This is a genomic window from Leucobacter sp. UCD-THU (assembly GCF_000349545.1).
Lineage (GTDB): Bacteria > Actinomycetota > Actinomycetes > Actinomycetales > Microbacteriaceae > Leucobacter > Leucobacter muris.
This window is the reverse complement of the sequence record NZ_KB714604.1, coordinates 317,931-375,469: the sequence shown is the minus strand read 5'-3', so window position 1 is coordinate 375,469 and position 57,539 is coordinate 317,931. Positions and strand designations below refer to the sequence as shown.

52 protein-coding genes (1 of these 52 only partly in view) are annotated in these 57,539 nt (G+C 70.9%); 12 read left to right on the top strand and 40 right to left on the bottom strand.

Features of this window, described 5'->3' with window-relative positions; all coding sequences use genetic code 11:
- The 10 genes from H490_RS29180 to lepA all read right to left on the bottom strand — a co-directional run.
- Positions 1-562: the 5' portion of a hemolysin family protein gene (locus tag H490_RS29180; RefSeq protein ID WP_017885062.1), read on the bottom strand. Its footprint begins 335 nt before the window's first position; only the first 562 of its 897 coding nucleotides appear in the window; the start codon lies at positions 560-562; the stop codon falls past the left edge of the window.
- Positions 559-1,023, bottom strand: coding sequence for an rRNA maturation RNase YbeY (gene ybeY, locus H490_RS29175; protein ID WP_017885061.1), 465 nt, complete (start codon positions 1,021-1,023; stop codon positions 559-561). Before ybeY ends, H490_RS29180 begins: the two co-directional genes overlap by 4 nt.
- Entirely contained in the window at positions 1,020-2,051 is a 1,032-nt protein-coding gene (locus H490_RS29170) for a PhoH family protein (RefSeq protein WP_017885060.1), read from the bottom strand. The genes ybeY and H490_RS29170 overlap by 4 nt, the downstream gene beginning before the upstream one ends.
- A gap of 11 nt (positions 2,052-2,062) precedes the next feature.
- The gene (locus H490_RS29165) at positions 2,063-2,413 is read right to left on the bottom strand and encodes a histidine triad nucleotide-binding protein (RefSeq protein ID WP_017885059.1); all 351 of its coding nucleotides are present in this window, start codon (positions 2,411-2,413) and stop codon (positions 2,063-2,065) included.
- Positions 2,414-2,473: 60 nt separating this feature from the next.
- Complete coding sequence (locus H490_RS29160) at positions 2,474-3,241, bottom strand: 16S rRNA (uracil(1498)-N(3))-methyltransferase (RefSeq protein WP_017885058.1); 768 nt, start codon at positions 3,239-3,241, stop codon at positions 2,474-2,476.
- Between the two features lie 7 nt (positions 3,242-3,248).
- On the bottom strand, positions 3,249-4,346 hold the full coding sequence (gene dnaJ, locus H490_RS29155) for a molecular chaperone DnaJ (protein WP_017885057.1): 1,098 nt from the start codon (positions 4,344-4,346) through the stop codon (positions 3,249-3,251).
- A 70-nt stretch (positions 4,347-4,416) separates the two neighbouring features.
- Entirely contained in the window at positions 4,417-5,454 is a 1,038-nt protein-coding gene (hrcA, locus tag H490_RS29150) for a heat-inducible transcriptional repressor HrcA (RefSeq protein WP_017885056.1), read from the bottom strand.
- A 171-nt stretch (positions 5,455-5,625) separates the two neighbouring features.
- Complete coding sequence (gene hemW / locus H490_RS29145; protein ID WP_031290256.1) at positions 5,626-6,864, bottom strand: radical SAM family heme chaperone HemW; 1,239 nt, start codon at positions 6,862-6,864, stop codon at positions 5,626-5,628.
- A complete protein-coding gene (locus H490_RS32860; RefSeq protein WP_017885054.1) occupies positions 6,845-7,702 on the bottom strand; it encodes a DUF1990 family protein in 858 nt (285 codons plus the stop codon). The genes hemW and H490_RS32860 overlap by 20 nt, the downstream gene beginning before the upstream one ends.
- Before the next feature lie 10 nt (positions 7,703-7,712).
- On the bottom strand, positions 7,713-9,566 hold the full coding sequence (gene lepA, locus H490_RS29135) for a translation elongation factor 4 (RefSeq protein WP_031290255.1): 1,854 nt from the start codon (positions 9,564-9,566) through the stop codon (positions 7,713-7,715).
- Positions 9,567-9,897: 331 nt separating this feature from the next.
- Here lepA and H490_RS29130 point away from each other — a divergent pair, with 331 nt between their 5' ends.
- From H490_RS29130 to rpsT, 4 genes are all read left to right on the top strand, one after another.
- On the top strand, positions 9,898-11,703 hold the full coding sequence (locus H490_RS29130; RefSeq protein WP_031290253.1) for a hypothetical protein: 1,806 nt from the start codon (positions 9,898-9,900) through the stop codon (positions 11,701-11,703).
- A gap of 58 nt (positions 11,704-11,761) precedes the next feature.
- A complete protein-coding gene (locus tag H490_RS29125) occupies positions 11,762-12,856 on the top strand; it encodes an ATP-binding protein (protein ID WP_017885051.1) in 1,095 nt (364 codons plus the stop codon).
- On the top strand, positions 12,853-13,545 hold the full coding sequence (locus tag H490_RS29120; RefSeq protein ID WP_017885050.1) for a response regulator transcription factor: 693 nt from the start codon (positions 12,853-12,855) through the stop codon (positions 13,543-13,545). Before H490_RS29125 ends, H490_RS29120 begins: the two co-directional genes overlap by 4 nt.
- A gap of 223 nt (positions 13,546-13,768) precedes the next feature.
- Positions 13,769-14,029: a 30S ribosomal protein S20 gene (gene rpsT / locus H490_RS29115; protein ID WP_017885049.1), complete on the top strand. Its 261-nt coding sequence runs from the start codon at positions 13,769-13,771 to the stop codon at positions 14,027-14,029.
- A gap of 203 nt (positions 14,030-14,232) precedes the next feature.
- Here the strand turns inward: rpsT and holA are convergent, their stop codons facing one another.
- From holA to H490_RS29090, 5 genes are all read right to left on the bottom strand, one after another.
- Positions 14,233-15,240 carry a DNA polymerase III subunit delta gene (gene holA, locus H490_RS29110; protein WP_017885048.1) on the bottom strand — a complete coding sequence of 336 codons (1,008 nt, stop codon included), beginning with the start codon at positions 15,238-15,240 and terminating at the stop codon, positions 14,233-14,235.
- 316 nt (positions 15,241-15,556) lie between these two features.
- Positions 15,557-18,064, bottom strand: a complete 2,508-nt coding sequence (locus tag H490_RS29105) for a ComEC/Rec2 family competence protein (protein ID WP_238560354.1) — start codon at positions 18,062-18,064, stop codon at positions 15,557-15,559.
- A gap of 221 nt (positions 18,065-18,285) precedes the next feature.
- Positions 18,286-18,981, bottom strand: a complete 696-nt coding sequence (locus H490_RS32170; protein ID WP_017885046.1) for a ComEA family DNA-binding protein — start codon at positions 18,979-18,981, stop codon at positions 18,286-18,288.
- A 927-nt stretch (positions 18,982-19,908) separates the two neighbouring features.
- A complete protein-coding gene (leuS, locus tag H490_RS29095; RefSeq protein ID WP_017885045.1) occupies positions 19,909-22,506 on the bottom strand; it encodes a leucine--tRNA ligase in 2,598 nt (865 codons plus the stop codon).
- Between the two features lie 71 nt (positions 22,507-22,577).
- Positions 22,578-24,023, bottom strand: coding sequence for an anthranilate synthase component I family protein (locus H490_RS29090; protein WP_017885044.1), 1,446 nt, complete (start codon positions 24,021-24,023; stop codon positions 22,578-22,580).
- Positions 24,024-24,137: 114 nt separating this feature from the next.
- On the opposite strand from H490_RS29090, the gene H490_RS29085 reads away from it, so the two are divergent.
- A complete protein-coding gene (locus tag H490_RS29085) occupies positions 24,138-24,944 on the top strand; it encodes an aminotransferase class IV (protein ID WP_017885043.1) in 807 nt (268 codons plus the stop codon).
- Positions 24,945-24,965: 21 nt separating this feature from the next.
- On the opposite strand, the gene cydC is transcribed toward H490_RS29085, so the two are convergent.
- The 4 genes from cydC to H490_RS29065 all read right to left on the bottom strand — a co-directional run bounded on the left by cydC (position 24,966) and on the right by H490_RS29065 (position 31,001).
- Entirely contained in the window at positions 24,966-26,633 is a 1,668-nt protein-coding gene (gene cydC, locus H490_RS29080) for a thiol reductant ABC exporter subunit CydC (protein WP_017885042.1), read from the bottom strand.
- Positions 26,630-28,318, bottom strand: coding sequence for a thiol reductant ABC exporter subunit CydD (cydD, locus tag H490_RS29075; RefSeq protein WP_017885041.1), 1,689 nt, complete (start codon positions 28,316-28,318; stop codon positions 26,630-26,632). The genes cydC and cydD overlap by 4 nt, the downstream gene beginning before the upstream one ends.
- A 189-nt stretch (positions 28,319-28,507) precedes the next feature.
- Positions 28,508-29,536, bottom strand: coding sequence for a cytochrome d ubiquinol oxidase subunit II (gene cydB / locus H490_RS29070; protein WP_017885040.1), 1,029 nt, complete (start codon positions 29,534-29,536; stop codon positions 28,508-28,510).
- Between the two features lie 13 nt (positions 29,537-29,549).
- On the bottom strand, positions 29,550-31,001 hold the full coding sequence (locus H490_RS29065; protein WP_017885039.1) for a cytochrome ubiquinol oxidase subunit I: 1,452 nt from the start codon (positions 30,999-31,001) through the stop codon (positions 29,550-29,552).
- A gap of 257 nt (positions 31,002-31,258) precedes the next feature.
- Here H490_RS29065 and H490_RS29060 point away from each other — a divergent pair, with 257 nt between their 5' ends.
- Positions 31,259-32,311, top strand: a complete 1,053-nt coding sequence (locus H490_RS29060; RefSeq protein WP_152424316.1) for an App1 family protein — start codon at positions 31,259-31,261, stop codon at positions 32,309-32,311.
- A gap of 43 nt (positions 32,312-32,354) precedes the next feature.
- Positions 32,355-33,422: an FUSC family protein gene (locus H490_RS29055; protein WP_024357161.1), complete on the top strand. Its 1,068-nt coding sequence runs from the start codon at positions 32,355-32,357 to the stop codon at positions 33,420-33,422.
- 148 nt (positions 33,423-33,570) lie between these two features.
- Here H490_RS29055 and H490_RS29050 read toward each other — a convergent pair whose 3' ends face one another.
- The 12 genes from H490_RS29050 to H490_RS28995 all read right to left on the bottom strand — a co-directional run bounded on the left by H490_RS29050 (position 33,571) and on the right by H490_RS28995 (position 44,894).
- Positions 33,571-34,131 (bottom strand): YceI family protein, encoded by a 561-nt coding sequence (locus H490_RS29050; RefSeq protein WP_017885036.1) that lies wholly within the window; start codon positions 34,129-34,131, stop codon positions 33,571-33,573.
- 432 nt (positions 34,132-34,563) lie between these two features.
- Complete coding sequence (locus H490_RS29045; RefSeq protein WP_031290245.1) at positions 34,564-35,292, bottom strand: type 1 glutamine amidotransferase; 729 nt, start codon at positions 35,290-35,292, stop codon at positions 34,564-34,566.
- 56 nt (positions 35,293-35,348) lie between these two features.
- On the bottom strand, positions 35,349-36,719 hold the full coding sequence (locus H490_RS29040) for a Mur ligase family protein (protein WP_017885034.1): 1,371 nt from the start codon (positions 36,717-36,719) through the stop codon (positions 35,349-35,351).
- Between the two features lie 32 nt (positions 36,720-36,751).
- The gene (gene trmD / locus H490_RS29035) at positions 36,752-37,549 is read right to left on the bottom strand and encodes a tRNA (guanosine(37)-N1)-methyltransferase TrmD (RefSeq protein WP_017885033.1); all 798 of its coding nucleotides are present in this window, start codon (positions 37,547-37,549) and stop codon (positions 36,752-36,754) included.
- The gene (gene rimM / locus H490_RS29030) at positions 37,546-38,244 is read right to left on the bottom strand and encodes a ribosome maturation factor RimM (protein ID WP_051066221.1); all 699 of its coding nucleotides are present in this window, start codon (positions 38,242-38,244) and stop codon (positions 37,546-37,548) included. The genes trmD and rimM overlap by 4 nt, the downstream gene beginning before the upstream one ends.
- Positions 38,244-38,540, bottom strand: coding sequence for an RNA-binding protein (locus H490_RS29025; RefSeq protein ID WP_017885031.1), 297 nt, complete (start codon positions 38,538-38,540; stop codon positions 38,244-38,246). Before H490_RS29025 ends, rimM begins: the two co-directional genes overlap by 1 nt.
- Positions 38,541-38,545: 5 nt before the next feature.
- Positions 38,546-38,968: a 30S ribosomal protein S16 gene (rpsP, locus tag H490_RS29020; RefSeq protein ID WP_017885030.1), complete on the bottom strand. Its 423-nt coding sequence runs from the start codon at positions 38,966-38,968 to the stop codon at positions 38,546-38,548.
- A 269-nt stretch (positions 38,969-39,237) separates the two neighbouring features.
- A complete protein-coding gene (locus H490_RS29015; protein ID WP_017885029.1) occupies positions 39,238-40,536 on the bottom strand; it encodes an alpha/beta fold hydrolase in 1,299 nt (432 codons plus the stop codon).
- Positions 40,537-40,606: 70 nt separating this feature from the next.
- Positions 40,607-41,170 (bottom strand): CDP-alcohol phosphatidyltransferase family protein, encoded by a 564-nt coding sequence (locus tag H490_RS29010; protein ID WP_017885028.1) that lies wholly within the window; start codon positions 41,168-41,170, stop codon positions 40,607-40,609.
- A gap of 88 nt (positions 41,171-41,258) precedes the next feature.
- Positions 41,259-42,404, bottom strand: coding sequence for a hypothetical protein (locus tag H490_RS29005; protein WP_017885027.1), 1,146 nt, complete (start codon positions 42,402-42,404; stop codon positions 41,259-41,261).
- Positions 42,405-42,435: 31 nt separating this feature from the next.
- Positions 42,436-43,998, bottom strand: a complete 1,563-nt coding sequence (gene ffh, locus H490_RS29000; RefSeq protein WP_017885026.1) for a signal recognition particle protein — start codon at positions 43,996-43,998, stop codon at positions 42,436-42,438.
- Between the two features lie 41 nt (positions 43,999-44,039).
- The gene (locus H490_RS28995; protein WP_017885025.1) at positions 44,040-44,894 is read right to left on the bottom strand and encodes a 3-hydroxyacyl-CoA dehydrogenase; all 855 of its coding nucleotides are present in this window, start codon (positions 44,892-44,894) and stop codon (positions 44,040-44,042) included.
- 144 nt (positions 44,895-45,038) lie between these two features.
- Between H490_RS28995 and H490_RS32910 the strand changes: the two genes are divergently transcribed.
- Positions 45,039-45,908 (top strand): macro domain-containing protein, encoded by an 870-nt coding sequence (locus H490_RS32910; protein WP_017885024.1) that lies wholly within the window; start codon positions 45,039-45,041, stop codon positions 45,906-45,908.
- A gap of 82 nt (positions 45,909-45,990) precedes the next feature.
- On the opposite strand, the gene ftsY is transcribed toward H490_RS32910, so the two are convergent.
- The 6 genes from ftsY to H490_RS28960 all read right to left on the bottom strand — a co-directional run bounded on the left by ftsY (position 45,991) and on the right by H490_RS28960 (position 53,042).
- Complete coding sequence (ftsY, locus tag H490_RS28985) at positions 45,991-46,866, bottom strand: signal recognition particle-docking protein FtsY (protein WP_017885023.1); 876 nt, start codon at positions 46,864-46,866, stop codon at positions 45,991-45,993.
- A gap of 38 nt (positions 46,867-46,904) precedes the next feature.
- Complete coding sequence (smc, locus tag H490_RS28980) at positions 46,905-50,615, bottom strand: chromosome segregation protein SMC (RefSeq protein WP_017885022.1); 3,711 nt, start codon at positions 50,613-50,615, stop codon at positions 46,905-46,907.
- Between the two features lie 128 nt (positions 50,616-50,743).
- Positions 50,744-51,142 carry a DUF4260 family protein gene (locus tag H490_RS28975; protein ID WP_017885021.1) on the bottom strand — a complete coding sequence of 133 codons (399 nt, stop codon included), beginning with the start codon at positions 51,140-51,142 and terminating at the stop codon, positions 50,744-50,746.
- A 16-nt stretch (positions 51,143-51,158) separates the two neighbouring features.
- The gene (locus H490_RS28970) at positions 51,159-51,713 is read right to left on the bottom strand and encodes a hypothetical protein (RefSeq protein ID WP_017885020.1); all 555 of its coding nucleotides are present in this window, start codon (positions 51,711-51,713) and stop codon (positions 51,159-51,161) included.
- 9 nt (positions 51,714-51,722) lie between these two features.
- A complete protein-coding gene (locus H490_RS28965) occupies positions 51,723-52,292 on the bottom strand; it encodes a DUF6434 domain-containing protein (protein ID WP_017885019.1) in 570 nt (189 codons plus the stop codon).
- Positions 52,293-52,370: 78 nt separating this feature from the next.
- Positions 52,371-53,042, bottom strand: a complete 672-nt coding sequence (locus tag H490_RS28960; RefSeq protein WP_017885018.1) for a DUF1345 domain-containing protein — start codon at positions 53,040-53,042, stop codon at positions 52,371-52,373.
- Positions 53,043-53,207: 165 nt separating this feature from the next.
- On the opposite strand from H490_RS28960, the gene H490_RS28955 reads away from it, so the two are divergent.
- Positions 53,208-53,528 (top strand): hypothetical protein, encoded by a 321-nt coding sequence (locus H490_RS28955; RefSeq protein ID WP_017885017.1) that lies wholly within the window; start codon positions 53,208-53,210, stop codon positions 53,526-53,528.
- Between the two features lie 35 nt (positions 53,529-53,563).
- Here the strand turns inward: H490_RS28955 and H490_RS28950 are convergent, their stop codons facing one another.
- Positions 53,564-54,346 (bottom strand): alpha/beta fold hydrolase, encoded by a 783-nt coding sequence (locus H490_RS28950; RefSeq protein ID WP_017885016.1) that lies wholly within the window; start codon positions 54,344-54,346, stop codon positions 53,564-53,566.
- Between the two features lie 79 nt (positions 54,347-54,425).
- On the opposite strand from H490_RS28950, the gene H490_RS28945 reads away from it, so the two are divergent.
- Both H490_RS28945 and H490_RS28940 read left to right on the top strand, forming a co-directional pair.
- A complete protein-coding gene (locus tag H490_RS28945) occupies positions 54,426-54,722 on the top strand; it encodes a chorismate mutase (RefSeq protein WP_017885015.1) in 297 nt (98 codons plus the stop codon).
- Positions 54,723-54,765: 43 nt separating this feature from the next.
- Complete coding sequence (locus H490_RS28940) at positions 54,766-55,290, top strand: GNAT family N-acetyltransferase (protein ID WP_017885014.1); 525 nt, start codon at positions 54,766-54,768, stop codon at positions 55,288-55,290.
- A gap of 85 nt (positions 55,291-55,375) precedes the next feature.
- Here the strand turns inward: H490_RS28940 and H490_RS28935 are convergent, their stop codons facing one another.
- Positions 55,376-55,918, bottom strand: coding sequence for a TetR/AcrR family transcriptional regulator (locus H490_RS28935; protein WP_031290241.1), 543 nt, complete (start codon positions 55,916-55,918; stop codon positions 55,376-55,378).
- A 53-nt stretch (positions 55,919-55,971) separates the two neighbouring features.
- On the opposite strand from H490_RS28935, the gene H490_RS28930 reads away from it, so the two are divergent.
- The gene (locus tag H490_RS28930; protein WP_017885012.1) at positions 55,972-56,694 is read left to right on the top strand and encodes an MBL fold metallo-hydrolase; all 723 of its coding nucleotides are present in this window, start codon (positions 55,972-55,974) and stop codon (positions 56,692-56,694) included.
- 69 nt (positions 56,695-56,763) lie between these two features.
- Here H490_RS28930 and mutM read toward each other — a convergent pair whose 3' ends face one another.
- Positions 56,764-57,486, bottom strand: coding sequence for a bifunctional DNA-formamidopyrimidine glycosylase/DNA-(apurinic or apyrimidinic site) lyase (gene mutM / locus H490_RS28925; RefSeq protein ID WP_017885011.1), 723 nt, complete (start codon positions 57,484-57,486; stop codon positions 56,764-56,766).
- Positions 57,487-57,539: the final 53 nt, after the last annotated feature.

Below are 57,539 nucleotides of genomic sequence, written 5' to 3'. Positions count from 1 at the left end.
CGAGGGTCACGAGACCCGAGATTCCGCCGTACTCGTCGACGACGAGCGCGAGATGATTCGACTCGCGCTGCATCTGCCGCAGCAGCTTGTCGGCGGGCTGCAGCTCCGGAACGAACATGGCCGGTTTCATGATGCGGGTGACCCGCTCGATCTCGGCCTCGTCGGGGCGACGCAGCACGAAGCCGCTCGCATCGCGCAGGTAGGCGATGCCCGCCACGTCGTCGGGTCCGCCGGTGACGACGGGCATGCGCGAGTGCCGGGAGGTCAGCAGGGCCTCGAGCGCCTCGCGCACCGACTGCGTCGCGTCGACCGTGATCATGTCGGTGCGCGGTACCATGAGCTCGCGTACGAGGGTGTCGCGGAACTCGACCACGGAGTGGATCACGTCTCGATCGTCGTCCTCGAGCAGATCCTGCTCGGCGGCCCGATCCACGATCGAGAGCAGCTGCTCCTCGTCGCGCACCCGGCCGCGGCCGAGCGCGACGAGCCCGCCGATGCGCTTCGCGGTGGCCGAGAGCCTGCGCGGCAGCGGCACGGAGCCGGTGGGAGGGTCGACGCTCACTTGCGGCCCCGTTCGCGCATCGCGAAGGAGAGCAGCAGGTCGCGCTGCAGGCCGAACATCTCGGCCTCCTCGTCGGGGGCGGCGTGGTCGAAGCCGAGCAGGTGCAGCATGCCGTGCGTGAGCAGCACCGACATCTCCTGCTCGAGGTCGTGCCCCGCGGCCTCGGCCTGCACCTCGGCCACCTGCGGGCAGATCACCACGTCGCCGAGCAGGCCGGCGGGGGTGCGCGCGTCGACCCGTCCCGGGCGCAGCTCGTCCATGGGGAAGCTCAGCACGTCGGTGGGGCCGGGCTCGTCCATCCACTGCACGTGCAGTTGCTCGATCGCCGCCTCGTCGACCATCACCACGCCGAGCTCGGTGTCGGGGTGCACGTGCAGCGACTCGAGCACGAAGGCGGCGAGCCGCTGCAGTCGCGACTCGTCGACTTCGACGCCCGACTCGTTGTTGATCTCGACGCTCACTCGGCGTCTCCCTTCTGCCTGTTCTGGTCGTAGGCCGAGTAGGCGTCGACGATGCGGCTCACCAGGTTGTGGCGCACGATGTCGTCGGAGCCGAGCTCGGCGAAGTGGATGTCGTCGACCCCGCGCAGGATGCGGTCCACCACGCGCAGGCCGCTCGCCGCGATCGGCAGGTCGATCTGGGTGATGTCGCCCGTGACCACCATCTTCGATCCGTAGCCGAGGCGGGTGAGGAACATCTTCATCTGCTCGGGCGTCGTGTTCTGCGCCTCGTCGAGGATCACGAACGATTCGTTGAGAGTGCGCCCGCGCATGTAGGCGAGCGGTGCGACCTCGATGGTGCCGCTCGCGAGCAGCTTGGGCACGACCTCGGGGTCCATCATCGAACCGACAGCGTCGAACAGGGGGCGCAGGTAGGGGTCGATCTTGTCCTCGAGCGTGCCTGGCAGGTAGCCCAGCCGCTCGCCGGCCTCGACGGCGGGGCGCGTGAGGATGATCTTCGCGACCTCGCGCCGCTGCAGGGCCTGCACGGCCTTCGCCATCGCGAGATAGGTCTTGCCCGTACCGGCGGGGCCGATGCCGAAGACGATGGTGTGGTCGTCGATGGCGTCGACGTAGGCCCGCTGCCCGCGGGTCTGGGGCCTCACGGCGTGTCCGCGCACCGTGAGGATCGGTTCGCTGAGCACCTGCGCCGCGGTGGGACCGTTGCCCTCGTGCACCATTCGGGTGACCTCTTTCACATCGTGGCGCGAGACGGCGCCGCTGAGCTTCGCGATCTGCAGGATCTCCTCGACCACCTGCTCCGCCGTGCGCACGGCTGAGGCGGGGCCCCGCATGGTGAGCACCTGATCGCGGGCATGGAACGAGACGAGCGGATGCTGCGCCTCGAGGTCGGCGATGAGCTGGTCGCGGTGGCCGAGGAAGGACGCCAGGTCGACGCCCGCCAGCAGCACCGTGCGCTGCAGCTCGGGTTCGGAACCCGCCTGCGGGGCTCTGCCTTCGCCCGTCGATCGCGCGTCAGTCGAGTTCACGGACTCCCTCTCTAGGATCCAATGAGCGAGCGCTCCTCGAACTCGCCGGCGAGCACGTGCGCGTGCACGTGGAACACCGTCTGACCCGCGCTCGCCCCGTTGTTGAAGATGATCCTGAACTCGCCGTTCGCGCGCTCGTCGGCGAGGCGCTTCGCGACGGCGATCATCTCGGCGAGCAGCTCGGGATCGGCCGCCGCGAGCTCGGCGACGTTCTCGTACTGCGAGGTCTTGGGGATCACGAGGATGTGCACCGGCGCCTGCGGCGCGATGTCGGGGAACGCGATGACGCGCTCGGTCTCCGCGAGGATCTCGACCGGGATCTCGCCGGAGGCGATCTTGCCGAAGATGGTGTCCTGTGCCATGGGTCCAGTCTAACGCCGCGCCGCCGAGAGCCGGGCGTGCGCCGCCGACACTCGCACGCGCTACCAGCGCCCGAGGGCCGCGCCGAGCACCGCGAGCGCTGCCGGGCCGGCCGACGATGTGCGCAGCACCGTGTCCCCGAGCACGAGCACACTCGCGCCGGCCGCCTCGAGCGCGTCGAGCTCGCCATCGGCGAAGCCGCCCTCGGGGCCCACGACGAGCACGATCCGCTGCGCCGAGCGGGCCGCCGCTCCCCCGGCCCACGCCACGAGGCGCCGCCCGCTCCGCGGATGCAGCGCCACGACCTCCGCGTCGGCCTCCGTCGCCATGCGGCACAGATCATCGAGCGACACGGGTGGCGCCACCCGCGGCACGCGCGCCCGCAGCGACTGCTTGGACGCCTCGCGCGCGACCCGCGCCCACTTCGCGACGCCCTTCGCCGACTTCTCGGAGCCGCCCGCGCCATCCCAGCGCGACACCGATCGCGCAGCCTGCCAGGGCACGATCTCGTCGACGCCGAACTCGGTGGCCTGCTCGACCGCGCGCTCGTCGCGGTCGCCCTTGGCGAGCGCTTGCACGAGCACGAGGCGCTGCGTCGGCTCGGGCGCCGCCTCCACCCGCTCGATGCGCACGGCGAAACGATCCTTCGCCACCTGCTCGGCCACCCCCGCGCCGAGAGTGCCTGCGCCGTCGCCCAGGAGGATCCGTTCCCCCTGGCGCAGCCGGCTCACCCGCACCGCGTGGCGCGCCTCGTCGCCCGTCACCTCGACGAGCGCGCCCGGTGCGAGCTGCCCCGCCGCGAGATCCTCGCGGTAGTAGAGGTTGGCCATCGACCGCTTACCCCTGGCGGAAGAAACGGTCGCGCAGCTTGCCGAAGAAGCCCTGCTGGAACTCGCCGAGGTGCGGCGGCTCGTCGCTGCGCAGCGAGGCGAGCTGGCGCACGAGATCCTGCTCCCGCTTCGACAGCTTGGTGGGGGTGTTCACCTGCACGGCGATCTTGAGGTCGCCGCGGTTCGTGCTGCGCAGCGCCTGGATGCCGCGCCCGCGCACCGTGAGCACGTCGCCCGACTGGGTGCCCGGTGCGACCTCGACCTCCACCTCGCCGTCGAGCGCCTGCAGCTTCGCCGCGGTGCCGAGCACCGCGTCGGTCATCGAGACCTGCATCGTGCAGAGCAGGTCGTTGCCGTCTCGGCTGAACACGTCGTGGTGCATCACGCGGAACTCGATGAACAGGTCGCCGTTGGGACCGCCGCCCGGGCCGACCTCGCCGCCGCCGCGCATCTGCAGGCGCGTGCCGGTGTCGATGCCCGAGGGGATGTCGACGGGGATCGTGCGGCGCTCGCGCACGCGGCCCTTGCCGCCGCACTCCACGCAGGGGTGCTCGATGACCGTGCCGTAGCCGTGGCAGCTGCCGCAGGGGTGCATCGTCACGACGTTGCCGAACAGCGAGCGCACCTGGCGCTGCACCTGGCCCTGGCCGCCGCACACGTCGCACGTCACCGGATGGGTGCCCGGCTGGCAGCAGCTGCCCTGGCAGACCTCGCACAGCACGGCCGTGTTGACCGTGATGTCGCGCTGCACGCCGAAGATCACGTCTTCGAGGGAGACGTCGACGCGGATCATCGCGTCGTCGCCGCGCTCGGAGCGGGGGCGGGGGCCGCGCTGCGCGCCGCCGAAGCCTCCCCCGAAGAAGGTCTCGAAGATGTCGCCGAAGCCGGCGGCGCCGCCCTGGCCGCCTCCCATGTCGTAGCGCTGCCGCTGCTCGGGGTCGCTCAGCACGTCGTAGGCGTGGGTGACGTCCTTGAAGCGCTCTGCGGCGTCGTCGCTCGGGTTCACGTCGGGGTGCAGCTCGCGCGCGAGCCGGCGGTAGGCCTTCTTGATGTCTTCGGGCGTCGCCTCGCGCGGCACGCCGAGGGTCTCGTAGTGGTCGGCCACGTTGTGCTCCTCAGGGGTGTTGTTCGGTGAAAATGACGACCGGGCGAGACGGGGCGGGCGCCCCGCCGAGCTACTGCTCCTCGCCCAGGAAGCGGTTGAGATAGCGGGCGACCGCGCGCACGGCCGCGATGTTGCCGGCGTAGTCCATGCGCAGGGGCCCCAGCACGCCGAGACGCGAGACCGAGTCGGCCTCCTGCTCGTAGCTGGACGCGATCACCGAGGTGGCCGCGAGGCCGTAGGGGGCGTTCTCGCGGCCGATCGACGCGGCGACGTCGCGGCCGTCACGGGCGAGTTCGCCGAACAGCCGCAGCAGCACCACCTGCTCCTCGATCGCCTCCAGCACCGCGGGCAGCGAGCCCGCGAACTCGCCTGGCCGCGACAGGTTGGCCGCTCCGGCCACGGCGATGCGCTCGCTGCGGTTGGCCTGCAGCTGGCTGGCCACCACCGAGAGCACCCGGCGCACCAGCTCCGCCTCGGCGGGCTGCGCCCAGCCGTCGACGCCTTCGACGAGGCCCGTCACGGCGGCGACGGCCGTCTCCACGTCGGATCCCACCGCGGCCTCGGCGATCCGCTGCCTGAGACCGTGCACCCAGGCCTCGGTCACCTGCGAGGCCGGCAGCCACGCCACCTGCTGCTCGACGACGCCGCTGCCGAGGATGAGCACGCACAGCACCCGGTCCTCGCCGACCGCGACGAGATCGATGTGGCGCACCACTGTGCGCCGCAGCGACGGGTACTGGGCGACGGCCACCTGGTTGGTGAGCTGCGCGAGCAGCCGCACGGTGCGGGCCATCACGTCGTCGAGGTCGCTCGACTCGCCCAGGAAGCGCTCGATGGCGGATCGCTGCGCCGCGCTGACCGGGCGGATCGTCGCGAGCGTGTCGACGTAGAGCCGGTAGCCCTTGTCGGTGGGCACGCGCCCGGAGGAGGTGTGGGGCTGGGCGATCAGCTCGTCCTCTTCGAGCAGCGCCATGTCGTTGCGGATCGTGGCGGCGGAGACGCCGAAGCTGTGGCGGTCGACGATCGCCTTGGATCCGACGGGCTCATTGGAGGAGACGTAGTCGCTCACGATCGCGTGCAGCACCGCCAGGCTGCGCTCCGACACCATGTGACGCCTCTCCTTCTTGGCACTCGCCAACTCAGAGTGCCAAGTCTATCGCAGGCCGCACCGCGCTGCCGGCAGCGAATCACGCCGTCGGCGAAACCCAGCACGCGGGTGCGGCGGGAAGCGGCAGGGACCGGCCGCGACCCCCGAGCCGTCGGAAGCCGATCAGGACCGTCAGCCGAGGAGGCGGTGCACGACAGTGTCGGCGAGCAGGCGACCGCGCAGCGTGGGCACCACGCGCGCGATCCGCCCCGGCCCGGCGATCGCGGCCCGGCCGTCGATGAGCCCGTCGGCGATGAGCTGCGGGATCGCGCGGCGCTCATCGGGCCGCAGCACCTCGGCGGGCAGACCGTCGGCGATCCGCGTCTCCAGCAGCACGCGCTCCTCGCGGCGCGCGTCCTCGCTCAGCGTCTCGCGCGCGTGCGCCGGCGAGATCCCCGCCTCGATGCGCTGGGCGTAGGCGCCGGGGTGCTTCACGTTCCACCAGCGCACGCCGCCGATGTGGCTGTGGGCGCCAGGGCCGGCCGCCCACCAGTCCTCGCCCGTCCAGTACGAGAGGTTGTGCCGCGAGCGGGTCTGGGGGGTGCGCGACCAGTTGCTGATCTCGTACCAGGAGAAGCCCGCGGCGGCGAAGCGGGCGTCGGCGAGCTCGTACATCTCGGCGTGCAGGTCCTCGTCGGGCTCCGGCACCTCGCCGCGCCGGATCTGCGCCGCGAGCTTCGTGCCCGCCTCCACGATCAGGGCGTAGGCCGAGATGTGATCGGGGTCGGTCGCGAGCGCCGCGTCGATCGAGCGCTCCCAGTCGGCGAGCGACTCCCCCGGCGTGCCGTAGATCAGGTCGACGCTCACCTGCAGTCCCGCCTCGCGCGCCCACCGCGTCACGAGCGGGATCCGCTCGGGCGTGTGCGTGCGGTCGAGCGTGGCGAGCACGTGCGGCACCGCCGACTGCATGCCGAAGCTGACGCGGGTGAACCCCGCCTCCGCGAGGGTCGCGAGGTAGGCCGCGTCGACCGAATCGGGGTTCGCCTCGGTCGTCACCTCGGCCCCGGGCTCGAGACCCCACTCATCGCGGATCCGGCCGAGCATCGCCGCGAGATCGCTCGCGGGCAGCAGCGTGGGCGTGCCCCCGCCGAAGAAGACCGTGGACGCCCGGCGATCCGGCACCCCCGTCCGCCGCAGCACCTCCGCGCCGAAGGCCAGTTCGCGCTGCACCTGGCCGGCGTAGTCGTCGCGGCGGGTGCCGCCGAGCTCGCTCGCCGTGTAGGTGTTGAAGTCGCAGTACCCGCAGCGCACCCGGCAGTAGGGCACGTGCACGTAGACGCCGAAGCGCCGCTCTTCGGCGCCGTCGGCGACGCCGGAGGGCAGCGAACCGTCAGCCGGGGCGGGATCGCCCTCAGGCAGAATGCTCGGCATCGTCACCCGCATCCGCGCTGTCTCGGTCCGCGACCTCGGGGGCGACGGCGGCCGGGGCATCGGCGGCGGAGTCAGAGGCTTCGGCGTCGGGCTCGGGGGCCGCTTCGCCGGCGGGCTCGGGCTCGCCGGCGGGATCGGCCGGAGTGCCCGGATCCGCTGCGATGGCGGCGGGCCCGGCGAGATCCGCGACCGGCGCCGCACCCGGTGCGAGCGCCGCGAGCTGCGCCTTCACGGCCTCGACGGCGACGCGCAGATCGGCGCGCGCCTTGAGACCGAGCAGGCCGCTCTTCGGCGCTGCGAGGAAACCGCGCGCCACCGCCCAGACGGTGTCGTCGTCACGATGCTCGATCGTGAAGAGCTGCTCGCCCACGGCGCCCGCCTCATCGCAGGTGCCCCAGGCGAAGCCCGAGCGCCGCTCCTCATCGACGGTGTAGACGATGAGCACGCTGCGCGGATCCTGCCCCGGCGCGTGCAGCACGGCCGTGGTGCCGGCCACCAGGTACGGCTCTCCGTCGGGGCCGAACTGCTCCTCGACCTCGCCGGCGGCCTGCGGCTGGCCGCCGTCGTCGAAACTCACCCCGGCGTAGCGCGCACCCGAACCGCGCACCACATCGGCGACGGCGACGCCGCTGCCGCGCTGCGCACCCCAGGTCATCAGCAGGCTCGACGCCAGCAGGTAGCGCTCCTGCCCGCTGCCCAGGCGCAGCGACTCCTCGTAGGGCGTGGTGCCCTCCGGCGGGAAGCGCAGCAGATCGGGGGCCTTCGAAGCCCCCACCGCCGCGTAGGCGACCGGCATCTCGATGTGGCTGCTGCGCCGCGCGGGCTGCTCGTTGCTCATCGTCCGCCCCTTACTTCTTCGCGGTTTCCTTGCCGTCGACATCGCCCGAGAGCGCGGCGATGAAGGCCTCCTGCGGCACTTCGACGCGGCCCACCATCTTCATGCGCTTCTTGCCCTCCTTTTGCTTCTCGAGCAGCTTGCGCTTGCGGCTGATGTCGCCGCCGTAGCACTTGGCGAGCACGTCCTTCCGGATCGCGCGGATGGTCTCGCGGGCGATGACGCGCGCGCCGATCGCGGCCTGGATGGGCACCTCGAACTGCTGGCGCGGAATCAGCTTGCGCAGCCGCTCGGCCATCATCGTGCCGTAGTGGTAGGCGTTGTCGCGGTGCACGATCGCGCTGAACGCGTCGACCTTGTCGCCCTGCAGCAGGATGTCGACCTTCACGAGGTCGGCCTCCTGCTCGCCCATCGGCTCGTAGTCGAGGCTCGCGTACCCCTGGGTGCGGCTCTTCAGGTGGTCGAAGAAGTCGAACACGATCTCGCCGAGCGGCATGCTGTAGCGCAGCTCGACGCGCTCGCCGAGATACTCCATTCCCAGGAGGCTGCCACGCCGGCTCTGGCAGAGCTCCATGATGGCGCCGACGTAGTCCTTCGGGGCGAGGATCGCGGTCTTCACGACCGGCTCGCGCACGCTCGCGATCTTGCCGTCGGGGTACTCCGACGGGTTCGTGACCGTGACCTCTTTGCCGTCGTCGGTGGTGACCTGATAGATCACGCTCGGCGCGGTGGCGATGAGATCGAGGTCGAACTCGCGGCGCAGGCGCTCCGAGATGATCTCGAGATGCAGCAGGCCGAGGAAGCCGCAGCGGAAACCGAAGCCCAGCGCCACCGACGTCTCGGGCTCGTACTGCAGGGCCGCATCCGACAGCTTCAGCTTGTCGAGGGCCTCGCGCAGGATCGGGTAGTCGCTGCCGTCGAGCGGGTACAGGCCCGAGAACACCATCGGCTTCGGGTCGGTGTAGCCCGGCAGCGGATCCTGCGCCGACTTCAGCTTGGTGGTGACCGTGTCGCCCACCTTCGACTGGCGCACATCCTTCACGCCGGTGATGAGGTAGCCGACCTCGCCCACCGCAAGACCCTTCGTGGGCGTCGGACCGGGCGACGAGACGCCGATCTCCAGCGCCTCGTGCTCGGCCTTCGTCGACATCATGAGGATCTTCTCGCGCGGGGTGAGCCGCCCGTCGATCATGCGCACGTAGGTGACCACGCCGCGGTAGGGATCGTAGACGGAGTCGAAGATCATGGCGCGGGCGGGCGCGTCGATCTCGCCCACCGGCGCCGGGATGCGCTCGACCACGCGATCCAGCAGTTCCTCGACCCCGGCACCCGTCTTGCCCGACACCTTCAGGATGTCGGCCGGGTCGCCGCCGATCAGATCCGCGATCTCGCGCGCCACCCGCTCCGGGTCGGCCGCGGGCAGGTCGATCTTGTTGAGCACCGGGATGATCTCGAGATCGTTCTCCATCGCCAGGTACAGGTTGGCGAGCGTCTGCGCCTCGATGCCCTGCGCGGCGTCGACCAGCAGGATCGCCCCCTCGCACGCTGCGAGCGAGCGCGACACCTCGTAGCTGAAGTCGACGTGACCGGGGGTGTCGATCATGTTCAGGGCGTACTCGCCGCCGCCGAGCGACCAGTGCATCCGCACCGCCTGCGACTTGATCGTGATGCCGCGCTCGCGCTCGATGTCCATGTTGTCGAGGTACTGCGCGCGCATGTCGCGATCCGAGACGGTGCCCGTGATCTGCAGCATGCGATCGGCGAGGGTCGACTTGCCGTGGTCGATGTGCGCGATGATGCAGAAATTGCGGATCTGCGCGGGGTCGGTCGACGCCGGCACTGGGGGGTTCACACTGCGAGGAGACATTGCCCGCCATTATCCCACAGCGCAGCCGCTCCCTCCGCCGCGAATCGTTGCGACGCCCCGGATGCGAGGATTCCGCACGGGCCGTCGCCGCCCCCGTATGGAAACCGTGAGGATCGCCGCCGCCCGCCGCCCGCCGCGGTTCGATGAGAGGGTGAACCGACTCTCGACCACCTCGTCCCTCGAATGGACCGGCACCGACGACCCGCCGCCCCAGCCCGGCGCCGCGCCGATCCGCCGCTGGCTGCTCGCCGGCACCGCAGAGTCCCCCGGCCGCCAGACCGGTCCCCACGGCCAGCCCGAAGAGCACCGCCGCGCCCACTGGCTGCGAGTGATGTGCCTCACCGGCGTCGACTACTTCTCCACCCTCGGCTACCAGCCCGCGATCGCGGCGCTCGCCGCCGGCGCCGTCGCACCGATCGCGACCGTCGTACTCGTGCTCGTCACACTGCTCGGCGCACTGCCCGTCTACCGGCGCGTGGCGAAGGAGAGCCCGCACGGCACCGGATCGATCTCGATCCTCGCGAAACTGCTGCCCCGCTGGCGCGGCAAACTCGTCGTGCTCGTGCTGCTGGGCTTCGCGGCGACCGACTTCATCATCACCATCACCCTCTCCACCGCCGACGCCACCGCGCACCTCATCGAGAACCCCTTCGCCCCGGCCGCCCTGCACGGGCAGCAGGTGCTCGTCACCCTGCTGCTGCTCGCCGCCCTCGGCGCCGTGTTCCTCCGCGGCTTCCGCGAGGCGATCCGCCTGGCCACCGCGCTCGTGGCCGTGTTCCTCGCCCTCAACCTCGTCGTGCTCGCGGTCGCCGTCGCGCACCTCGTGTCGAACCCCGTCGTGATCGGCGACTGGTGGAGCACCCTCACCACGCAGCACGGCAACCCGATGCTCGTCGTCGCCGTCGCACTCCTCGTCTTCCCGAAGCTCGCCCTCGGCCTCTCCGGCTTCGAGACCGGCGTCGCCGTCATGCCCCAGATCAAGGGCGACGCGAGCGACACCGAGGCGCACCCGGAAGGGCGGATCCGCGGCGCCCGCCGGCTCCTCACCACCTCCGCGCTCATCATGAGCGGGTTCCTCATCGCCTCCTCGGTGACCACGGTCGCACTCATCCCGGCCGCAGAGTTCCAGGAGGGCGGATCCGCCAACGGGCGCGCCCTCGCCTATCTCGCGCACGCATACCTCGGCGAGGGCTTCGGCACCGTCTACGACCTCGTCACGATCGCGATCCTCTGGTTCGCCGGCGCCTCGGCGATGGCCGGCCTGCTGAACCTCGTGCCGCGCTACCTCCCCCACTACGGCATGGCCCCCGCGTGGACGCGGGCCACCCGCCCGCTCGTGCTCGTCTTCACCGCGATCGCAGTGCTCATCACCGTGATCTTCCAGGCCGACGTCAACGCGCAGGGCGGCGCCTACGCGACCGGCGTGCTCGTGCTCATCACCTCCGCGGCCGCCGCGGTCACCCTCGTGGCCCGCCGCAGGAGACAACGCGCAGCCACCGTCGGCTTCGGCATCGTGACCGCGGTATTCCTGTACACCACGATCGCGAACATCATCGAGCGCCCCGACGGCATCAAGATCGCCCTCTGCTTCATCGTGGGGATCGTGGTCGTGAGCTTCGTGTCGCGCGTCGCCCGCTCCACCGAGCTGCGCGCCACCTCCGTGCGGCTCGACACCGCAGCGACCGCCTTCGTCGAGGACTGCCCGCAGGGCGCGCTCCGGCTCATCGCCCACACACCGAACGACGTCAGCGCGAAGCGCTACCGGGCGAAGCTGGAGCACGCGCGGATCGCCCACGGCCTGCCCGACGACGACGTGCTGTTCATCGAGATCGAGATCGCCGACAGCTCCGACTTCGAGGGCGAACTGCTCGTGGAAGGCGTCGAACGCCACGGCTACCGGGTGCTCACCGCCCGCGGCAGCACCGTGCCCAACGCGATCGCCGCGATCGCGCTGCACCTGCGCCGAGCGGTCGGCTGCACCCCGCACGTCTACTTCCGCTGGACCGAAGGCCACCCGCTGCACCACCTGATCCGCTTCCTGCTCTTCGGAGACGGCGAGATCGCGCCGATGACCCGCGAGGTGGTGCGCGAAGCCGAGCCGGATGTCACCAGGCGGCCGTGGGTGCACGCCGCGTGACCCGCCGCCCGCCCCGGCACGGCATACAGTGGAAGCGGACGACGGAAGCGGGGACCGGATGAGCGTGCAGCGGGGACTGAGCGTGCGGCGCCAGCTCGGCGGCTTCGCGCTCGCGATCGGCGGCGGGCTGCTGCTGCTCCTCCCCCTCAGATCGCTGCACGGCCCCGAGACGATCACCGTCGAGGTGCTGAGCTACCAGCTGCTCGTCGTCGCGGTCGCGCTCGTCGGCGGCATCTGGCCCGCACTCGCCGCCGCCGCGTTCTCCGGCGTGGTGCTCGACATCGCGTTCATCGCGCCGTACCGCGAGATCACCATCGCCGACCCGATCCACCTGCTCGTGCTGCTCATGCACGTCGCCATCGCGGTGCTCGTGAGCTTCGTCGTGGGCCGCGGCGCCCGCACCCGGCGACGGCTGGAGGAGACCGTCGACGAGATCGAGACCGTCACCGGATCCGACCGCCTGCGCGGCGCGCTGCTCTCCGCTCTCAGCCACGACCTGCGCCGCCCACTCGCCTCCGCCACCGCCGCGGTCGGGGGCCTGCGCACCGCAGGATCCGCGCTCTCCGACGAGGATCGCGCGGCGCTCCTCGAAACCGCCGACGAAAGCCTCGCAGCGCTCAGCGCGCTCATCACCGACCTGCTCGACGCGAGTCGGCTGCAGTCCGGCGTGCTCGCGGTCGCGGAGATCGCGACCGACCCGGCCGAGGTGATCCTCCCCGCACTCGACGAGCTCGACCTCGGCCCCGGACAGGTGCGGCTGGCCCTCGGGCACGGCGACGCCCTCGTGCGCTGCGATCCGGTGCTGCTGCAGCGCGCCCTCGTCAACCTGATCGCCAACGCGGCACGCTACGCCCCCGCCGGCAGCCCCGTGCTCATCGAGACCGCGTCGCTCGACGGCCGCATCGACATCCGCATCATCGACGAGGGCCCCGGCATCCCCGCAGACCGCGTCGACCGGGTGTTCCTCCCGTTCCAGCGACTCGGCGACACCGACAACACGACCGGCCTCGGCCTGGGCCTCGCCCTCTCGCGAGGATTCGTCGAAGCGATGCGGGGCGAGCTGCGGCCCGAGCAGACGCCGACCACCGGCCTCACCATGATCGTCACGCTCCCCGCCGCCGACGCGCCGGGGCAGCAGGAGGGAGCGCCGTGAAGATCCTCATCGCCGACGACGACCCGCAGCTGCTCCGTGCACTGCGCATCACGCTCACCGCCAAGGGGTACGAAGTGCTCACCGCCACCGACGGCGCCGAAGCCGTGTCGCTGGCCGCCGACCACCGCCCCGAACTCGTGCTGCTCGACCTCGGCATGCCACGACTCGACGGCGTCGAGGTGATCCAAGCCATCCGCGGCTGGTCGGACACGCCGATCCTCGTCGTCTCCGGTCGTGCGGGCGCCGGCGACAAGGTGGAGGCGCTCGACGCCGGCGCCGACGACTACGTCGTGAAACCCTTCTCGATCGAGGAACTGCTCGCGCGAATCCGTGCGCTCACCCGCCGCCAGGCCGGGCAGGAGACCGCCCCGGTGGTGCGCTTCGGCGCCGTCACGATCGACCTCGCAGCTCACACCGCGGTCGAGGTCGCCGCGGGCGGCGAGCGGCGGATCCGCCTCACCCCCACCGAGTGGCAGATCATGGAACTGCTCATCCGCAACGCGGGAAAGCTCGTCACACGGCAGATGCTGCTCAGCAGGATCTGGGGCACCGAGCACGCCCGCGACACCGGCTACCTGCGGCTCTACCTGTCGCAGCTGCGCAAGAAGCTCGAACCCGACCCGTCGAGCCCGCGATACCTGCTCACCGAGCCCGGCATGGGGTACCGGCTGCAGCTCGACGCCGGATGAGCGGTGCGGCGCCTCGGCGCAGTGGGATGGTGGCGGACCGTGATCCGCTGCGATCCGGCATGATCCGCCGTGACACGGGCCGCCCCCGCGCGGCCTTCTCCGAAGCCGATCTGCTAGAGTTGATTCTTGGCTTGCGTGTGGTGACATCCACACAACCCGCAAGGTGCCCTCTCTCACCGCGCGGAACAACCGTCAACCTGTATGCAGAAGGACACTATTCAACGTGGCAAACATCAAGTCGCAGATCAAGCGCATCAAGACCAACCTCAAGGCGACCGAGCGCAACAAGGCCTACAAGAGCGAGCTCCGCACCGTCGTGCGTGCGACCCGCGAGGCCATCGCTGCCGGTGACAAGGCCGTGGCCGAGCAGAAGCTCGCCCTCGCCAGCAAGAAGCTGGACAAGGCCGTCTCGAAGGGCGTCATCCACAAGAACCAGGCCGCGAACCGCAAGTCGAAGCTCGCCACCCAGGTGGCCGCGCTCTAAGCGACCGGTTCTTCCGCAGTTTCACGAAAAGACCCCGCCAAGGCGGGGTCTTTTCGCGTCCCGGGCGGCTTCGCGCTCGCCCGCACGCGTTCGCACGCGGTCGCGCTCACCGAGTCGACACATTCGTACCGAGTCGGCCCACTATTCGCGCGAGAAGCAGGCCGACTCGGTAGAAGTAGGCCGTCTCGACGGGTGAGTGCGAGTCAGCGGCCGCGCTTCGCGACGAAGAGCAGGTACTTCTCCAGCGCGTACTCGGGGTCGCGGCTGCCGCCTTTCAGCAGCCACTCGGTCTCAGCGGCGAGGTCGATGCAGCGCGCGAGATCCTCCTCGCGCCAGCCGCGCACCTCGCGAAGCGCGCGATCCACCTGCCACGGCGCCATGCCGAGCTCCTTCGCCAGCTGACCGCCCGAGCCGACGGCGCCGTACACCCGCGCCATCGCCCGCACCTTCATGTTGAGCGCGGCGAGCATCGGAATGGGATCGGTGCCGGTCGACAGCGCCTGGCGCAGCAGCACGAGCGCATCGGCGGCCCGTCCCGCCGTCGCCGCGTCGGCCACCTTGAAGGCGTTGGTCTCGACCCGCCCCTCCGTGGCACGGTTCACTTCTTCCTCGGTGAGGCGCGAACCCGCATCCGAGACGAGCTGGGCGCAGGCGCCCGCGAGCTCGCCGATGCCGCCCGAGTAGGCCCCCACGATCATGCGCAGCGCGCCGGACGTGATCTGCGCACCCAGGCGGCGGAACTCGGCCTGCGCGAACGTCAGGCGATCCTGATCCTTCTTCACCTCGGCGCAGACGACCTCGATACCGCCGACAGCTCCCCCGCGCACCGCGTCGAGCAGCGCCTTGCCGCGCTGCCCTCCCGCGTGCCGCAGCACGAGCGTGGTGTCATCGGCAGGATCGGCGATGTAGCGCTTCGCATCCTCGATGAACGCGTCGGAGCACTTCTCGACGCCCTCCACCCGGATCAACCTCGGCTCGGCGAACAGCGACGGGCTCGCGATCGTGAACAGCTCGCCCGCGGTGTACGAGGCGGCGTCGACGTCGTGCACCTCGAGCTCGCGGTTCGCGTCGAGCAGGGCGGCCCGGATCGCCTGGCCCGCACGGTCGGCGAGGAAGGCCTCCGGCCCGCTCACCAGCACCACCGGCGCGGGGCGCGCCTCCGTCCAGTCGAGCTGCGGGATCTTGCTCTTCGCTCCACGTGCTGCTGCCACCCCTCAACCCTACTCGCCCGGTCGCCCTGACCCCTCCCACATCTCCCTCGCCCCTTCCCTCCGCTCCTCTCCCCTCCCCCGCACCAACCTCCTTCCTTCTCGCCCCACCTCGTCGAGGTCGCCCGGCTGGTCCTGTGAGCGTCGGGATAGGGACCGCACGGGTGACCTCGACGACTGCGGAGGGATGGCGAGCGCAGAAGGGTGCCCGCCTTCGTCCGGCTTCCGGGGCGTCAGAGCCAGGCTGCGGCGGGTGAAGCCCGGGCGGGCTCGGGCGAGCGCAGAGGCGTGTCCCGCATCCGCCGGGCGACCCGGGGTGTCAGCGTCGGGCTGCGGCGGGCGAAGCCGGCGCGGCGCGCTCCGCCCAGACGCGGAGGCTGCCGGGCTCGCCGCTGACAGCGATGGAGCCGTGCGTGTCGGTGCGCAGCGGGTGGGCCCCGGCACGAGTGAAGGCGTCGAGCGTCTCGGCCACCGGATGCCCGTAGCCGTTGCCCGCCCCGACCGACACGAGCGCCAGTTCGGCTCCGACGGTGTCGGCCAGCGCCGGATCCTGATCCCGGCTGCCGTGGTGCGCCACCTTCACGACCGCCCCTCGCAGCTCGGCGCCGCTCGCCCGCAGCGCCTGCTGCTCCTCCGCTCCGGTGTCGGCGAGGAGGAGCACCGTCGACTCCCCCGCGCGCACCCGCAGCACGAGACTCGCGGCGTTGGTGTCGTCGGGTATTCGGTCCGGCCGCGGTGCGAGCACCTCCCAGGCGAAGCCGTCGCCGCCGCTCTGCCCGGCTGCACCCACGCGGTGCGGGACGCCCGCCGTGCTCAGGCGCGCGAGCAGCGGCCGGCTCTCGCCGTCCTCTCGATTGTGCGGTGCCACGAGCGCGGCCTCGGTATCCCCGATCACCTCGTTCAGGGCGCCGACGTGGTCGCGGTCGTCGTGGGTGAGTACGAGCAGCGCGATGCGGGACACCCCGAAGCGGTCGAGGCAGGCCCGCAGAAGCGCGGGCTCGTCGCCGGTGTCGACGAGCATCACGGCGCCGGGGCGGGCGGGGTCGCGCAGCAGGATCGCGTCCCCCTGGCCGACATCGCAGGCGACCACGAACCAGTCGTGCGGCACGCCGATCCTCTCGATCGCGGGGGCGACCAGCACGGGGCCCGCGAAGGTCCCTGCGGAGGCGCAGAGCAGCACCGCCACGAGGGCCCGTGCGCGCACCGAGAGCCGTCGCCGCTGCAGCCACGGCCGGCGGCCGGATTTCCGATCCTCGGGAAGCGCGAGCCTCCGGGTCGCGAGCGCCCACGCGAGCAGCACCACCCCCTCGATCGCCGCGAGCAGCAGCGCTCCGGACCAGCCCGCGGGCCAGGGCCACCGCGCGAACGGCAGCCCTTCGGCGACCTCGGCGGTGGCGGCGATCCACCGCGCGGGCAGGCTCGCGAGCAGCACCGCCGCCGCTCCGGCGGTCGGCCACCACGGCAGCAGCAGCAGTGCGAGCAAGCCGAGACCGGTGCCGAGCGGAGCCGCGGGCCCGGCGATCACATTGGCGAGCACTCCCACCGCGGGAATTCCGGGTTGCAGGAGCAGCAGCAGCGGACCGCAGGCGAGCTGTGCCGACAGCGCCACCGCGATCGGGAGCACGATCCAGCGCGGGATCGGCACGAGCCGTCGCAGCCCGCGATCGAGGCCCGGCACCAGCAGCAGGATCCCGGCCGTGGCCGCGACCGACAGCGCGAAGCCGGGCTGCAGGGCCTGCCAGGGGTTCGAGAGCAGCATGACGAGCATCGCCGCGCCCAGCGCCGGCAGCGCGACGGCCTGCTTCCCGCCGAAGCCGGAGACCAGCACGACCGATGCCATGAGCGCGGCGCGCTGCACGCTCGCGTCGGGGCCGACGACGAACACGAATCCCACCAGCGCGGCACCTGCGACCACGATCCGCACCCGACGCCCCGCACCCAGCAGTGCCGCGCACCACACCACCGCACCGGTGACGAGCGCGCAGTTCGCGCCCGATACTGCGACGAGGTGCGTGAGGGAGGTGTGCTGCATGCGCGACTCGAGGGATTTGTCGACGAGGGACGTGTCGCCCACCGTCAGCCCGGGCACCAGCGCCGCCCCCGGCACCGCCGCCGCGGCCTCGCGCAATCCGTTTCGAAACTCGGCGGCCGCCCGGCCCGCGGCCTCCACGGCTCGCGCGGGGCCGTTCATCGCGGGTGCCGGGCTCACATCGCGCACCCGGATGCCGTACGCCGCCGCCGAGCTCGGCCCGAGAGAGACCGGCACCCCGTGCACGGCGAGGCCCATACCGGGAACCCACCGTTCTCCGTCAGGAACGGCGCCCTGCAACCAGAGCACCACCGGCACCTCCCCGCCAGAAGCACGCGCACCGGCAGAGACCCAGCTCGACGCCTCAGCAGGCCCGACAGACCCGGCAGACCCGGCAGACCCGAGAGACCCGGCAGGTCGAGTATGAGGGAACCCACGCAGCACCACGTCGATATCGACGACCGCTCCGTTCTCCGCAGCCGCAGCAAGTCGCGGGTCAGCACGCGCGCGCTCCCCCGCCTCGATACCGGCGCCCAGGAGCACCATCGCGGCGCAGCACACGGCCCCGTAACCGAGGCCGGCCCGTCCGATCCGACTGATCCGCCCGGCGAGCCTGCGACCTGTCGCTGCGAGCACGAGCATGAGCACCCCGACCCCGCCCGCGGCCACGGTGATCACGGGCCCGGCACCGGGGTGCCCGATTGCCAGAGCCGCCACGGCCCAGACCAGCAGGGCGGGCGCGAACAGGCGCCAGGCGCCCGGCGGGGAGCGCATGCGCGCGCCGGCCTGCGGTGGCACTGCGTCACCGACCGCGCAGATGTCTGGCGACGCAGTTCTGCCGACGGCTCCGAGATGCGATGGCGCTCCTCCATCAGCCGCGCGGGCGGTCGGCAGCGCCGCTTCACAAGCCGCTGCGGTGCTCGGCGACGCGGACTCGCGATGCGGTGCATCGCGGGCCGCCCAGAAACCCGCAGGCCACGGCAGATGCTCACCGCCCGCAGGAGACCTCGGTTCGTCGCTCACACCCGCACCCGCTCTCGCATCCCGTCGAGGATCTTCGCACCGATGCCCGGTACCTCGAGCAGCTGATCGACCGTCGCGAATCGGCCGTTCGCGGCCCGCCAGTCGAGGATGCGCTGCGCGAGCGCCGGCCCGACCCTCGGCAGCGTTTCGAGGGCGCCGGCATCGGCGGTGTTGAGATCGATCACCGCGGGCGCGCCAGCCGTGGCCGACGCCCCGCCGCCCGCCGCCGCTCCCGGCACCGCCCCCTCCTGCACCTGCTGCGCGTTCGGCACCACGATCTGCTCACCGTCGACGACCGCGCGCGCGAGATTCACCGCAGACAGCACAGCCGCCTCCGATGCGCCCCCGGCGGCCTCGATGGCCTCGGACACTCGCGCGCCGTTCACCACCTCGATCACCCCCGGACGGGCCACCTCGCCCACGACGTGCACGAGAATCCGCTGCACCTCCGCCCCGCCCGCAACATCATCCGCGCCACTGCCCGCAACGCCATCCGAGCCGCCGCCGGCGTTCGGCGACCCGCTTGCCGCCGGCCCGGATCCGCCCTCCGACGCATCGCCGCCGCGCCCCTCGGCTCCCGGCGCGTGGGCGAGTTCCATCCCCGCGCCTCCCGGCTGCAGCGCTGCGACGGCGATCGCGATCAGTACGGCAGCCACCAGCACCACCGCGCCCGCCAGAACCGGCACCGCCACCGCGCGCTTGATACGGAGCCCCAGTCTCGGCGCGTCCTCGCGTTCGAGCGCCGCGGGTGCACCCCGTGACGCCCACGGCTCGGGCGGCCGCTCGCGCCATAGGCCCCGGTCCAGCACTGCCTCGGAAGTCCACCGCTCGCTCGACCCAGTAGGTCCGCCTTCGGGCCCTGCCGCGCGCCCGTCTCCGGGCGGAGCTGCGGATCGGCCCCCGGATGGCTCCGGGAAGTGCGGCCCGAGACCGGCCGCGGGGAAGGGATCCAGGACGTCGCCACCCGCGGTCTCATCCGCACTCGAACCCGAGAGCTTCGAGGCATTCCACGGCTCCCCCGAACTCTCCCCTGTCGGCCCGTCTGCAGGCCGCGGCGCATCGCCGATGACCGATCCGGACCCGGCCATCCGAACACCTCGGGTGTTCTGAGCACGGTCGCCAGACGCAGCGCTGGGCCAGCTCACGTGGCCGTCGCCTCCGGCCCCCGGGCTCGCAAACTCAGGCGCAAACTCACGCGCTACCAGGGCGCCGGGCGCCTCCGGCACTCCGCGCACCGCAGGCACCTGAGCCGGGTCCAAGCCTCCCGGGGCCTCGGGCACCGGCCATCGGCCGTGCCGCGCGCCGGCCCGCGGCTGCCGTGATTCGCTCGCCTGCAGTTGATTCATGCGCCCACGCTAGGCGAGCGGACGCACCCCGATCGGTCGAGCGCCAGTATCGGTGGAGAAGTCGGCGCTCACCCCGGATTCGCGCCGCCTGTGAGCGAGGTCACCCCCAGCCCGGCCCCAACACCCGAAAAACGCATCGCGCCTGGTGCACTATCCCAGGGATAGTGCACCAGGCGCGATGCCAGTTCGAACCGAACCGCCAAGGCGGCGGCCCGAAGCGCAGGGCTCGACGCGCACGGCCCGAACCGGACAGCCAAGCCGAACAGCCGAACCCTACTTCGTGGCGATGCTCACGATCTTCGGCACGCGCACCACCACGTTCACGATCTCGCGGTCGCCGATGGCGCGCTGCACGGCGGCCGATGCACGCGCGGCGGCTTCGGCCTCGGCCTCGGTGACGGAGGCGGGCAGGGTGAGGCGATCCCGCACCTTGCCGTCGACCTGCACGACCATCGTGACCTCGGCCTCGACGAGCAGCGACGGGTCTGCTGCCGGCCACTCGACGAGCGCCACAGTGGGCTGGTGACCGAGCTTCGCCCACATGTCCTCGGCGGCGTAGGGTGCGAAGAGCGAGAGGATCACCGCGATCGCCTCGGCCGACTCGCGCACGGCGGGGTCCGCGACGCCGCAGCCGGAGTCGATGGCCTTGCGGGTGACGTTGACCTGCTCCATGAGCCTGGCGACGACCACGTTGAACTTGTACGCCTCGACGAGACCGGGGGCGTCGGCGAGCAGGTGGTGGGTGTGCTTGCGCAGCGCAGCGTCGCCGTCAGAGAACGACGCACCGGCGGGCGCGTCAGACGTCTCGATGTCGTCGGCGATCCGCCAGGCACGGGCGAGGAACTTCGCCGAGCCCTGCACCGACACGTCGGCCCAGTCGATGTCGTCCTCGGGCGGGCCCGCGAAGGCGAGGGTGACGCGCAGCGCGTCGGCGCCGTGCTCCTTCAGCTCCGAGGCGAACTCGACGAGGTTGCCCTTCGACTTCGACATCTTGGCGCCGTCGAGCAGCACCATGCCCTGGTTGAGCAGCGCGGTGAAGGGCTCCTCGAAGTCGAGGTAGCCGAGGTCGTGCAGCACCTTGGTGATGAAGCGCGAGTAGAGCAGGTGCAGGATGGCGTGCTCGACGCCGCCCGCGTACTGGTCGATCGGGCCCCAGCGCTTCGCCGCTGCCGGGTCGAACGCCTGGGTGTCGTCGTTCGCCGAGAGGAACCGCAGGTAGTACCAGGAGCTGTCGACGAAGGTGTCCATGGTGTCGGGGTCGCGCGTCCAGCTCTCACCGGTCTCGGGGTCCACGACGGTCGCCCACTCGGTCGCGGCGCCCAGCGGCGACGAGCCCTTCGGCTTGAGGTCGAGGCCCTCCGACGACGGCAGTTCGACGGGCAGCGCGGACTGCTCGACGGGCTTCATCTCGCCGTCGGCGCCGTGCAGGATCGGGATCGGCGTGCCCCAGTAGCGCTGGCGCGAGATCAGCCAGTCGCGCAGTCGGTAGGTGGTGGCGGCACGGCCGGTGCCGCGCCCCTCGAGCACCTCGATCGACTTCGCGATCGCCTCGGCCTTCGCGAGGCCGTCGAGCTCGGCGGAGTTGACGAGGGTGCCATCGCCGACGAGCGCGACACCGCTCTCAGCCGGGTCGGGCAGCTGCGCACCATCTGCGTCGCGCACGTCGAGCACGACCCGCACGGGCAGTTCGAACTTGCGGGCGAAGTCGAGGTCGCGCTGATCGTGCGCGGGCACGGCCATGATCGCACCGTGGCCGTAGTCGGCGAGCACGTAGTCGGAGGCCCAGACGGGGATCCGCTCGCCGTTCACCGGGTTGACGGCGAAGTGGTCGAGGAAGACGCCGGTCTTCTCACGATCCGTGCTCTGACGCTCGATCTCGGTCTGCTTCTGCGTCTGCTCGAGGTATGCCTGGAAGTGCATACGCGCCTCGGGCGAGGCGCCCGCGGCCAGTTCGGCGGCGAGGTCGGAATCTGGTGCCACGACCATGAAGGTCGCGCCGTGGAGGGTGTCGGGGCGGGTCGTGAAGACGGGCACCTTCTCAGCGCGGCCCTCGATCTCGAACTCGACCTCGGCGCCGCGCGAGCGGCCGATCCAGTTGCGCTGCATGTTGAGCACCTTGGCCGGCCACTGCCCCTCGAGCTGATCGAGGTCGTCGAGCAGGCGATCCGCGTAGTCCGTGATGCGGAAGTACCACTGGGTGAGCTTCTTCTTGACCACGATCGCGCCGGAGCGCTCGGAGGTGCCGTCTGCGAGCACCTGCTCGTTGGCGAGCACAGTCTGATCCACCGGATCCCAGTTGACCCAGCTCGCCTTGCGGTATGCGAGGCCCTTCTCGTACATCTTGAGGAACAGCCACTGGTTCCACTTGTAGTACTGGGGGTCGCTCGTGTGCAGCACCCGGCTCCAGTCGAACGACGGTGCGTAGGTACGGAACGACGCCTTCTGCTGGTCGATGTTGGCGTAGGTCCACTCGCGCGGGTCGACGCCGCGCTTGATGGCGGCGTTCTCGGCGGGCAGGCCGAAGGAGTCCCAGCCGATGGGGTGCAGCACGTCGTAGCCGCGGCCGCGCCAGTAGCGGGCGAGCACGTCGCCGAAGCAGAACGCCTCGGCGTGCCCCATGTGCAGGTCGCCCGAGGGGTAGGGGAACATGTCGAGCACGTACTTGGCGGGGCGACCGCTGTCGCCGCTCACCTCGAAGGGCTTCAGCTGGTCCCAGACCGGCAGCCACCGGTCCTGGATCGCCTGGAAGTCGTAGCCCTCGGCCTCTCGCGCCTGCTGCTCGACTGCGCCCACCTGGCTGCTCGCTTGCCGCTCGCTCACACACACCTCGATCTCGTTCGGGATCGCCCGCTGCCGCGGGCTCGCACACATTCCTCAAGACTACCGCGGATGCGGCGCGCGATCCTGCGGGTGATCCTGCGGGCCGGGCTCCTGCGCGCCCGCTAAGCGGCGGCGCAGGAGGCGAGCGCGGCGAGGATCGGGGCCGCTTTGAGGTGCTTCTCGGCGGTCTCGCGCTGCGGATCGGAGTCGGCGGTGATCCCGCCGCCCGCGCCCACGAGCGCCACGCGCGTGCCCGCGCCGCCGCGCAGCTCGACGCTGCGGATCGTCATGGCGAGCTCGGCGTCCCCGCCATCGTCGACCCACCCGAAGCAGCCCGAGTAGAGCCCGCGCGGCGCCCCTTCGAGTGCGCGCAGGATCTCGACCGCGCGCCGCTTCGGCGCACCCGTCATCGATCCGCCCGGGAAGCAGGCCTCGACCGCGTCGAAGATGTCGCGGTCGGCGCGCAGTCGGCCGCCGACCGTGCTCACGAGCTGGTGCACGTGCGGGTGGGTTTCGACCCGCAGGAAGCCCTCGACCCCCACCGATCCGAGCTCGCACACCCGGCTGAGGTCGTTGCGCATGAGGTCGACGATCATGAGGTTCTCGGCCCGCTCCTTCGGGTCGTTCGCGAGCTGCGCGGCGAGGGCGGTGTCGGCCTCGGGCGTCGCGCCGCGAGGCCGGGTGCCCTTGATCGGGTGGGTGACGATGCGTCGCGCCCGCGCGCTCAGGAAGCGTTCGGGGCTCGCGCTCACGAGTGCCCGCTCCCCCGCGACGATGACCCCGCCGCGCACTGCGCCGCCGCCCTGCCGGAGCCGCAGGTAGAGGTCGAACGGGTCGAAGTCGCCGCGCGCCTGAGCGGTGTCGGTGAGGCACAGCACGTAGGCGTCGCCGTCGCGGATGGCGGATCGGCACGCCTCGACCTCCGCGGCGTAGTCGGCGTCGGTGCGTCGCCACGCCGGGGCGCCGGCACCCGCAGGGGAAGGCCCGGCGCGCTCAGCCGGGCGCCTGCCAGCCGGCGCCGTCGCTGCATCGGGGTTCCCCGGTGTTTCGGAGAGATCGGGGGCTTCGGCTCCGAACGACTGGATGGATCCGAGATGCGGATCGAGCAGCGCGGCGAGCTCGGCCGCGTCCCCCCTCAGTCGCGAGGTGCCGCGATCGTGGTCGAGCTCCAGCACGCCGTCGAGACGCAGCGCGAAGGCGGGCGCCGTCGTCTCTGCGGACCTCGTCGATGTTTCGGAGCGATCCGCGCTTTCTGCTCCGAAACACCGGAGAGATCCGACGTCGGCGTCGAGCAGCGCCACACCGAACTCGTAGCTCAGCGCCACGGCCCAGCCGGATTGCAGGCCGGGCACCGCAGAGACCCCCGGTGCGGCTCGCAGCCCGGCCAGGAACTCGCGTTCCAGACCGGTCTCGGCGATCCGCATCTCGGACGCCACCCCGAGGTAGCTCACCCGGGGTTCTCCCGGGGCCGCAGCCGCCCCGTCGAACCAGGCCCAGGGCCGGCCGCTCGCGGCGAGCACGCGCGCGATCTCCGCCGCGTCGCTCGGCCAGGCCTGTCTCCCCGTCACCCGACCACCCTACCGAGCAAGGACAGCGGATCAGGCTGCGACCGACGACGCGCCAACGGATCGGCGGTTGGCGGATCGGCAGTCGGCAGATCGCTCGGCGGGTAGGGTGGGCGCGTGAGCGCAGCATCGACCCGACGGCTCATCGTCGCCGATTCCTTCCGAGTGCGCGCGAACCCGCGCACGGGTACCGCCGAGGTGCGCGGGCTGGCCGATCACCTCCGCCGGTTCCGATTCTCGGCGCTCGGGCAGCTGCCCGGTGCAGACACACGGGCGCGCATCGACGTCTTCCTCGATGAGGCGGTCGACCGCATCGCGGAGTACGGCGAGGGTTTCCCCCGCCTCGAACTATGGGAGGCCGAGCACGCCGGCGGCGACGCGGAACTCTCGCTCTCGCTGCGGCCGCTGCCCGAGCTGCGCGACACGATCGAGCTGCGGTCGGCCCCGGGTGTGCTCCTCGATCACCCCGAGCGCAAAGGCCCGAACATCTCGCGCCTCGCCGAGCTGAACCGCCGGCTCGGCGCAGAGGCGCTGCTGCTCGACGGGGCGGGGCGCGCGGTCGTCGAGGGCGCGACGACGAGCCTGATCTGGTGGGGCGACGCCGGCGACTCCTCCGGCCGCTTCGTCGCCGACGCGCGGGCGAAGGGGCGCGCGAACCGGGTGCCGTCCGTGACCGAGGGCCTGCTGCGGCGGGCCGCCGACGCGCGTTTCGTGGGGCGCAAGCCTGAGCGACAGAGCGGCTCCCTGTCGCCGGCCACGCCGACGGTGGCGGAACTCGCGGGCGCCGAGGTCTGGGCGGTGAACGCGCTGCACGGCATCCGCGTCGTCACGAGCATCGACGGTGTGCCGCAGGCCGCACCCGAGGAGCGCCGCCTGCGCTGGTTCCGCGAGGCCCTCGACCGCTGCTGGCACCCGCTGGTTTGACCCCGGGGCCGGGTCGCCAGCTCAGAGGGCGAGTCGGCGTGCCGCGACACCCGCGGGCAGTTCGGTGTGGGTGATGAGGACCACGGCCCGGTCGGCGGGCACGGCGCCCAGCAGCTCGGTCAGGAGCCGATCAGCGAGCTCGCGGTCCACCCCGGCAGTGGGTTCGTCGAGCACCACCACGGGGAAGTCGGCCAGGATCGCTCGCGCGAGCGCGATCCGCTGCGCCTGCCCGCCCGACACGAGCGCACCGTGCTCGCCCACCGCGGCGTCGAGCCCGCCCCGCTCCCGCGCCCAGGCTCCGAGGCCCACCCGGTCGAGCGCGGTCATGATCTCGTCGTCGCTCGCGGTGTCGCGGGCGAACTTCAGGTTCTGCCGCAGATCGGCATCGAAGAGGTGCGGGGTCTGCTCGCAGAGGCCGACCGTGCGGCGCACCTCGGCGATCGGCAGTTCCCGCGCCTCGACGCCGCGCAGCCGGTAGCCGCCGCGGTACTCGAGGAAGCGCACGAGCGCGAGGGCGAGCGTGCTCTTGCCTGCGCCGCTCTCGCCGGTCACCACGAGCGTCTCGCCGGCGTGCAGTTCGAAGCCGACACCGGCGACCGCGTCGTGCGCGGCACCGGGATGCCGCACGGCGAGGTCGCGCACTGCGATGAGGGGGGCGGCCGGCACCGGCTCGGGCACACGAGCAGAAGCAGCATCGACGGGGATCTCCGCGGGCAGCGCCGTCTCGGTGAGCACGGCGACCCGGTCGGCGCTCGCCCGCACCGCCCGGCGGGCAGCGAGCGCGGCAGGCACCTGCGCGAAGACCTCGAAGACGGCCGCCGGCACCACCACCACAGCGGCGAAGAGCGGGGCCGTCAGCTCCGAACCGAGCGCGGGCAGCAGCGCGACGAGCAGCAGCAGCGACGCGAGGCCCGCCCCGAGCGACAGCAGCCCGCCGGTGAGGCCGGCGGCGCGCGCCCGGCGCAGCTGCACGCGCGACAGGCGCGCCTCCGCCGCGGCGATGCGCTCGCGCTGCACGCCGGTCGCGCCGAAGGCGGCGAGCACCTCGGCCGAGGCGAAGCGTTCGAGCAGCGCATCGACGAGGCCGGCGCGGGCGGCGCTGAGCTCGCGGTCGTCGGCCCCCGCGAACCGTTCCCCGAGGTACGCCGCGAGGGCGCCCGCGATGAGCAGCACCGCGCAGAGAATCAGCGCCGCGACAGGCGAGACGAAGGCGATGAGCAGCAGGCTGAGCAGCACCACGACCCCGCTCACCATGAGCGGCTGGCGCACGCGCAGCGGCTCGTCCTGCAGCTGATCCACGTCGTCGACGAACGCGGCGAGCACCTCGCCGCGCCGATGCGACTCGATGGCGCCCGGCACGCGGGGCACGAGCGCGTCGAAGGTCTGCGCGCGCAGCGTCGCGAGCTGCGTCAACGCCGCGTCGTGGCTGAAGAGCCGCTCGGTGTACCGAAAGGCGGCGCGTCCGATCGCGAGCGCGCGCACGCCCACGATCGCGAAGGTGAGATGCAGGATCGGCGGTTGCTCGCCCGCCCGCACGATCAGCCACATGCTGAGGCCGAGCAGGCCGACGACGCAGGCGTCGGCAAGCACGCCCAGCAGGGTGCCGGGGGTTCGGCGGCGGGGCGCCGGCATGGCGCGCGCGAGCACGGCTCGGCGCGGCGTCTCGCTCGCGGCGGTGCGGCGGATCATGCGCCCTCCTCCTGTCCGGTCGCAGTGGTGCCGCCGGCAGCGCCCGACGCGCCGAGCGCGGCGGCTGGTTCGACGCGCACCACCCGGTCGGCCGCCGCGAGCACGGCGGGCCGGTGGCTCACCACGAGCACGGCGCGGCCGGCCTGTGCTTCTTCGCGCAGCGCGCGGCAGACGAGTGCCTCGTTCTCGGCGTCGAGCGCCGATGTCGGCTCGTCGAGCAGCAGCAGCGCAGCGTCGCGGCTCCAGGCGCGGTAGAGGCAGCGGGCGATCGCGACGCGCTGCGCCTGCCCGCCGGAGAGCCCGGCACCGGTGGCCCCGAGCTGGGTTTCCGGGTCGAGGCCGGCGAGGCCGACCGCCGCGAGAGCGCGCTGCACGAGCGCCGCATCGGGGCGAGAGTCCCCCAGGGCCACATTCTCGGAGAGGCTGCCCTGCAGCAGGCCGGGCCGCTGCCCCGACCAGGCGACCTCGGCCGGCCGCGCGATCCGCCCCTCCTCGGGAGCGATGAAGCCGAGCAGGGCCGCGATCAGCGTCGATTTCCCGGCGCCCGAGGGCCCCGCGATCCCCACCACTTCGCCTGGGTCCGCGCTCAGGGTCACCGGCCCCGCGACGCGACGCCCGCCGCGGGAGAGCACCACGGCGTCGACGAGCACCCCCTCCCCCGCGTCGACGGCGGACACCCGGGCGTCTGCGCCGCGCTCGATGAGGTCGAACACCTGGGTCGAGGCGGCGAGCCCCTCGGTCGAAGCATGGAAGGCGGCGCCCACCTGTCGGATGGGGATGAACACCTCGGGCAGCAGCAGCAGCACGAACAGGCCGAGCGCGAGCGGGAAGGCGCCGTCGACGAGGCGGGTGCCCACCGTCACCGCGACGAGCGCGATGGAGAAGGTACCGGCAAGGTCGAGCACGAAGCCCGACAGGAAGGTGACGCGCAGCACCTTCATGGTGCGCGAGCGGTACTCGTCGGTCTCGCGGGCGATGCGGGCCGACTGGCGCCCCTCGCGACCGAAGATCTTGAGCGTCGCAAGCCCCGACACCGCGTCGAGGAACGAGCTCGACAGCCGCTGCAGCTGCGCCCACTGACGATCCTGCACGGCCTGCGTGGCGAGCCCGATGAGGATCATGAAGACGGGGATCACCGGGAAGACGATGAGCACGACGACACCGCTCACCGGATCGGCGATCAGCACCGCGAGCACCAGCAGCGGCGTCGCGACCGCGGTGAGGATGAGCTGGGGCACGTACGCCGAGAAGTAGCCGTCGAGCGCGTCGAGGCCGCGCCCCAGCACGGTCGCCTGCTCGGCGTCGGAGGGACCCTCGCGCAACGGCGACGACGCGTCGAGCGCGTCGAGGGCTGCCGCGCGCAGCTGCGACTTGACCTGCACGGCTCCGCGGGCCGCCACCGCATCCATGCCCCACGACGCGGCGGAACGGATGCAGAGCGCGGCCAGCGCGCCGAGCAGCAGCCACGGCAGCTGCTCGGGCGGCAGCGCGCCCTCCGATACGCGGCCCGCTGCCCCGCCGAGACCGCCCAGCACCGGCAGCACCGCCACGGCGAGCGCCTGGGCCAGCAGCCAGCTCCAGGCGAGGATCGCGAGCGTGCGGAGAGCGCCCAGCCCCGCCCCGATCAGCAGCACGCCGCGGGCGGCGCGGGCGTGGCGGAGCAGCCTCGGATCGAGTGGTTTCACGGGGTTCCTGTGGGTTCGTTCGTGGGTTCGTTCGGGCGGGGCGGCGGCGAGCGGTCTCCGGGTCGCCAACGGCAGTCTAGGGCAGTTCGGCGCCTCACATCTGATGAGCGATTCAGGCGCCGTGTGCGACGGCGGGCGCCGCATCGCCGAAGCGACACGACGCCCGCCGCTCTGCCGAACCGGTGCGGGTCAGTGCGCGCCCGCGGTGATCGTCTCCCGGGTGAGCCGCTTGCGGAACACCCAGTACGTCCACGCCTGGTAGGCGAGCACGAGCGGCAGGGTGAACACCGCCACCCAGGTCATCAGCTCGAGCGTCTTCTGCGAGCTCGCCGCCCCCTCGATCGACATCGAGAACGCGGGATCGATCGTCGAGTACATGAGGTACGGGTAGAGGGCGGAGAAGATGGTCAGCAGCGCGAACGCGATGCCGACCGCGTTGCCCGTGAACGCCCACCCCTCGCGACCGGCGAGGTTCGCTACGAAGCCGCCGATGAGGGCGAGTGCGGCGATCGCGGCGCAGGTGACGATGAGCCAGAGCAGCTCGTGGTCGAGGTGCATCACGATGGTCCACACGAGGAACACGGCGCCGGCGAGGATCGCGCCGATCCCCACCTTCGTTGCGAGCGCACGCGCCCGCTCGCGCATGTCGCCCGTGGTCTTCAACGAGATGAAGACGAGACCGTGCGTGAACGTGACGAGCACCATGACGACGCCGCCGAGCAGCCCGTAGGGGTTGAGCAGCGTGAGCAGCGTGCCCTCGTAGATCCAGCCGCCGTTGGGCAGCAGGCCGATCGGCAGGCCCTGCACGAGGTTCGCGAACGCGACGCCCCAGAGCAGCGGCGGCACGACGGAGCCCCAGACGATGAACTGGTCGAACCAGCGCGTCCACTGCTCGCCCTTGCCCTGATGCCGGTACTCGAAGGAGACGCCGCGCAGGATCAGGGCGACCAGGATCAGCAGCAGGGCCAGGTAGAAGCCCGAGAACATCGTCGCGTACCACTCCGGGAACGCGGCGAACAGCGAGGCGCCGGCCACGATGAGCCAGGTCTCGTTGAGGTCCCAGACCGGGCCGATCGTGTTGATGATGAGTCGGCGATCCGTGTTGTCCTTGCCGAGGAACGGCAGGGCCATGCCCACGCCGAAGTCGAAGCCGTCGAGCACGAAGTACCCGATGAGCATGACGCCGACGATGAGGAACCAGAGTGTGGTGAGTTCCATGTTTCCGTTCCTCCTAGTAGACCGTCGCCAGCTTCTGCTGGTCGGGTTCGCCTTCGCCGTCGGTGCCGCCGCTCATCTCGATCTCGGGCGGCCCGTCCTTCGCGGCCCGGGTGATGAGCTTGAACTCGAGCACCGCGAGACCGCCGTAGACGAGCGTGAACACGATGAGCGACACGAGCACGGCCCAGCCGGGCACGCCGGGCGAGACGCCCTGCTCGGTGGTCATCACGCCGAACACGATCCAGGGCTGACGGCCCATCTCGGTGAAGATCCAGCCCACGAGCGAGGCGAGCATCGGGATCGGGGCGGTCCAGATCGCGACCTTCCACACCCACTTGGGCAGATCGGCGTTCTTGCGCGTGATCCAGAGGCCGACGGCCGACACGAGCGCGGCGAAGGCGCCGAGACCGATCATCCAGCGGAACGCCCAGTAGGTGACCCACACGATGGGTACGAAGTTGCCGTCGCTCGGGCAGGTCAGCGCGCTGTCGGCGCCGCAGAAGGCGAGCTCGTACTCGGCCTGCAGGTCCCGGATGCCCTCGACGGTGCCGTCGAAGGTGCCGTTGGAGAGGAAGGAGAGCAGGTAGGGGATGCGGATCGAGAAGATCTCGTGCATCCCATCCGGCGTGCCCCAGCTGAAGATCGAGAACGAGGCGTCGGCGCCGCTCGCGGTGTTGTAGAGGGCCTCGGCCGCGGCCATCTTCATGGGCTGGGTCTGGGTCATCACCATGCCGAGCTCGTGGCCGGTCAGACCGACGCCGAGGAAGGCGATGATGTTCGTCCACGCTCCGAATCGCAGCGTCGTGCGCATCTCGTCGACGAACTGGCCGCGCTGCAGGTGCCACGCGGCCACGGCGACCATCACGACGCCTGCGAACATGATCGACGCGAAGATGGTGTGCGGGAACTGCGTGAGCGCGACGGGGTTCAGCAGCACGCTGCCGATGCTGTCGAGCTCGGCGCGGCCGCGCTCCTCGTTGATCTCGAAACCGACCGGGTTCTGCATGAACGCGTTGGCCGCGAGAATGAAGTAGGCCGAGAACACGGTGCCGATCCACACGAACCAGATGGTGAGCACGTGGATCTTCTTCGGCAGCTTGTCCCAGCCGAAGATCCAGAGACCGATGAAGGTCGCCTCGAAGAAGAAGGCGATGAGCCCCTCCATGGCGAGCGGCGCGCCGAAGATATCACCCACGAAGCGGGAGTAGTTCGACCAGTTCATGCCGAACTGGAACTCCTGCACGATGCCGGTGACGACGCCCATCGCGAAGTTGATGAGGAAGATCTTTCCGAAGAGGCGCGTGAGACGCAGGTACTTCACCTTGCCGGTGCGCACCCAGACGGTCTGCAGAATGGCGACCAGCAGGCTCATGCCGATCGTGAGGGGCACGAAGATGAAGTGGTAGAGCGTCGTGAGCCCGAACTGCCATCGGGCGAGCGTCAACGCGTCGAAGAATTCGTTCATGTATCGCTCCTGAACGAAGGAGGCCGCACCTCACCGAGGAGCGCACTCCCGTAGTGAGATCCGCCACGAGATGTCATTCTCGCCGGAGCTGCCGGTCGGCGACCGGCCACTCCCGATTCTACTCTTTCTGTGAGTTTGCTGCGAGTCCATTTTGACGTCGAGACAGTTTTCTCTCGACGTCGAAACGCTTTTCTTTCGACGTCGAGAGAGGTGCCCCGGCAGGGCTCCACCCGCATCACGCCCCCTAGACTGGTCGGGTGACCCTGAACGCTCCGCCAGACAGCCGACCTCGCTTCGCGGCGCGCCTCGAAGACTGGGTGCACGGCCGGCGGGCCCGCCGAGCGGTCGCGCGCGGCAAGGTGCCGTCGGTGATCCCCTACATCGGGTACGGCGGCGACGGCTGGGTGCGCGTGCTGGGCCGGGTGCTGTTCCTCAAACCCGAGAGCCGCGAGCACACGCGCCTGCGCCCCGACGTGGCCGCCGTGTCGCGCGTGCGCGGCTGGCGCACCTTCACCAGCCTCAACGTGCCCTACCAGCAGGTGCGGGTCTCCATCGACGGCGAGTTCGTCACCGAGATCACGGCGGATCGCGGCGGCGTGATCGACGCGATGGTGCCCGTCGCGCTCACCCCCGGCTGGCACACCATCACCCTGCAGGCCGGGGCCAGCGAACCCGCCGACGCGCCCGTGGTCGTGGTCGATCCCGACGCGAAGACGGGCGTCATCTCCGACGTCGACGACACGATCCTCATCACCGCGCTGCCCCGCCCCTTCGTAGCCGCGTGGAACAGTTTCGTGCTCGACGAGCACGCGCGATCCGCCACCCCCGGCATGAACGTGATGCTCGACCACCTCGTCGCATCGAACCCCGGCGCGCCCGTCATCTACCTCTCCACCGGCGCTTGGAACGCCGCGCCGGCGCTCAGCCGCTTCCTGGCCCGCAATCTCTACCCGATGGGGCCGCTGCTGCTCACCGACTGGGGTCCCACCCACGACCGCTGGTTCCGCAGCGGCAAGGAGCACAAGCGCCGCGAACTGCAGCGCATCGCCCAGGAGTTCCCCGACACTCGCTGGGTGCTCTTCGGCGACGACGGCCAGCACGACGAAGAGCTCTACCACGAGTTCGCGACCGAGCATCCGAACAACGTCGCCGCGGTCGCGATCCGGCAGCTCTCCGTCGGCGAAGCCGTGCTCGCGGGCGGCCGTTCGAAGGCCCGCCTGCACCGCAGCACGAGCGGCGTGCCCTGGGTGTACGGACCGGATGGAGCGACCCTGCGCGACGAACTGCGCAAGCTGGAGCTGCTGCGATGAATGCGGGCTGCGGCGCAGGCCGGCCCCGGGAGCGGGGACGGCTGTGACCGGCCTCTCCCCTGCGGGCTGGCGGCGTGCACCGCAGCAGTTGACCGGGCGGTTCATTGCGGAGCGCCGCACACCGCTGATCCAGGTGGTGAAGACGCTGGTGGCGATGGTGCTCGCCTGGTTCACCTGTCTGCTCATCTTCCCTGAGCAGTTGCCCATCTTCGGGGCGATCGCCGCGCTGCTGGTGGTGCAGGACAACGTCGACCAGTCGCTGAGCAAGGGCGTGGAGCGCGTGGTGGGCGTGCTGCTCGGCGTGACCGTGGCGCTGCTCACGGGCGAGGTGCTGGGCCAGCACTCGTGGCTGTTCATCGCGGCCCTCGTGGCGGGCCTCGCGCTCGGCTGGGTGCTGCGCATGACGCCGAGCGCCGCGAATCAGATCGTGGTGAGCGCGCTGCTGATGATCGCGCTCGGCGGGCTCGACCTGCACTACGGCGTGGAGCGGCTGGTGGAGACGCTGATCGGCGCGCTCATCGGCGTCGCGATCAACGCGCTCGTCGCGGCCCCGGTGCGCACGCTGCCGGTGCACGAGGCGATCGTGTCGCTCACGGCCGATGCCGCGGCGTCACTGCGGCGGATCGCCGACGCCCTCGACGCCCCGCGAGATGACGCCTGGCTCGAGCAGATGCACGTCGAAGCGCGTGCGCTGCAGAGCGAGCGCACGCGCGTGCACGGGCTGCTGCGGCAGGCGCGGGAGAGTCTGCGGCTGAACCCGCGCAGCCGGCGGTACCGGCGGGGTCTCGCCGAGGATGACGCACTGTTCCAGCGGTTGCAGCCGATCGTCACGCAGATCGGCGGCATGTCGCGCGCCGTGTACGACCTCTACGAGCCGGACCTCGTCACCGACCCGTCAGTAGTGGGCCTGGTCGAGGAGATGCGCCGTGCCGCGCACGATCTTGAGCGCCTGGTGTCGCTCTCCGGCGACGAGGGGAACGCGGTCGAACCGCCGGCCCTGACGCAGCCGTACACGATTCCGCAGCCCCACCCCGATCACTGGGTGCTCATCGGCTCCCTGATGGAGGATCTGCGACGGGTGCGGGGGCGGATCGTGGGCGAACTCGACTGAGGCGCCACCACCCCGAGCCGCAGTTTCGCGGCACTCGCACATCTGCCCGGTGCCAGCGCCCCCGTCAACGACGTTGCCCCCTCCGGAGGCCGGAGGGGGCAACGTCAGCGGGGCACGAGGTTGAGCGCTGGATGCGCCGCGCGCCGGCTTACTCGCCGGCGAGCGCCGCCTGGATGTCGAGGGTGATGGTGACGTCGGAGCCGAGCAGCAGGCCGCCCTTCTCGAGCGGGGCGTTCCAGGTGAGGCCGAAGTCTTCGCGCTTGACGACCGTGGTGGCGGTGAAGCCTGCCTTGTAGTTGCCGTAGGCGTCCTCGCCGAAGCCGCCGAACTCGAAGTCGAAGGTGACGGGCTTCGTCACGCCGCGCATGGTGAGGTCGCCGTCGACCTTGAACTCGCCGTTCTCCTCGCGCACACCGGTCGAGACGAAGGTGAGCTGGGGGAACTCGTCGGCGGCGAAGAAGTCGCCGGTGCGCAGGTGGCCGTCGCGGTTCTTCTCGTTGGTGTTGATCGACGCGACCTCGGCGCTGGCGGTCACGGTGGTGTCGAGGGGGTTCTCGGCGGTGACGAAGGTCGCCTCGAACTGCTCGAACTTGCCCTTCACCTTGCTGATCGCGAGGTGGCGCACGGAGAAGCCGACCTCGGAGTGGGTGGGGTCGACCTGCCAGGTGCCGACGCGGTAACCGGGAATCTGATCAGCGGTGATGGTCATGGTGTGCCTTTCTGTCGTGGGGCCGCTCGCGGCGGCTTCACGAGGGAACAACGGCCCCATCCAGAACTATATTCCCATGCATATAAATTTTCTTGCGAGAATTCCGGATCGTGGGATGCCGCCCTTCACAGCGCCTGGCGCATGCCCGCGGGTTGCAGGCCCACTGACCTTCCCCGCCTGCTTCCCGCCCGTCTTCCGCTTCGCACCGCCGGGCTTCCTCACCACACCGGCACCCCCCACGAAATCGAGGTCACTTTTTGCCGCGTGTCGCGCGATGACACGGCAAAAAGTGACCCCGATTTACGGCTGCAGGTCCCAAAGGACGGCTGGGACGTCAAATGACGGCCGCCACAGGCCCGGACGCACGCCGTCACAGCCGCAGGCCGCCAGCGACAGCTGCTGGCCGTCAGCCGCAGGCCGTCGGCCGCAGCCCTACCGCGGGCGGCGCTTCGCGCTCTCGCGCGCCCGCTGCACGGTCTCGTCGACGCCCGCCGCGGGTTCGAATGCGCCGTAGCGGCGCTGCGCCGCCTCGCCGATCAGGAAGTCGCTGAGCGCCGGGTTCTTCGGCAGCAGCGAGCCGTGCAGGTAGCTGCCGATCACATTGCCGGTACGGGCGCCCTCGAAACCGTCATCGGGGTTGTTGCCGGCGCCCTGCGTCACGCGCCCCAGCGGCCGCGAACCGGGCCCCAATCGTGTGTCGCCGCTGTGGTTCTCGTAGCCGATGATCTTGCCGAACTCGTCGGAGTCGAGCACGATGTTGCCGATCATGCGCACGTCGCCGCCGCGCGTCTCGACATCGAGCACGCCGATGCCCACCAGCTCGTCGCCCGTGTGCGTGACGAAGCGGTGCCCGAAGAGCTGGTACAGCCCGCACACCATGAGCATGGGAACGCCGTCGCCTGCGAGGGCGCGGATCTCATCGGCCCGTGCGGCGAGATCCTGCGCGACGCGCCCCTGTCCCGAGTCCTGCCCACCGCCGCCCACGACGATGTCGACGTGCTCGGGCAGCGGATCGCCGGGGTTGACCTCGACGACGCGCGGCGCGAAGCCGTGGGCTTTCGCGCGACGCGCGAGCGACAGCACGTTGCCGCGATCGCCGTAGATGTTCATATCGCGCGGATACAGCGACACGATGACGAGCTCGCGCTCGGCAGCGCTCATTCCGGACCGCTCGCCGGCGCTCTCGCCGGCGCCTGCATCCGTGCTCTCGAACGTGCTCACCAGATGTCCTCCACGTCGGTCAGCTCGGCCAGCGCCCGTCGCAGTTCGAGCATGGCGGTGTAGGTGCAGTAGATGCGCCGCGGGCGGGCGCCCTCACCGCCGCGCAGTGTGCGCTCGCGGAACGACGCGAGGGCGCGGCCCAGATCCTCCTCGACCTGCCCCACCGGCACATCGTCGTGCTCGAGTCGCAGCGCCATGTCCCACGCCCGCGTACCCGAGACCGTGTCGACGCCCTCATCGGCGAGCGAGCCGAAGTCGACATCCCACAACCACGACATGTCGCGGCCGTCGGCGTACTGGTCGTTGATCGCGATCATCACGTCGACGCCGCGGGCATCGAACGAGGCGAGCCCGAGCCGGAAGCCCGCGGGGTTCTTCACGAGCACGAGTTCGAGCGGCTGCCCGTCGAGCAGCAGCTGCTCGCCGCGCCCGAACGCGGGCCGCACCTGGGCGAGCGCGGCGACGAGCGCCGCATCGGTGTCGGCTGTGCGGTGCGGGGCCGGGTGCCCCGGCAGCGGGCCGGCGTCGAGCACCATGCGCACGGTCGCGAGCGCCGCGGCCGCATTGAAGGTGTTGTACAGGCCCTCGAGCTTGAGCGCGGTGCGGTGATCGTCGCCCGCGATGCGGAAGACGGCTTCGTGGTCGCCGAGTTCGACAAGGGTGACGTCGGCGTCGGGGCGCTCCGGCGCGTCATCGGCCGCGGCGCCGGCGAGGGGCGTCGCGTGGAAGTCGTCATCGCTCGGGAAGGTGGAGAGCAGCGCCGAGGAGAGGCCGAACTCGCGCACGGCGGGCTTGCCGGCAGCACCGCCGGATCCGCCGCGCTCGCGCGTGCGCTCGCCGATCGCGGCCACCAGCCGATCCTCACGGTTGACCACCACACCCTCGGTGGTGGCGTCGGCGATGCGCTGCAGCAGCTTCGCCGTGGTGTCGATCTCGCCGAAGCGGTCGAGCTGATCGCGCAGCACGTTGAGCAGCAGCGTGAAGCGGGGCTGCACCCGGTCGATGAAGTACATCGCGTGCGCCTCATCGAGCTCGAGCACCGCGACATCGGCGTCGAGCCTGCCGCCGAGCGAGCACTCCTGGATCGCGGCCGCGACGACGCCGCGCGAGAAGTTCGACCCCGTCTTGTTCGTGAAGACGCGCAGCCCGCGGGCCTGCAGTATCTCGACGATCATCTTCGTGGTGGTGGTCTTGCCGTTGGTGCCGCTGACCGCGATCACCCCGTAGGGCAGTCGCCCGAGCACCCGAGCCATGAACCCCGGGTCGAGCTTTTCGACGACGAGGCCGGGCAGGGCGGATCCGCCGCCACGCAGCCGCGCCGCCTGCCGCACCGTCTTGCCGATGACGGCGGAGAGAACATCACGCATGGATCAAGCCTAGAGGTTCTGCGACACCGACGTCATTCGGCGGCGTGACGGCCGCGCGACTCGCCGCGCAGTTCACGCGGCAGCAGCTCGGGTCGCACCCGCCGCGTGCGCTCGATGCGCTGCTCCCGCCGCCAGGCCTCGATGGCGGCGTGGTTGCCGCTCAGCAGCACCGGCGGCACCGCACGGTCGCGCCACTCGGCGGGCTTGGTGTAGCTGGGGTACTCCAGCAGGCCGTCCTCCTCGTGCGACTCCTCGACGAGGCTCTCGGGGTTGCCCACCACACCCGGCAGCAACCGCCCGATCGCCTCGATCATCGCGATCGTGGCGACCTCTCCGCCATTGAGCACGTAGTCGCCGATGCTCACGAGGCGCACCCGGCCGCGTGCGGCGTACTCGTCGAACACGCGCTGGTCGATGCCCTCGTAGCGGCCGCACCCGAAGACGAGGTGCTGCTCGTGGGCGAGCTCGCGGGCCATGCGCTGCGTGAAGACCTCACCGGCGGGCGAGGGGAAGATGATGAGCGGATCGCCGGCCGTGCCGGGCTCGGCGTCAACCGCGGGGGACGCCTCGGACGCGGTGCCTGATCCCGCAGCAGCTCCAGCCTCGGCCAGGATGCCGTCGAGCACCTCGCCCCAGGGCTCGGGCTTCATCACCATGCCGGCTCCGCCGCCCGCGGGCGTGTCGTCGACGGTGCGGTGCTTGTCGTGCGCGGCGTCTCGCAGATCGTGCACGCGCACGTCGATGAGGCCCCGCTGCTTCGCCTTGCCGAGCAGCGACAGCTCCAGCGCGTCGAAATAGCCGGGGAAGATCGAGACGACGTCGATCCTCATGCGGCGGGGCCGTTCCGGTCGGCGTCGCCGACCTCGGCACCGTCGATCTCGGTGTCGGCGTCGGTCTCGCCGGCGGTGATCGCGGGATCCTCGGCGGCGTCGTCGGCGAGCTCCTCGAAGAGGCCCGCGGGCGGGGTCACGCGCACGATGCCCGCTTCGATGTCGACGCTCGGCACGATGGCCTCGACGAAGGGCACCAGCACGGTGCCGCCGTCGGTGGTCACGACGAGCAGATCCTGCGCCGGGAAGTGCTGCACCTCTGCGACGGTGCCGAGCTTCACGTGGCTCGCCCCATCCTCGGCTTCACGCACGACGTCGAGCCCTACGAGCTGGTGGTCGTACCAGGCGTTGTCTTCCTCGCCTTCGGCCACGGCCTGCTCGTCGATCCACAGGATCGCGCGCACGATCCCCTCGACCGCGGTGCGGTCGGGCAGCTCCTGGAAGAAGCCGACCGGCGACTCGTTGAACCAGCGCAGTTCGCGCATGGTGATGGTGCGGCCGAACCACGGCGATTCCTCCGGCACCTGCAGGTGGAACACCGCGCCGGGCGTGAAGCGCAGCTCGGGATTGTCGGTGAAGAGCTCGAGCTTGACGCCGCCCTTCAGCCCGTGAGGTTTGGTGAGGCGCCCGACGCGCAAACTCCCCGCCCCGCTTGCGGGACGGGGAGCTCGCACACGCCCGTGAGCGTCGGCCATCAGACGGCGCCCTCCGCGTCGGCCGAGCCGACCTCGTCGCCGAGGTCGTGCTGGTCGGTGTCGATCACGTCGACGCGCACGCGCCCGCCGTCGGCCAGCGCCGACACGACGGTGCGCAGCGACGACGCCGTGCGACCGCCGCGGCCGATCACCCGGCCGAGGTCGCTCGGGTGCACCCGCACCTCGAGCACCTCGCCGCGCGGGGTCTCGCGAGCATCGACGCGCACCCGTTCGGGGTGGTCGACGATCCCGCGCACCAGGTGGTCGAGCGCTTCGGCCAGCGCCTGCTCAGCCAAGAGGATTAGGCCTCGGTGGTCTCGGCAGCGGCCTCCTCGGCCGGAGCCTCGGCAGCCTCGTCCTTCGCCGCCGGCTTCTCAGCCTTGGGGCGCAGCACGGGCTTCTTGGCCGCGTCGACCTCGAAGACGGGCTTGGGCTCGACAGGCTTGACCTGCGACTCGGTGCTGCCCTCGCCGGTGAACTTGCCCCAGTCGCCGGTGAGCTTGAGGATCGCCGCGACCTGCTCGGTGGGCTGGGCGCCCACGCTCAGCCAGTACTGCGCGCGCTCCGAGTCGACCTCGATGAACGAGGGCTGCTCGGTCGGGTGGTACTTGCCGATCTCCTCGATCACGCGACCGTCGCGCTTGGTGCGCGAGTCGGCGACGACGATGCGGTAGTAGGGGGCGCGGATCTTGCCGAGGCGCTTGAGACGGATCTTGACAGCCATGATGACTCCTTGAATCGAGTGGAACGACGCCGCGCCTCGCGATTCGAACGGGAGCGGAAGCCTGGGCGCGCAGGATTGCGCGAACCCATCAATCCTCACACATTTCAGCCTCAGATGCAATTTTTGTCACGATCAGGGGTTTTGCACCTCTTTCAGGCACTAGACCATGAACGTGGCCCGTCACGGGACGATCGATCCCATCGCCGACTGCGCAATCGCAGCCAGGCGCTCCGCCCAGTCGCGCAGCGCACCAGGGCACCGCAGCTGAGTCAGCGCGACGATCGGGTGCCGCCCAGGCGGCGCTCGAGCGCCGAGAACAGCCGCTCGGCGACCCCGTCGTGGTGCACGCCGTCATGCTCGTACTCGTTCGTCACCCACGCATTGACCGACCCCACCCGTGCGGCGGTGTCGAGCGAGAGCTGCGCATCGACGTACATGTCATCGAAGTAGACGGCGGCCTCGACCGGCGTCTCGTTCGCGGCGAGCCGCTCGGCGTCGTAGAGCGCGATCGGCCACTCCCCCTCGGCAAGCCGCTCCACGCCGGCACGGAAGCCGTGCAGCGAACGGATCTCCTCGAACATCCACGGGAACACCATCTCACCGGTGAAGAGCAGCGGCCGCGACGACTCCGCGAACTCCGGCCGCCGATCCCGCTCGCGCTGCGCCGCCCACGCCGACGGGCCCGGCCCGTAGATCGCCTCCTGCAGCGCCGCGTACAGCGGCTGCCCCGCGAACCCAGTGGCAGCCCCGACCGCTTCCACGAAGGTGTCGCTCAGGCGCGTCTCCGCGGCATCGGCGAACGCCTCGTCGAACAGCCAGTGCACCCGATCGAAGCCGGGCGCCACCCCGAAGCCGAAGCCGAGGGTCTGCAACCGCCGCACGGTGAGACGATCGCCGTCCGCCAAGCGCACATCCTCCGAAGCGAGCACCTCGGCCACCCGCGAGATCCGCTCCACCAGATGCGGCACGCGCTCGCGGAACGTTCGATTCTTCTCGACGACGCGAGGGAAGGTGCGGCGGTAGACCTCCGCAGGATCCGCTTCGAGACCCGCAAGACCGCCCGTCACCGCCGAGCCGACGATCGCCTCCGGCGCCGCCGAGAGATAGTGCAGCGTGAGGAAGCCGCCATAGCTCTGCCCGATGGTCCACCACTGGCGCCCCTCGTAGTGCGTCTTCCGTACCGCCTCGAAATCGCGCACGATCGAGTCGGCGCGGTGCAGCGACAGACGACGGGCCGCCTCGTCGGCGGGCATCGCTCCGAACTCGCCACCGCTCACCGGCGTCGAACGGCCGGTGCCCCGCTGATCCGGAATCACCAGACGGAAGCGATCGAGCGCGGCCCCCACCCAGCCCGAACGGCCCAGCGGACGCGTGCCCTTGCCGCCCGGCCCGCCCTGCAGATGCACGAGCAGCGGAAGATCCTCGTTGCGCTTCTCGGCGGCCACCAGCTCACGGGCGAAGACCCGAATCGTCTCACCGTCAGGATCCGACCAGTCGAGCGGCACCGTCGTCCACACGTCCCGGGCCACGATGTCCGTACCGATCCAATACTCGGGGCTGCTGCTCATGCGATCCACCCTATTGCCAGCCGCAGCCGCACGGCACCCGCCGACGCAGCCGGCATCCGGGCCACCGGATTCACGGACGAGGACGCGGCCGCCTCGGCCCCGCGACCATCAACCGGAAGTAGTCGACACCCACCACGACGTGCATCACCACACCGACGGCCGTGATCCACCGCCCGATGTCGCCGAGCCACCCGAGCCCCGGCAGGATCCCGAACCCCACCGCCGCGATCCCCGTCATCATGACCGCGGTGCGCGCCTTGCCCAGCAGACTGGCCTCGGGAACGCGCGCCGGGCGCGCCACGGCGTAGACCACCAGCAGCACCAGCTCGACCCCGGGGATCGCGATCGCCGTCCACGCCGGCAGCAAGCCCGCCACGATCATCGCGAGCACGATCGCCACCACCCCGACCCGGTCCGCGAGCGGATCGAACAGCTTGCCGAAGCTCGACACCTGGCCCAGCAGCCGCGCGAGCGTGCCGTCGATCCAGTCGCTCGCTCCGAAGATCACGAGCAACACCACGGTGAGCACCGGCTGCTCCCCTTCGACCAGCAGCACCACGATCGGCACCACCAGCAGCAGCCGCAGCAGCGTGATCGCGTTGGGCAGTGTCGCCCAGGATCTCTCGCCCGTCATGCGCCCCTCCCCTTGCGTCTCGGAAGCAGTCTACGCGGGCGAGTATGGCACCGGCGGCCCGCGCGAACTGCGGGCGCCGCGCCGCCCGTCAGCTGCGGTCGAGCCACCAGCCGAGCAGATGCGGGAAGCCGAGCATCACCGCGACCGCCAGCGCGAGCGCCGCCGTCGACCAGGCCGCCGAACGCCGCCGCAGCCGCCGCCCCGCCGCCGCGACCTGCGTGCGCGGCCGATCCGCCCGCGGATCCGTGTAGTGACCGGCCTGATGGCCGAGCTCCCGCGCGACCAGTTCCGAGAAGAGCAGCATCGCGGTGACCTCCGCACGGTCGGAGGCGGCGCGGAAGCGGTGGGAGGCGACCACGAGCCGGTCCTCGACCACCTCGATGTCCCAGCGACGACCGTGATCGAGGAGGCAGACCATGACGTCGGGGGTGAGCAGCTCCAGCGCGTCGCGCGCGTACCCCTCCGGCGCGTATACCGCGAAGTAACGGTCGAAGTCGCCTTCGAGCGAGAGGCGCTGCACACCCGGCAGGAACGACCGCAGACGGCCGTTGCGGCGCGAGTCGATCATGAGGTGCGGCAGCACGCGCGGCAGCGGCATCTCCAGCACGCGGAACGCGGAACGCGGCCCCTTCGGGTCGCTCTTGCCGCCCGTGTAGCGCGCCACCGCGATCTGGAAAGCGGGACGCCTCGCCACGGGCCGCCCCCGGCCCGCTTCGCTGCGCCAGATCGCGAAGTCCGCGCTGAAGAGCGAAGCGGCCGCAGGATCGGCGGCGGCCGCGTCTCGCAGGCGCCGGCTCCGCGGTGCGGTGCGACCCTCGGCGAGCAGGATCCCGAGACGCTCGGGCGGGAAACCGAAACGCGAGTACCCGAGGTCGCGCTCAGCGGCGAAGCGCGCGAACGCGATCCCCCGCCGCGTATCAGCCGGCAGCGACAGCAGCACGAGGCCCCAGATCCAGAACCCGATCGAGGCCCAGATCAGCACCATCATCAGCAGCCCGCGCGACCAGTCCAGCCAGTCCGGCAACGGGATCGCCACCGGCACTTCGAGCGTGAGGCACGAGGCGAGCAGTGTGAGAGGCACCGCCGTCATCACCACGACGGCGCCCCGAGCGGCCGAGCGGAACACTGTCGGATCCGCCGCCCGCACCTCGCGCCAGCTCACCCGACGCGGCCACTCGGAGCGGAACAGCGCCAAGCGCGCCGCAGGATCGGCCTCGCCGTCTCCGCCCGTCACGCCCGCCCCTCGCACGATGAGGGGTCGCGCCTCAGCGCAGCCCCTTGCCGAGCATCTGCTGCAGCTTCGCGAGATCTTCCTCGCTCGGCTGAGCCTTGCCCGCCGCGCCGAGCCCGAAACCGGAGCCCGCGGGAGCCGCAGCCTGCTGAGCGGCCACGCCGGCGGCCTCCTGGGCGCGCTTGGCCGGGTTGCCCGACTGCTTCTTGCCCTTGCCCTTCGCCTGCTGCTTCTTCTTGCCGCCGTGGCTCATGCCCGGCATCGGCCCCATGCCCGGGATCTGCGGCACGCCGCCACGGGCCACCGTCTTCATCATCTTCGCGGCCTGCTCGAAGCGCTGCACGAGCTGGTTCACGTCGGTGACCGTCATGCCCGAACCCTTCGCAATGCGCAGACGGCGCGAGCCGTTGAGGATCTTCGGGTTCTGCCGCTCGGCCTTCGTCATCGATTGGATGATCGCCTCGGTGCGCACGATCTCGCGCTCGTCGAAGTTGTCGAGCTGATCCTTCATCTTGCCCATGCCGGGCAGCATCCCCATCATCTTCTTCAGGGAGCCGGCCTTGCGCAGCTGCTGCATCTGGCCGAGGAAGTCGTCGAGGGTGAAGGCGTCGGTGGCGATCTTCTCCGCGACCTTGCGCGCCTCGTCTTCGTCGAAAGCCTGCTGGGCCTGCTCGATGAGGGTGAGGATGTCGCCGAGGTCGAGGATGCGGCTCGCCATGCGGTCCGGGTGGAAGGGCTCGAAATCGCCGAGGCCCTCACCGGTGGAGGCGAAGAGGATCGGGCGCCCCGTCACGCTGCGGATCGAGAGTGCGGCGCCGCCCCGGGCGTCGCCGTCGAGCTTCGTCAGCACGACACCCGTGAAATCGACGCCCTCCTGGAAGGCCTGCGCCGTCGCGACGGCATCCTGGCCGATCATGGCGTCGATGACGAAGAGCACCTCGTCGGGCTCGGTGGCCTTGCGGATGTCGGAGGCCTGCTGCATCAGCTCGGCATCGACGCCCAGGCGGCCGGCGGTGTCGATGATGACGAAGTCGTACTGCTTCGACTTCGCCTCGGCCACGCCGTTCTTGGCGACCTTCACCGGATCGCCGACACCGTTGCCCGGCTCCGGCGCGTAGATCGCAACGCCCGCCTGCTCCGCGACGACGCTCAGCTGGGTGACCGCGTTGGGGCGCTGCAGGTCGCAGGCCACGAGCATCGGCGTGTGGCCCTGATCCTTCAACCACTTCGCGAGCTTGCCGGCGAGCGTCGTCTTGCCCGCACCCTGCAGGCCCGCGAGCATGATGACCGTGGGCGGGTTCTTCGCGAACTCCAGCCGGCGCTGCTCGCCGCCGAGGATGCCCACGAGCTCCTCGTTGACGATCTGCACCACCTGCTGCGCCGGGTTGAGCGCCTGGTTGACCTCGTCGCCGAGCGCGCGCTCGCGCACCTTGCCCGTGAACTCCTTGACCACGTCGAGCGCGACGTCGGCCTCGAGCAGGGCGCGACGGATCTCGCGCACCGTGCTGTCGACGTCGGAGGCCGACAGCTTGCCCTTCGCACGGAGGTTCTTGAAGGTCTCGGTGAGCCGAGCAGACAGGTTTCCGAAAGTAGCCATAGCGGATTCAGTCTACCCGGCTCGCCCCCGGCCTTCGGACCTCACTCGTAGGAGTAGAAGCCCCGGCCCGACCCCTTGCCCAGGTAGCCCTTGTCGATGTACTCGCGCTTGATGTACTCGGCGAACTGGCGCTGTTCGGGATCGTCGCTGTCCTTGCCCAGGTTGTAGGGGGTCATCATGCCGACGACGTCGTAGATCTCGAACGGCCCGGCCGGTGCCCCGGTCGCGATCTTCCAGGTGCGGTCGATGTCCTCGGGGGTCGCCACGCCGCGCACCAGCAGCCGCGAGGCCGCATTCAGGAAGGGCACGAGCAGCGAGTTCAGCACGTACCCCGGCTGCTCCTTGCGGATGCGGATCGGCACCATGCCGATCTGCTCGGCGAACTGGGCGACGGCCTCGAAGGCCTCGGGGTCGGTGCCCGCGTGCCCCATCACCTCGCCCGTGTTCTTCGCCCACACCTCGTTCGCGAAGTGCAGCGCGAGAAACTTCTCGGGCCGCCCCGTGAACGGAGCGATGTCGCTCGGCAGCAGGGTCGAGGAGTTCGTGCAGAAGATCGTGCGCTCGGGGGCCACCGCGGCGACCTTCTCCCAGGTCTGCTGCTTGATGTCGAGACGCTCGGGCACGGCCTCGATGATGATGTCGGCATCGCGCACCGCGTCTGCGAGGTCGGAGCTCGTGCGGATGCGCGCCACAGCGGCGTCGAGCTTCTCGGGCGTCGCGTCCGGCAGGTCGCGCAGGTAGAGCGGCTTCAGGTACTCCCAGCGGGCCGGCAGCTTCGCGAGGATCTCGTCGCTCAGATCGTAGGCGACCACGTTCTTGCCGGAGTACGCGGCTTGGAAGATGATCTGGGATCCGAGTACGCCGGTTCCGAGTACGGTGAGGTTCTGCAATGTCATGCCTTTCTCGAATGATCCGCCTCGTGGGCGGTGATCCGGTCCGGCGGTCGCAGCGCGGGGCTCGGCCGTCAGGCCTCACCTTCAGTCTTACTCCCCTATTTTGCACCGATCGGTCAGTTTCGCTCAGGGCGTGATAATGAGACCATGACCTCACTCACCATCGCACTGGGCGACATCACCCGGCAGCGCGTCGACGCGATCGTGAACCCCGCCAATCGCGCCATGCGCGGCGGAGGCGGCGTCGACGGCGCAATCCACCGGGCTGCAGGACCGTCGCTGCTGCGCGAGTGCGTCGAGCGCTTCCCCGACGGCCTCGCCACCGGCGACGCCGGGTGGACGCCCGGCTGCGAGCTGCCCGCCCGGTGGGTCGTGCACACGGTCGGCCCGGACTTCAGGGCCGGCGAGCGCGATGCGTCGACGCTGGCGTCGTGCTACCGGCGGTCCCTCGAAGTCGCCGAGCGTCTCGGCGCGCGCAGCATCGCCTTCCCCGTGCTCTCCACCGGCACCTACGGCTGGCCGCTCGGGGAAGCGGTCGAGACGGCGATCCGCACCGTCATCTCAGCTGAGGAGTCGGGCCTCACCACTGCCGACGAGGTTCGATTCATCGCGTTTGACGAAGCGATGCTCACACGACTCCAGGCCATGCTCTGGCTCCTGCGCCCACCCGTCCCGGCAGAGGGATCGATCGGCGCCCTCTTCGACGCGGTGCCGCCGAGCACGGATCCGCCGCGCTCGGAGCTGGGCCCCTATCGCGGCGACATCTATCTGGAGGCACTGCTGCGGGGTCGCCTCGCTGATACGCCCGCGTCCCTCGAGCTCGAGGAGGTCAGGCGGGCGCTGCACCACGAGATCGAACGCATCGCCGGCGTCTCGCTCGACCGGCTCGAAGGCGACGGCATCGCCCATGCGTCCGAGCTCAACCCGGGCCACGGCATGTCCGCGGGCATGCTCGCGCTCCGCTGGTGGCGCGAGGTGCGCGTGCCGCTGCTGCTTACAGCGATCCCACGCCGCTGACCCTGCTCGGGCGGCGTCAGCCGACCAGCTGCTGAGCTCGTGGGCGGCGTCAGCCGACCAGCTGTTGAGCTCGTGGGCGGCGTCAGCCGACCAGCTGTTGAGCGAAGACGTGCGGGGTGAAGCCGGTGAGGTCGCCGATGCCCTCGCCCTGCCCCACGAGCTTGATCGGCAGGCCCGTCTTCTGCTGCACGGAGAGCACGAAGCCGCCTTTCGCGGAGCCGTCGAGCTTCGTCAGCACGAGGCCGGTGACCCCCGCGTGCTCGATGAAGGCCTCGGCCTGCGCGAGCCCGTTCTGCCCGGTGGTGGCGTCGAGCACGAGCAGCACCTCGGCGACGGGCGCCTGCTTCTCGATCACGCGGCGCACCTTGCCGAGTTCGTCCATGAGGCCGCCCTTGGTCTGCAGGCGGCCGGCGGTGTCGATGATGGCGATGTCGTAGCTCTCGTTCTTCGCCCGCTCGACGGTCTGGAACGCGACGGACGCGGGATCCTGACCCTGCTGCTGCGGCTTCACGATGTCGACACCGGCCCGCTCGGCCCAGGTGCCGAGCTGCTCGACCGCGGCGGCGCGGAAGGTGTCGGCGGCACCGACCAGGATCTTCTTGTCGAAGGCGGTGAGGTACTTCGCGAACTTGCCGATGGTGGTCGTCTTGCCCACCCCGTTGACGCCGACGACGAGGATCACCGCGGGCCGCTCCGAGAGGTGCAGCGTGGGGTCGTAGGCCGCGAGCCGTTCCTCGATGGCGTCGCGCAGCATGCGGCGCATGTCCTTCACCTCGGTGACGCGGTGGCGTTCGACGTCGGCGCGCAGCTGGTCGAGGATCGACTCGGTGACCTCGGGGCCGAAATCGGCCGTGATGAGCGCGGCCTCGAGATCGTCCCACGTCTCTTCGGTGATGAGCTCCGGGCCCGTGAACAGGGTGCGGAACGCTTTCGAGAAGGACCAGGATCGCTCAGCCATTGCTCAAGTCTATCGAGATCGGTCCACCGGCCACGCGGTCACTCCTCGCGGCCGACGCGCTGACCGACGACCGCGCTGATGCCGTCCTGGCGCATCGAGACGCCGTAGAGCGCGTCGGCGATCTCCATCGTGCGCTTCTGGTGAGTAATCACGATCAGCTGCGAGTTCTCGCGCAGCCGCTCGAAGACCTGCAGCAGGCGCCCGAGGTTCGCGTCGTCGAGCGCGGCCTCGACCTCGTCGACGATGTAGAACGGGCTGGGGCGCGCCTGGAAGATCGCGATGAGCCAGGCGACCGCGGCGAGGGAGCGCTCGCCGCCCGACAGCAGCGACAGGCGCTCGACCTTCTTGCCGGCCGGCTTCACGGCCATGTCGATGCCCGTGTTCAGCAGGTCGTCGGGGTCGCTCAGCGCGATCTCGCCCGAGCCGCCGGGGAAGAGGATCGGGAAGACCTCGGAGAACGCCGCCTTCGTGTCCTCGAAGGCCGCCGCGAAGATGCCCTGCATCTTGCGATCGAGCTCTTCGATGATGGCCAGCAGGTCGGAACGGGTCTTGGCGAGATCCTTCAGCTGCTCGCCGAGGAAGCGGTGGCGCTGCTCCAGCGCCGCGAACTCCTCGAGCGCGAGCGGATTGATGCGGCCGAGCTGCGCGAGCTGCTTCTCTGCCCTAGCGAGACGCCGCTCCTGCTCCGCGCGCACGTAGGGCACGGTGTCATGTTGCGCCGCAGGGGGCGGATCCGCCGGTGCTGCGGGCCCGTCCGACGCCGCGGGCTGCACGCCGGGCAACCCCAGCTCGGCCGCGAGCTCCGCCTCGAGCGCGTTCGCGTATGCGGGTTCGGGATCCGGCTGCACCGCGGCCCGGGGCTCGTCGTCGTGCTGCGCCGGCACCGGGATCCCCACCAGGGGGCCGTACTCGGCGATGAGCACATCCTCCACGAGCCCCAGCTCGTTGCCCGAACGCTCCAGCAGCGCCGAGAGCTGCAGTTTGCGCTCGTAGCTCTTCAGCTCTGCGCCGTGCACGCGCTCGGTGAGGGTCTGCAGCTTCTGCCGCAGCTCCGACTCCTCCGAGCGCAGCAGCGTGAGCTCCTGACTGTGCTTCGCTCGCTGCTGCTCAGCGGTCTGCTGAGCGAGCCGCGCCTCGGTGAGCGAGCGGTCGCAGGCGTCGAGGATCGCGGGCAGCAACTCGGCCACCCGCTCGGCCTGCGCCACCTGCCGCGACCGCAGCACGGCCCGGCGCGCAGCCTCCTCGGCGGCCTGCCGCTCCGCGTCGAACTGATCGGCGAGCGCGCTGCGGCGCGCCTCGGCGGCGCGCGCCCGCTCACGGGCGGTCTCGAGCGCGAGCCGCAGTTCCACCTCGGCCGAACGCGCCCGCTCCAGCTCGGCGAGCAGTTCGTCGCGCTGACTCGCATCGAGGATCGGCCGGGGCTCCGCCTCGGCCGCCTCGAACGCCTGAGCCGCACGATGCGCCTCCGCCGCGGCCTCGCCAACTGACTGCTCGACGGCGACGAGCGCCTGCCGGGCACGCTCCGTCTCGGCCTGCGCGGCCTCGGCCCGGGTGGAGAGCCGATTGCGCTCCTTCGCGGCCTCCGCGAGACGCGCGTCGGCGGCACGCAGCTCGGCGAACGCCTGCTGGGCGTCGGTCTTGGCGCGCGCCGCCGCCTCACGCAGTTCGGCGAGCTCGGCCTCCGTCTCGGCGATCCGCTCCGCCACGCGGGTGCGAGCCTGCTCCGCCTGCTCCAGCTCGGCGGTGAGCTCGATGCGCGACGGCGCCAGGCCCGATCCACCGCTCAGCGTGTGCTCGGTGAGCACGTCTCCCCCGCCGGTGACCACGGTGTAGGCGCCGCCGGGCCACCGCTCGCGCAGGGCATCGGAGACGCGGATCGCCGACGCCAGGTCTTCCACGATGTAGCTGCGGGCCAGCAGACCGCGCACCCCGGCGGGCGCATCCACGATCACGTCGACGGCCCTGGTCGCGCCGTCGATCTCGGGGCCGGCACCCGCAGCGGGATCCGCATCGCCCCGCGCACCGCCAGCCAGCACCGCCCGCAGCCGGCCGAGATCGCGCTCGTGCGCCGCCGCAACGGCGAGGCCCGCAGCCGCCGCCGATTCGGCGAGCAGCGCGTCGCCGAAGACGCCCAGCGCCGCACCGACCGCTGCCTCCGCTCCCTCGCGCACCCGCACATGGTCGGAGACACGGCCCGCGATCCCGTTCGGCGCATCGGCGAGCAGCGCCCCCGACGCGTCGCGCTGATCCAGCGAGCGGGTGAGAGCGCTCACCCGCGCCTCCAGGCCCGCCCGTTCCTGCTCGAGGGCGTGCAGCCGGTCCCGCGCCTCATCGCGGCGCTGCTCCGCATCGCCCTGCCGCTCCTGCGCGGCACGGTAGGCGGCATCCCAGTCGGCGATGCGGTCGCCGTCGCCGGCCGTCGCCGCACCCGGATCCTCAGCCTCCGCGCGCTCCTCGAAACCCGCAAGCTCACCGCGAGCCGCCTCAGCCCGCTCCTCGGCCTGCGCCACCGCGTGCTGCCGCCGCGCCAACTCCTGCGCCACGGTCGCACGCTTCTGCTCGGCCGTCTCGGCCCGCCCCCGCAACTGCGACAGCTGCAGATCGTGCCTCGACACGAGCGCGCTCTGCGCCGCGATGTGCTCGTCGATCGCGTCGAGCGCGCGCTGCGCCTGCCGCGTCACCGCACCGCCCTGCTGCCACGCCGCCTCCGCCTCCGGAATCAGCGTCTCCAGCGCGCGCACCTCCTCGGCGGCCTCCTCAACGGCCGCGCGCGTCACACGGTTCACCTGCTCGGGGGCCTCCGCCTGCGTCGCCAGGAAGGTGAGCCGCTGCTGCGCCTGCGAGAACAGGCCCCGCAGCTTCGACTGAGCCGACTCCAGGCCGATCGTCACGCGCCGCGCCGCATCGAGCTCGTCGCTCTGCTGCTCCTGCTCCAGACGCTGCACGCGCAGCTGCTTCTGCTCCGCCTGCTCCTGCAGCACGATCCGCTCCGAGTGCCGCTCGGCCTCATCCTTCGCCAGCTCGTCGAGTTCGGCGCGCAGCCGCGCGACATCGTCGGCGAGCAGCCGCGCCTTCGCGTCGCGCACCTCCGCCGCGATCGTCTGCGCCTGCCGCGCCACCTCGGCCTGACGCCCCAGCGGCTTCAATTGGCGGCGGATCTCACCCGCGAGATCATTCAACCGGGTGAGGTTCGTCTCCATCGCGTCGAGCTTGCGCAGCGTGCGCTCCTTGCGACGACGATGCTTGAGAATGCCCGCGGCCTCCTCGATGAAGCCCCGGCGATCCTCCGGAGTCGCGCGCAGCACCGCGTCGAGCTGCCCCTGGCCCACGATCACGTGCATCTCGCGGCCCAGACCCGAATCGCTCAGCAGCTCCTGCACATCGAGCAGGCGGCAGCTCTCGCCGTTGATCGCGTACTCGCTCGACCCGTTGCGGAACAGGGTGCGGCTGATCGTCACCTCGGTGTACTCGATCGGCAGCGCTCCGTCGGAGTTATCGATCGTGAGGCGCACCTCCGCCCGGCCGAGCGGGCCGCGGGTGGAGGTGCCCGCGAAGATCACGTCCTCCATCTTGCCGCCGCGCAGCGTCTTCGCGCCCTGCTCGCCCATCACCCAGGCGAGGGCGTCGACCACGTTCGACTTGCCCGAACCGTTCGGGCCGACGATGGCGGTGACCCCGGGCTCGAACTGGAACGTGGTCGGCTGGGCGAAGGACTTGAAGCCCTTGAGCGTGAGGCTCTTGAGGTGCACGCCGCCGCCTTTCCGTCTCTCGCTCGGCCGACAGGGATCCGTCGATCTCTACGACTGTACCCGGCCCACGGCCGGTTGCCCGCTATTGCGAGAACACGAGAACCGCGGCGGCGAGGTCCGCCCCGGGCTCACCCCAGCACGCTGCCCACCGGGATGATGTCGCCGTCGGCGTCGCGGAAGCCGTACCCGAAGGCGCGATCCGCCGCGATGTGCACGAACCAGGCCGCGCCCGCGAGCGCGAGCGGCCAGAAGCCGCCTGCGAAGCCGCCCGTGACGAAGAACGCGATCGCCCCGAGCGCGAGCATCGCGAGCGGCACCGGCATCGAGTGCAGGGTGTTGTAGAGCCGCACGCGCTCGGGCTTGAGTCGACCCTGCGCGGCGAAACCGCCGATGAGCGCCGCATCGGGCAGCACCGCGAAGAGCACCGTGACCCCCACGGCCGGCCAGCCGAGCGCCACGCACGCCAGCACGATGAAACCGAACCAGACGAGGGCGCTCATGCCCCAGCTCACACGCATGAAGTTCATGGGTCAATGCTATTGCTCACCCCGCGGTCTGCTGGGCCGCGATCCAGCACCCGGCGAAGAGCAGGATCACCCCCGCCAGCAGCGTCCAGAACACCCGCCTGCCGCGCGGCGTCACCGACCAGATCGCGAGGCCGTAACCGATCGCCCCGGTCAGGAAGTACGGGAACCCCGCGAAGAAGAGCACGAGGAAGACCCCCACTCCCCCCGTGCTCGGGTCGAGGAGCCGGTTCGCCGCCTCGACCAGGATCGCCAGCACGAACGCTGCGGCGAGCGCGATGCCGCTGAACAGCAGCGCCTGCCCGAACGGGTAGAAGCGCCGCAGCCAGGGGCCGAGCACCGCCGCGGTCGCGATCATCACGAGCAGCTGCGGGATTCCGAACCAGACCAGGTTGAGCGTGGCCTGGGGCATGGGACTGTCACCGAGCAGGCCGAAGAGCGTGATCACCAGCACCACGCAGAGCCCGGCGACGATCGCCCCGAGCGCCGAGCGCCACGCGATCCCCCACCGCGAGAGCAGAAGCCACGGGTGATCCGGAGGCAGCCCGGGCTCGGTCTGATGCAGGTCGACCATGCCCTCGCCCTACGCTCGGCCGCGCTCGTCGACGGGGCGTGCGCGGTACTCCCGCCAAGCGGCGAGCAGATCCTCGCGGCTGCCATCCGGGTGGGCGGTATGCCAGGCCCGGGTGAAGCGGTTGTACTCGAACTGGGCGTCGATGCCGCGTTTCCCCTGCTCACGCGTCGCGACCCAGTGCTCGAGGGCGTGCTGCAGGGTCTGCGTGCCATCCGAGGCCGCGAAGAAGGCGCGCATCTCGGCGTCGAAGTGGAAGCCCGGCCCCACCTGCTCAGCCATCCACGCCCGCACCGTCTGGCTGCACCGCTGACCCGCCGGGATCAGGGTCTCGGGCGTCAGCTCACCCGCGAGCTGACGTCCACCGGTGCGCCTCCGCTGCGACGGCTCGACGAACTCGCGGCCGTCGAGGCGAGCAGCGATCCGCTCCGTCAGCAGTTCTTTGCCGCCGGTGGTGCGGATGCCGAGCGACCGCGCGAAGTCGCTCAGTTCGTCTTTCAGCCAGTACCAGCGTCGCAGCTCGTCGCCGGAGAGCCCCGGGGTGAGCGCTGGGCGGGCCGAGCCCGGCGAAGACTGAGTCATCCCCTCACCCTACCGATGGGCGCACGCGGCGCTCGCACCGGAGCCCGGGCGGTCACCCCGGGCCGTCATCCCAGGCCGTCATCCCAGACCCGAGATGAGATTGACGACGTTCGCGATGATGCCGACGCCGAAGAGATAGCCGAGCAGCGTCTGCGCGATCACGACCCGGCGCAGATCCGAACTGCTCACGTTCGTGTCGGCCACCTGATAGGTCATTCCGAGCCCCACCGAGAAGTAGGCGAAGTCGGTGTACTGCGGCGGATCCGCCTGATTGAAGTCGATACCGCCGCGCGGTGCGCCATCGGGGCCGCTCCCGTAGTAGAGCGCGGCATACCGCAGCATGTAGTCGGTGTGGATCAGCGCCCAGGAGCTCGCAACGCTAAGCAGCGCGATCCCCGCGAGCAGGTATGCCTCGATCCCGTCGGCTCGCTGCGCCTGCGCCGCGACCACCGCGACGGCGACGAGGCTCGCGACGCTGCCGGCCACGGCGACCACGCGCGCGAGCCCGCGCCCCGGATCCTCGGCGGTCGCGTGCGCCCTCGTCTGCTGCGGGTTCATGCGCCAGACCACCAGCAGCACCCAGACCACGTTGATGAGCGCCACGAGCCCCCAGCCCGCGAGCAGTCCCGCAGCGACTCCGAGCGAGGGGGCCACGACGGCCCCCGCACCGATGCCGAGCAGGATGGAGACGCAGGAACGCAGCCGCAGATGCGCGTGCGCATGCGCACCTGCGGAGACTTTCGGGCCCATGCGCGCAGTCTATTTCGAAGCGGCGGCCGGCACACGCGCGTGCCAGCGCTCGTGGCTGCCCCGGCCGGGGAACGGCGTCGTGCCGCGTAGGATGAGGTCAGGCACGCATGGAACGGCGAACGCCTCGGCCGCCTCAGCCTCCGTCTCGATGCCGCGTACTGCGGGTTGCTCGGCGCGGGCGTCGCACTCGCCGCCCCGGCGATCGCGCCCACCCTCGCGCTGCCGGCATGGCTGGTCGCCGCCGTCGGCGTCGCCGTGGTCGTCTGCGCCGGCCTGATCCTGCTCATGCTCGCGAGACTTCCGCTGCGCACCGCGCTCCGGCTGGTGATGATCGCGAACCTGCTCGCCGCCGCCGCGGTCGCTGCGGTCTCGGCGACGGGCGCCGCGGTGCTGGTCGCCCTCGCCGTGCTCGCCATCGCCGTCGATATCGCCCTCTTCGCCGCCAGCCAGGCCGTCGCGCTGCGACGCCTGCAGCCGGCGAGCTGAGCCCCCTGCGGAACCTTCGGTGCCGCGAAGGAGCCTCAGCGAGCGACGGCCGTCCGGTCGAGCCAGTCGCGCAGCAGGGCGCCGACGACCGCCGGCTGTTCCAGGTGCACATTGTGCCCGGCGGCGTCGAGCACGACGAACGCACCCCGCGTGTAGTGGTCTCGCAGCGCCAGGCCGTCCTCGAAACCGACGACGTGGTCCTGCCTGCCGAAAACGTGCAGCGACGGCGCATCGAAGGGCTCCGCGGCGCCCGCCTCAGGAGAGTAGGCGTGCGTGTACTTCGCCGCGATCCGCCCCATGACCCGCTGATCCGCACCGCGCAGACCCGGCAGCGCGGAGGTGAGGAACGCGTCGAGGGCCGCCTCGCTCTGCACGACCGCCATCTCCTCGAAATCCGCCCGCGCCTCCCCCGCCCGCACGAGCACCTCGTCGTCGAGCACGACCGCCTGACGGTCGGGACAGATGCGCCGCGAACGATCCGGCTCGAACATCCCGCCGAGCGTCGCAAGACCCAGGCACTGCGCCGGCAGCGCGTGCGCGAGGTGGCGCGCGACCATCGCTCCGAACGAGTTGCCGATCACCGCGAAGGGCGCCTCGCCGATCGTGCCACGGACCTCGGCGAGCACCGCGTCCGCAAGCTCACGCGGGGTGCGCTCGCCGGTGTCCGCAGCGCCCTCCGCCCATGGAAGGTCGAGGTAGATGCGCTGCCACCCCCGGTTCGCGAGATCGTCGTCGAGCGGCAGCATGATGCGGTGATCCACACCGAAGCCGTGAATCGCGATGAGCGGGGTTCCCTCGCCGAGGATCTGCGCAATCATCGTTCAAGGGTATCGGCGCAGGCGCCTGGCCTGCCCCGAGACCGGGGCTCGAGACCTGCACCCCGACTATATTGATGCGATGAGCACCGACCCGGTTCAGAGCCTCACCCTCGACCATGTGCGCGAGCAGATCGACGCGATCGATCAGCGCATCGTCTCACTCATCGCCGAGCGGCAGCGGTGGGTGCTCACGGCTGGTTCCCTCAAGCAGAACGAGGGCGAGGTGCGGGCGCCCGCCAGGGTGGAGCAGGTCATCGAGAAGGCGCGGGGCCTCGCCGAGGAGCGCGGGGCCTCCCCCGAGGTGGTCGAGGCCGCGTACCGTGCCCTCATCGGAGCCTCCATCGATCTCGAACTGCGGCAGCACCGAGCAGGCTAGCGGCCCGAACCCTGGCATACCCGGCGCCTGCGACAATGGTCGGATGCGTCTCGAAACCCCGCGCCTGCAACTTCGCGAGCTGAACGAGGGCGACCTGCCCGCGCTCCGCGCGATCCTGCAGGACGAGCAGACGATGACCGCCTACGAGGGCGCGTTCGACGAGCCGATGGTGCGCGGCTGGCTGCAGCGCATGCGCGAGCGGTATCGGGAGGACGGCTTCGGGCTGTGGGCCGTCGAGCTGAGTGACACCGGCGAGATGATCGGGCAGTGCGGGCTCACCCGGCAGCGCATCCTCGGCGCCGACGTCATCGAGGTCGGCTACCTCTTCAACCGCGCCCACTGGCACCGCGGATACGCCGTCGAAGCGGCCACCGCCTGCCGCGAGTACGCCTTCGATCAGCTCGCCGCCGAGCGGGTGTGGGCGCAGGTGCGCGACACCAATCTCGCCTCGATGAACGTCGCGATCCGCCTCGGCATGACCGTCCGCGGACGCTTCGTGAAGCACTACCGCGGCGTTGAGATGCCGCATCTGGCGTTCGCGGTGGATCGGCCGCGCTCGGGCTGTTGATCCCCATCGCGGTTCGCGTGGACGATCTGCTGCAGACAGCAGGCTTCTGCGTCTCACGCTTCAGTCGGGACCTGGAGACCGCGCCTCAGCGCGAGCGCGCTATCGCTTCGAGAATTCTCTCGAGCCCGAAACGCCACGCCTCCTCCACATCTCCGTCCAGGCGGAAACCCCCGTTGTTCTCCATGATGATGAAGCCCGTCGCCCACGCAGTGAGGGTGCGAGCAGCGTCAAGCCCTCGAGCTTCGCCGCAGAGGGCCCGTGTAGCGTCGATCACCGGCTGCGTGACCGCCGCCGTCGCCGCGAGACTCGCAACCGGAACACCTGCACCGGGAGCCATGATCAGTTGGAATGCGGCAGGATGCAGATGCCCGAAGCTGCGAAACGCTTCCGCAAGGCGGTAGAGGTCGGGAGCCGCCCTCAACGCATCGGACAGGTCGCTCAGCGCAGCTTCAGCGACGAGTCGGATCAGTTCGTCTCGATTTCCGACGCGCTTGTAGAGAGAAGGCGCACGAACTCCCACACGCTGAGCAACGCTCTGCATGGTCAAGCCGGGCAATCCGTCGGATTCCACAAGCTGCCGGGCAGCATGCACGATCGCACCCAGGGAAGTCTTGTCAGGAGCTGGCATCCCCCAAGTATAGCTATTGACAGTAGCCTTCATGGCTATATATCTTAGCCTTCATGAAGCTGAGCACCCATCTCTACCGAGTCGGCAATGACATCGTGGCCGCCTACCTCGTCGTCACCCCCGAGGGAGTCACGATCATCGATGCGGGGCTCTCCGGCCACTGGCGCGATCTCCGCGCCGAACTCACAGTTGCGGGCAGAACCCTGGGCGACGTCAAGGGCATCATTCTGACGCACGGCGACTCCGACCACCTCGGCTTCGCTGAACGCCTGCGCCGGCACCTCGGAATACCCGTCTACGTCCACCACGCAGATGCAGCGCGTGCCATGGGCGGACCGAAGCCGCCCAACGCCAAGCAGCAGATGAGATTCCTGCCCCTCGTCGAATTCCTGACATACGCCCTCCGCAAAGGCGGACTTCGCACTTCGTGGCTCACCCGCACGATCGACGTGCGCGACGGAGAAGTCCTGGATCTTCCGGGATCCCCCCGCATCATCGGCCTTCCAGGGCACTCCGAGGGCAGCATCGCCGTGCATGTTCCGCTCGCCGACGCAGTGTTCGTCGGCGATGGACTCACGACACGCAACGTCCTGACCGGCGTGACCGGCCCCCAGCCCGCGCCGTTCACCGATGACCCAGAGCAAGCCATCGCTTCTCTCCAGAATCTGCTCCCGACCGAAGCGACATGGGTACTCCCCGGACACGGCGCCCCCTGGAAGGACGGCATCACCGCCGCCGTGCGTGCAACCGCTGCGGCCTCGACGGCCCGGCCCTAGCACTCCGCCGCGGCGGCGCACCGCCAGAGGGAGCAGCGAATCGGACCGGGCGGATCCTGCCCCAACGCCTCAGACAGAGGTGCGGGACCGCGGGGCGGAGCCCCTTTTCTGGCACCGCGAGCAGAAGTGCGAGGAGCGTCCGCCGATGACGATGCGCCGGATCGGCCCCCCGCAGCGCGGGCACGGCTGCCCGGTGCGGCCGTAGGCGTTGAGCGAGTGCGCAAAATAACCCGCCTGACCGTTCACGTTGACGTACTGGGCGTCGAAGCTCGTGCCGCCCTCGGCGAGCGCCTTCGCGAACACGTCGCGCAGCGCGGCGAGCAGCTCGCGGGCCTTGCGCGGCCCGACCGACGTGCCCGCCGTCTCGGGGTGCAGTCGCGCCCGCCACAGGGCCTCGTCGGCGTAGATGTTGCCGACGCCGCTCACGAGCCCCTGGTCGAGCAGCAGCTTCTTCACACCGGCGCTGCGGGAGCGCAGCGCCGCGATGAAGCCGATGTCGTCGAAGAGCGGATCGAGCGGGTCGCGCGCGATGTGGCGCGCCTGGCTCGGGATCGCGCCGCCGCCCGCGGCCTCGACGAGCGCGTCGAGCGCCAGCGAGCCGAAGAGCCGTTGGTCGGCGAAATCGAGACGCAGGTCGCCGTGCTCGGGGTGCTCGATCCAGAGCCGCACGCGCACGTGCCGGTCGTCGGGCGCTTCGAGCGAGCGCAGTAGCAGCTGCCCGCTCATGCCGAGGTGCGCGAGGAGCGCCGATCCGGGAGCGCCGCCGTTCGGGTTCGCTACGGGGATCCACATGAACTTACCGCGCCGCTGAAAAGCGGTCCGAAAAGCTTGCGCTCGGAGATGCC

Excerpts from the sequence above, each read along its gene's own strand:
- H490_RS29165 (WP_017885059.1), bottom strand. The coding sequence starts at position 2,413 with ATGGCACAGGACACCATCTTCGGCAAGATCGCCTCCGGCGAGATCCCG.
- H490_RS29160 (WP_017885058.1), bottom strand. The coding sequence starts at position 3,241 with ATGGCCAACCTCTACTACCGCGAGGATCTCGCGGCGGGGCAGCTCGCA.
- hrcA (WP_017885056.1), bottom strand. The coding sequence starts at position 5,454 with ATGGTGTCGGAGCGCAGCCTGGCGGTGCTGCACGCGATCGTGAGCGAC.
- hemW (WP_031290256.1), bottom strand. The coding sequence starts at position 6,864 with ATGCCGAGCATTCTGCCTGAGGGCGATCCCGCCCCGGCTGACGGTTCG.
- H490_RS32860 (WP_017885054.1), bottom strand. The coding sequence starts at position 7,702 with ATGAGCAACGAGCAGCCCGCGCGGCGCAGCAGCCACATCGAGATGCCG.
- lepA (WP_031290255.1), bottom strand. The coding sequence starts at position 9,566 with ATGTCTCCTCGCAGTGTGAACCCCCCAGTGCCGGCGTCGACCGACCCC.
- H490_RS29130 (WP_031290253.1), top strand. The coding sequence starts at position 9,898 with ATGTGCCTCACCGGCGTCGACTACTTCTCCACCCTCGGCTACCAGCCC.
- H490_RS29125 (WP_017885051.1), top strand. The coding sequence starts at position 11,762 with ATGAGCGTGCAGCGGGGACTGAGCGTGCGGCGCCAGCTCGGCGGCTTC.
- leuS (WP_017885045.1), bottom strand. The coding sequence starts at position 22,506 with ATGTGTGCGAGCCCGCGGCAGCGGGCGATCCCGAACGAGATCGAGGTG.
- cydC (WP_017885042.1), bottom strand. The coding sequence starts at position 26,633 with ATGATCCGCCGCACCGCCGCGAGCGAGACGCCGCGCCGAGCCGTGCTC.
- cydB (WP_017885040.1), bottom strand. The coding sequence starts at position 29,536 with ATGGAACTCACCACACTCTGGTTCCTCATCGTCGGCGTCATGCTCATC.
- H490_RS29065 (WP_017885039.1), bottom strand. The coding sequence starts at position 31,001 with ATGAACGAATTCTTCGACGCGTTGACGCTCGCCCGATGGCAGTTCGGG.
- H490_RS29050 (WP_017885036.1), bottom strand. The coding sequence starts at position 34,131 with ATGACCATCACCGCTGATCAGATTCCCGGTTACCGCGTCGGCACCTGG.
- H490_RS29045 (WP_031290245.1), bottom strand. The coding sequence starts at position 35,292 with ATGAGCGCTGCCGAGCGCGAGCTCGTCATCGTGTCGCTGTATCCGCGC.
- H490_RS29040 (WP_017885034.1), bottom strand. The coding sequence starts at position 36,719 with ATGCGTGATGTTCTCTCCGCCGTCATCGGCAAGACGGTGCGGCAGGCG.
- trmD (WP_017885033.1), bottom strand. The coding sequence starts at position 37,549 with ATGAGGATCGACGTCGTCTCGATCTTCCCCGGCTATTTCGACGCGCTG.
- rimM (WP_051066221.1), bottom strand. The coding sequence starts at position 38,244 with ATGGCCGACGCTCACGGGCGTGTGCGAGCTCCCCGTCCCGCAAGCGGG.
- rpsP (WP_017885030.1), bottom strand. The coding sequence starts at position 38,968 with ATGGCTGTCAAGATCCGTCTCAAGCGCCTCGGCAAGATCCGCGCCCCC.
- H490_RS29015 (WP_017885029.1), bottom strand. The coding sequence starts at position 40,536 with ATGAGCAGCAGCCCCGAGTATTGGATCGGTACGGACATCGTGGCCCGG.
- H490_RS29010 (WP_017885028.1), bottom strand. The coding sequence starts at position 41,170 with ATGACGGGCGAGAGATCCTGGGCGACACTGCCCAACGCGATCACGCTG.
- ffh (WP_017885026.1), bottom strand. The coding sequence starts at position 43,998 with ATGGCTACTTTCGGAAACCTGTCTGCTCGGCTCACCGAGACCTTCAAG.
- H490_RS28995 (WP_017885025.1), bottom strand. The coding sequence starts at position 44,894 with ATGACATTGCAGAACCTCACCGTACTCGGAACCGGCGTACTCGGATCC.
- H490_RS32910 (WP_017885024.1), top strand. The coding sequence starts at position 45,039 with ATGACCTCACTCACCATCGCACTGGGCGACATCACCCGGCAGCGCGTC.
- ftsY (WP_017885023.1), bottom strand. The coding sequence starts at position 46,866 with ATGGCTGAGCGATCCTGGTCCTTCTCGAAAGCGTTCCGCACCCTGTTC.
- H490_RS28975 (WP_017885021.1), bottom strand. The coding sequence starts at position 51,142 with ATGAACTTCATGCGTGTGAGCTGGGGCATGAGCGCCCTCGTCTGGTTC.
- H490_RS28970 (WP_017885020.1), bottom strand. The coding sequence starts at position 51,713 with ATGGTCGACCTGCATCAGACCGAGCCCGGGCTGCCTCCGGATCACCCG.
- H490_RS28965 (WP_017885019.1), bottom strand. The coding sequence starts at position 52,292 with ATGACTCAGTCTTCGCCGGGCTCGGCCCGCCCAGCGCTCACCCCGGGG.
- H490_RS28960 (WP_017885018.1), bottom strand. The coding sequence starts at position 53,042 with ATGGGCCCGAAAGTCTCCGCAGGTGCGCATGCGCACGCGCATCTGCGG.
- H490_RS28950 (WP_017885016.1), bottom strand. The coding sequence starts at position 54,346 with ATGATTGCGCAGATCCTCGGCGAGGGAACCCCGCTCATCGCGATTCAC.
- H490_RS28945 (WP_017885015.1), top strand. The coding sequence starts at position 54,426 with ATGAGCACCGACCCGGTTCAGAGCCTCACCCTCGACCATGTGCGCGAG.
- H490_RS28940 (WP_017885014.1), top strand. The coding sequence starts at position 54,766 with ATGCGTCTCGAAACCCCGCGCCTGCAACTTCGCGAGCTGAACGAGGGC.
- H490_RS28935 (WP_031290241.1), bottom strand. The coding sequence starts at position 55,918 with ATGCCAGCTCCTGACAAGACTTCCCTGGGTGCGATCGTGCATGCTGCC.
- H490_RS28930 (WP_017885012.1), top strand. The coding sequence starts at position 55,972 with ATGAAGCTGAGCACCCATCTCTACCGAGTCGGCAATGACATCGTGGCC.
- mutM (WP_017885011.1), bottom strand. The coding sequence starts at position 57,486 with ATGTGGATCCCCGTAGCGAACCCGAACGGCGGCGCTCCCGGATCGGCG.